Source organism: Streptomyces sp. NPDC006879 (assembly GCF_042869595.1).
Taxonomy (GTDB): domain Bacteria; phylum Actinomycetota; class Actinomycetes; order Streptomycetales; family Streptomycetaceae; genus Streptomyces.
Map to the genome: position 1 here is coordinate 1 of NZ_JBIAGC010000033.1, position 52,754 is coordinate 52,754.

The 52,754-nt window shown below is 70.0% G+C and carries 45 protein-coding genes and 1 pseudogene; 20 read left to right on the forward strand and 26 right to left on the reverse strand.

Annotated features, from left to right (window positions below):
* Nucleotides 1–132: 132 nt before the first annotated feature.
* The gene (locus tag ACFYMC_RS21870; RefSeq protein WP_388527892.1) at nucleotides 133–957 is read right to left on the reverse strand and encodes a TIGR02452 family protein; all 825 of its coding nucleotides are present in this window, start codon (nucleotides 955–957) and stop codon (nucleotides 133–135) included.
* Nucleotides 958–1,149: 192 nt separating this feature from the next.
* Between ACFYMC_RS21870 and egtA the strand changes: the two genes are divergently transcribed.
* The 4 genes from egtA to egtD are packed head-to-tail and all read left to right on the forward strand — an operon-like array spanning nucleotide 1,150 to nucleotide 5,460.
* Nucleotides 1,150–2,439 carry an ergothioneine biosynthesis glutamate--cysteine ligase EgtA gene (gene egtA, locus ACFYMC_RS21875; protein ID WP_388527895.1) on the forward strand — a complete coding sequence of 430 codons (1,290 nt, stop codon included), beginning with the start codon at nucleotides 1,150–1,152 and terminating at the stop codon, nucleotides 2,437–2,439.
* Nucleotides 2,436–3,743 (forward strand): ergothioneine biosynthesis protein EgtB, encoded by a 1,308-nt coding sequence (egtB, locus tag ACFYMC_RS21880; RefSeq protein WP_388527898.1) that lies wholly within the window; start codon nucleotides 2,436–2,438, stop codon nucleotides 3,741–3,743. The genes egtA and egtB overlap by 4 nt, the downstream gene beginning before the upstream one ends.
* Complete coding sequence (gene egtC, locus ACFYMC_RS21885; RefSeq protein WP_388527901.1) at nucleotides 3,743–4,501, forward strand: ergothioneine biosynthesis protein EgtC; 759 nt, start codon at nucleotides 3,743–3,745, stop codon at nucleotides 4,499–4,501. The genes egtB and egtC overlap by 1 nt, the downstream gene beginning before the upstream one ends.
* Complete coding sequence (gene egtD, locus ACFYMC_RS21890; protein WP_388527904.1) at nucleotides 4,498–5,460, forward strand: L-histidine N(alpha)-methyltransferase; 963 nt, start codon at nucleotides 4,498–4,500, stop codon at nucleotides 5,458–5,460. The genes egtC and egtD overlap by 4 nt, the downstream gene beginning before the upstream one ends.
* On the opposite strand, the gene ACFYMC_RS21895 is transcribed toward egtD, so the two are convergent.
* From ACFYMC_RS21895 to ACFYMC_RS21905, 3 genes are all read right to left on the reverse strand, one after another.
* Nucleotides 5,355–6,311: a lysophospholipid acyltransferase family protein gene (locus ACFYMC_RS21895; protein ID WP_388527907.1), complete on the reverse strand. Its 957-nt coding sequence runs from the start codon at nucleotides 6,309–6,311 to the stop codon at nucleotides 5,355–5,357. The two genes, egtD and ACFYMC_RS21895, sit on opposite strands and share 106 nt — an antisense overlap.
* A complete protein-coding gene (locus ACFYMC_RS21900; protein ID WP_388527909.1) occupies nucleotides 6,308–7,099 on the reverse strand; it encodes a GNAT family N-acetyltransferase in 792 nt (263 codons plus the stop codon). The genes ACFYMC_RS21895 and ACFYMC_RS21900 overlap by 4 nt, the downstream gene beginning before the upstream one ends.
* A gap of 166 nt (nucleotides 7,100–7,265) precedes the next feature.
* Entirely contained in the window at nucleotides 7,266–8,510 is a 1,245-nt protein-coding gene (locus ACFYMC_RS21905) for an extracellular solute-binding protein (RefSeq protein WP_388527912.1), read from the reverse strand.
* A gap of 245 nt (nucleotides 8,511–8,755) precedes the next feature.
* Between ACFYMC_RS21905 and ACFYMC_RS21910 the strand changes: the two genes are divergently transcribed.
* Both ACFYMC_RS21910 and ACFYMC_RS21915 read left to right on the forward strand, forming a co-directional pair.
* Nucleotides 8,756–8,971, forward strand: coding sequence for a dodecin (locus tag ACFYMC_RS21910; protein ID WP_388527915.1), 216 nt, complete (start codon nucleotides 8,756–8,758; stop codon nucleotides 8,969–8,971).
* A 61-nt stretch (nucleotides 8,972–9,032) separates the two neighbouring features.
* Nucleotides 9,033–9,770, forward strand: a complete 738-nt coding sequence (locus tag ACFYMC_RS21915; RefSeq protein WP_388527918.1) for an alpha/beta fold hydrolase — start codon at nucleotides 9,033–9,035, stop codon at nucleotides 9,768–9,770.
* A gap of 230 nt (nucleotides 9,771–10,000) precedes the next feature.
* On the opposite strand, the gene ACFYMC_RS21920 is transcribed toward ACFYMC_RS21915, so the two are convergent.
* From ACFYMC_RS21920 to ACFYMC_RS21930, 3 genes are read right to left on the reverse strand one after another with little or no spacing between them, the layout of a single operon-like run.
* Complete coding sequence (locus tag ACFYMC_RS21920) at nucleotides 10,001–10,768, reverse strand: succinate dehydrogenase/fumarate reductase iron-sulfur subunit (protein ID WP_388527919.1); 768 nt, start codon at nucleotides 10,766–10,768, stop codon at nucleotides 10,001–10,003.
* On the reverse strand, nucleotides 10,765–12,714 hold the full coding sequence (locus tag ACFYMC_RS21925; RefSeq protein ID WP_388528032.1) for a fumarate reductase/succinate dehydrogenase flavoprotein subunit: 1,950 nt from the start codon (nucleotides 12,712–12,714) through the stop codon (nucleotides 10,765–10,767). Before ACFYMC_RS21925 ends, ACFYMC_RS21920 begins: the two co-directional genes overlap by 4 nt.
* A 2-nt stretch (nucleotides 12,715–12,716) precedes the next feature.
* The gene (locus ACFYMC_RS21930) at nucleotides 12,717–13,421 is read right to left on the reverse strand and encodes a succinate dehydrogenase cytochrome b subunit (protein WP_388527922.1); all 705 of its coding nucleotides are present in this window, start codon (nucleotides 13,419–13,421) and stop codon (nucleotides 12,717–12,719) included.
* A gap of 96 nt (nucleotides 13,422–13,517) precedes the next feature.
* Here ACFYMC_RS21930 and ACFYMC_RS21935 point away from each other — a divergent pair, with 96 nt between their 5' ends.
* A complete protein-coding gene (locus ACFYMC_RS21935; RefSeq protein ID WP_388527924.1) occupies nucleotides 13,518–14,420 on the forward strand; it encodes a LysR family transcriptional regulator in 903 nt (300 codons plus the stop codon).
* Here ACFYMC_RS21935 and ACFYMC_RS21940 read toward each other — a convergent pair.
* Both ACFYMC_RS21940 and ACFYMC_RS21945 read right to left on the reverse strand, forming a co-directional pair.
* On the reverse strand, nucleotides 14,392–16,620 hold the full coding sequence (locus tag ACFYMC_RS21940) for a putative bifunctional diguanylate cyclase/phosphodiesterase (protein WP_388527927.1): 2,229 nt from the start codon (nucleotides 16,618–16,620) through the stop codon (nucleotides 14,392–14,394). The genes ACFYMC_RS21935 and ACFYMC_RS21940 overlap by 29 nt on opposite strands.
* Entirely contained in the window at nucleotides 16,617–17,438 is an 822-nt protein-coding gene (locus tag ACFYMC_RS21945; RefSeq protein WP_388527929.1) for an SAM-dependent methyltransferase, read from the reverse strand. The genes ACFYMC_RS21940 and ACFYMC_RS21945 overlap by 4 nt, the downstream gene beginning before the upstream one ends.
* A 1,143-nt stretch (nucleotides 17,439–18,581) precedes the next feature.
* Here ACFYMC_RS21945 and ACFYMC_RS21950 point away from each other — a divergent pair.
* Both ACFYMC_RS21950 and ACFYMC_RS21955 read left to right on the forward strand, forming a co-directional pair.
* The gene (locus ACFYMC_RS21950) at nucleotides 18,582–19,346 is read left to right on the forward strand and encodes a hypothetical protein (RefSeq protein WP_388527932.1); all 765 of its coding nucleotides are present in this window, start codon (nucleotides 18,582–18,584) and stop codon (nucleotides 19,344–19,346) included.
* A 274-nt stretch (nucleotides 19,347–19,620) separates the two neighbouring features.
* The gene (locus ACFYMC_RS21955) at nucleotides 19,621–20,319 is read left to right on the forward strand and encodes a hypothetical protein (protein WP_388527935.1); all 699 of its coding nucleotides are present in this window, start codon (nucleotides 19,621–19,623) and stop codon (nucleotides 20,317–20,319) included.
* A 115-nt stretch (nucleotides 20,320–20,434) separates the two neighbouring features.
* Here the strand turns inward: ACFYMC_RS21955 and ACFYMC_RS21960 are convergent, their stop codons facing one another.
* The gene (locus tag ACFYMC_RS21960) at nucleotides 20,435–21,049 is read right to left on the reverse strand and encodes a hypothetical protein (protein ID WP_388527938.1); all 615 of its coding nucleotides are present in this window, start codon (nucleotides 21,047–21,049) and stop codon (nucleotides 20,435–20,437) included.
* Nucleotides 21,050–21,390: 341 nt separating this feature from the next.
* On the opposite strand from ACFYMC_RS21960, the gene ACFYMC_RS21965 reads away from it, so the two are divergent.
* The gene (locus tag ACFYMC_RS21965; RefSeq protein ID WP_388527941.1) at nucleotides 21,391–22,059 is read left to right on the forward strand and encodes a class F sortase; all 669 of its coding nucleotides are present in this window, start codon (nucleotides 21,391–21,393) and stop codon (nucleotides 22,057–22,059) included.
* A gap of 94 nt (nucleotides 22,060–22,153) precedes the next feature.
* Here the strand turns inward: ACFYMC_RS21965 and ACFYMC_RS21970 are convergent, their stop codons facing one another.
* Nucleotides 22,154–23,035 carry a polysaccharide deacetylase family protein gene (locus tag ACFYMC_RS21970; RefSeq protein ID WP_388527944.1) on the reverse strand — a complete coding sequence of 294 codons (882 nt, stop codon included), beginning with the start codon at nucleotides 23,033–23,035 and terminating at the stop codon, nucleotides 22,154–22,156.
* 183 nt (nucleotides 23,036–23,218) lie between these two features.
* On the reverse strand, nucleotides 23,219–24,451 hold the full coding sequence (locus tag ACFYMC_RS21975) for a CapA family protein (RefSeq protein WP_388527947.1): 1,233 nt from the start codon (nucleotides 24,449–24,451) through the stop codon (nucleotides 23,219–23,221).
* Between the two features lie 291 nt (nucleotides 24,452–24,742).
* On the opposite strand from ACFYMC_RS21975, the gene ACFYMC_RS21980 reads away from it, so the two are divergent.
* A complete protein-coding gene (locus ACFYMC_RS21980; RefSeq protein ID WP_388527949.1) occupies nucleotides 24,743–25,288 on the forward strand; it encodes a sigma-70 family RNA polymerase sigma factor in 546 nt (181 codons plus the stop codon).
* Nucleotides 25,289–25,498: 210 nt separating this feature from the next.
* Nucleotides 25,499–25,954 carry a hypothetical protein gene (locus tag ACFYMC_RS21985; RefSeq protein ID WP_388528035.1) on the forward strand — a complete coding sequence of 152 codons (456 nt, stop codon included), beginning with the start codon at nucleotides 25,499–25,501 and terminating at the stop codon, nucleotides 25,952–25,954.
* A gap of 13 nt (nucleotides 25,955–25,967) precedes the next feature.
* On the opposite strand, the gene ACFYMC_RS21990 is transcribed toward ACFYMC_RS21985, so the two are convergent.
* The 4 genes from ACFYMC_RS21990 to ACFYMC_RS22005 form a co-directional block, all read right to left on the reverse strand.
* On the reverse strand, nucleotides 25,968–26,354 hold the full coding sequence (locus tag ACFYMC_RS21990) for a hypothetical protein (protein WP_388527951.1): 387 nt from the start codon (nucleotides 26,352–26,354) through the stop codon (nucleotides 25,968–25,970).
* A gap of 74 nt (nucleotides 26,355–26,428) precedes the next feature.
* Nucleotides 26,429–27,289 (reverse strand): Fpg/Nei family DNA glycosylase, encoded by an 861-nt coding sequence (locus ACFYMC_RS21995; RefSeq protein WP_388527954.1) that lies wholly within the window; start codon nucleotides 27,287–27,289, stop codon nucleotides 26,429–26,431.
* Between the two features lie 72 nt (nucleotides 27,290–27,361).
* The gene (locus tag ACFYMC_RS22000; RefSeq protein WP_388527957.1) at nucleotides 27,362–29,407 is read right to left on the reverse strand and encodes a SpoIIE family protein phosphatase; all 2,046 of its coding nucleotides are present in this window, start codon (nucleotides 29,405–29,407) and stop codon (nucleotides 27,362–27,364) included.
* Between the two features lie 43 nt (nucleotides 29,408–29,450).
* Entirely contained in the window at nucleotides 29,451–30,650 is a 1,200-nt protein-coding gene (locus ACFYMC_RS22005; protein ID WP_388527960.1) for a DUF6777 domain-containing protein, read from the reverse strand.
* A gap of 190 nt (nucleotides 30,651–30,840) precedes the next feature.
* Between ACFYMC_RS22005 and ACFYMC_RS22010 the strand changes: the two genes are divergently transcribed.
* The 3 genes from ACFYMC_RS22010 to ACFYMC_RS22020 are packed head-to-tail and all read left to right on the forward strand — an operon-like array spanning nucleotide 30,841 to nucleotide 33,739.
* Entirely contained in the window at nucleotides 30,841–31,767 is a 927-nt protein-coding gene (locus ACFYMC_RS22010) for a YndJ family protein (protein WP_388528038.1), read from the forward strand.
* On the forward strand, nucleotides 31,764–32,303 hold the full coding sequence (locus tag ACFYMC_RS22015; RefSeq protein ID WP_388527963.1) for a DUF1990 family protein: 540 nt from the start codon (nucleotides 31,764–31,766) through the stop codon (nucleotides 32,301–32,303). The genes ACFYMC_RS22010 and ACFYMC_RS22015 overlap by 4 nt, the downstream gene beginning before the upstream one ends.
* 11 nt (nucleotides 32,304–32,314) lie before the next feature.
* Entirely contained in the window at nucleotides 32,315–33,739 is a 1,425-nt protein-coding gene (locus ACFYMC_RS22020) for a lipase maturation factor family protein (RefSeq protein WP_388527966.1), read from the forward strand.
* A 50-nt stretch (nucleotides 33,740–33,789) separates the two neighbouring features.
* Here the strand turns inward: ACFYMC_RS22020 and ACFYMC_RS22025 are convergent, their stop codons facing one another.
* Together ACFYMC_RS22025 and ACFYMC_RS22030 are read right to left on the reverse strand one after the other, a co-directional pair.
* Nucleotides 33,790–34,779: an NAD-dependent epimerase/dehydratase family protein gene (locus tag ACFYMC_RS22025; protein WP_388527969.1), complete on the reverse strand. Its 990-nt coding sequence runs from the start codon at nucleotides 34,777–34,779 to the stop codon at nucleotides 33,790–33,792.
* Between the two features lie 146 nt (nucleotides 34,780–34,925).
* The gene (locus ACFYMC_RS22030; protein WP_388527972.1) at nucleotides 34,926–35,096 is read right to left on the reverse strand and encodes a hypothetical protein; all 171 of its coding nucleotides are present in this window, start codon (nucleotides 35,094–35,096) and stop codon (nucleotides 34,926–34,928) included.
* Nucleotides 35,097–35,466: 370 nt separating this feature from the next.
* On the opposite strand from ACFYMC_RS22030, the gene ACFYMC_RS22035 reads away from it, so the two are divergent.
* Entirely contained in the window at nucleotides 35,467–36,060 is a 594-nt protein-coding gene (locus tag ACFYMC_RS22035) for an inositol oxygenase family protein (protein ID WP_388528041.1), read from the forward strand.
* 10 nt (nucleotides 36,061–36,070) lie between these two features.
* On the opposite strand, the gene ACFYMC_RS22040 is transcribed toward ACFYMC_RS22035, so the two are convergent.
* Nucleotides 36,071–37,534 carry an SDR family NAD(P)-dependent oxidoreductase gene (locus ACFYMC_RS22040; RefSeq protein WP_388527974.1) on the reverse strand — a complete coding sequence of 488 codons (1,464 nt, stop codon included), beginning with the start codon at nucleotides 37,532–37,534 and terminating at the stop codon, nucleotides 36,071–36,073.
* 468 nt (nucleotides 37,535–38,002) lie between these two features.
* Here ACFYMC_RS22040 and ACFYMC_RS22045 point away from each other — a divergent pair.
* Nucleotides 38,003–38,837: pseudogene (locus tag ACFYMC_RS22045) on the forward strand (DMT family transporter); the annotation flags it as partial.
* A 53-nt stretch (nucleotides 38,838–38,890) separates the two neighbouring features.
* On the opposite strand, the gene ACFYMC_RS22050 reads toward ACFYMC_RS22045, so the two are convergent.
* A complete protein-coding gene (locus tag ACFYMC_RS22050) occupies nucleotides 38,891–40,114 on the reverse strand; it encodes a peptidoglycan DD-metalloendopeptidase family protein (protein ID WP_388527977.1) in 1,224 nt (407 codons plus the stop codon).
* A 193-nt stretch (nucleotides 40,115–40,307) separates the two neighbouring features.
* On the opposite strand from ACFYMC_RS22050, the gene gndA reads away from it, so the two are divergent.
* The gene (gene gndA / locus ACFYMC_RS22055) at nucleotides 40,308–41,753 is read left to right on the forward strand and encodes an NADP-dependent phosphogluconate dehydrogenase (protein WP_388527980.1); all 1,446 of its coding nucleotides are present in this window, start codon (nucleotides 40,308–40,310) and stop codon (nucleotides 41,751–41,753) included.
* Nucleotides 41,754–42,191: 438 nt separating this feature from the next.
* Here the strand turns inward: gndA and panD are convergent, their stop codons facing one another.
* The 4 genes from panD to ACFYMC_RS22075 all read right to left on the reverse strand — a co-directional run bounded on the left by panD (nucleotide 42,192) and on the right by ACFYMC_RS22075 (nucleotide 48,048).
* Nucleotides 42,192–42,614 (reverse strand): aspartate 1-decarboxylase, encoded by a 423-nt coding sequence (panD, locus tag ACFYMC_RS22060; protein WP_388527983.1) that lies wholly within the window; start codon nucleotides 42,612–42,614, stop codon nucleotides 42,192–42,194.
* Nucleotides 42,615–43,510: 896 nt separating this feature from the next.
* Nucleotides 43,511–45,583, reverse strand: a complete 2,073-nt coding sequence (locus ACFYMC_RS22065; RefSeq protein WP_388527986.1) for a hypothetical protein — start codon at nucleotides 45,581–45,583, stop codon at nucleotides 43,511–43,513.
* Complete coding sequence (locus ACFYMC_RS22070; protein WP_388527989.1) at nucleotides 45,580–46,596, reverse strand: phosphotransferase family protein; 1,017 nt, start codon at nucleotides 46,594–46,596, stop codon at nucleotides 45,580–45,582. Before ACFYMC_RS22070 ends, ACFYMC_RS22065 begins: the two co-directional genes overlap by 4 nt.
* A gap of 501 nt (nucleotides 46,597–47,097) precedes the next feature.
* On the reverse strand, nucleotides 47,098–48,048 hold the full coding sequence (locus tag ACFYMC_RS22075) for a GlxA family transcriptional regulator (protein WP_388527992.1): 951 nt from the start codon (nucleotides 48,046–48,048) through the stop codon (nucleotides 47,098–47,100).
* Between the two features lie 93 nt (nucleotides 48,049–48,141).
* Between ACFYMC_RS22075 and ACFYMC_RS22080 the strand changes: the two genes are divergently transcribed.
* Nucleotides 48,142–48,795, forward strand: coding sequence for an MBL fold metallo-hydrolase (locus tag ACFYMC_RS22080; protein ID WP_388527995.1), 654 nt, complete (start codon nucleotides 48,142–48,144; stop codon nucleotides 48,793–48,795).
* A gap of 708 nt (nucleotides 48,796–49,503) precedes the next feature.
* Here ACFYMC_RS22080 and ACFYMC_RS22085 read toward each other — a convergent pair.
* Complete coding sequence (locus ACFYMC_RS22085) at nucleotides 49,504–49,659, reverse strand: DUF6131 family protein (RefSeq protein ID WP_388527998.1); 156 nt, start codon at nucleotides 49,657–49,659, stop codon at nucleotides 49,504–49,506.
* Nucleotides 49,660–50,254: 595 nt separating this feature from the next.
* Nucleotides 50,255–50,752 (reverse strand): hypothetical protein, encoded by a 498-nt coding sequence (locus ACFYMC_RS22090; protein ID WP_388528001.1) that lies wholly within the window; start codon nucleotides 50,750–50,752, stop codon nucleotides 50,255–50,257.
* Nucleotides 50,753–51,133: 381 nt separating this feature from the next.
* Here ACFYMC_RS22090 and ACFYMC_RS22095 point away from each other — a divergent pair, with 381 nt between their 5' ends.
* A complete protein-coding gene (locus tag ACFYMC_RS22095; protein WP_388528003.1) occupies nucleotides 51,134–52,627 on the forward strand; it encodes a S8 family peptidase in 1,494 nt (497 codons plus the stop codon).
* Nucleotides 52,628–52,754: the final 127 nt, after the last annotated feature.

Here is a 52,754-nt window from a genome sequence, read left to right on the forward strand (position 1 = left end):
GGGCCATGGCCCGGGTTGTTTTTGTTCGCGTGGTCCCGCGCCGGGGGTAACGCTCCGGCTGCAGATGAACTGCCCCCCGTCATCGAACGTGCGGCGCGCGGGGGGGGGGGGGGGGCCCCCCCCCCCCCGGCGCTATCCGAGGAAGGCGGCGGCAAAAGCGGCCCGGGCCGGCGAACTGGGGTCACGGTCCAGGACGGCGAACACCACCCGCTCGAAGCGGTCCGCGAAGCGTCCCGGCCCGGTCAGGTGCCGGTGGAAGGCCGCGGCGACCTCCACCGGGTCGTTCTGGAAGACGCCGCACCCCCAGGCGCCGAGCACCAGCCGCTGGTACCCGTGCACGGCCGCCACCTCAAGGACCCGCTCGGAACGGGTGGCCAGCGCTCCGGGGATGTCGCCGGTGCGTTGCGGCTCCTGGCGCCGCAGGACGCCGGCGTTGGGCGCGGGCGAAGTGAGGAACCCGACGCTGAACGGGTCCTCCAGGAACCGTCCGCGATCATCCCTGAAAACCGGCACGCCCGGGGAGTCGATCACCCGGTCGGAGTAGAGAGCGCTGCGTTCGGCCCGGTGGTGCTCGTAGAACTCGCGGGCCGCCAGCAGCGTGGGGTAGAGCGCTGAGGCACGGCACAACGCCTCCTCCTGGGCGCTTGCGCCGCGTACGTACCCACCGCCGGGATTGCGTGCCGAGGCGAAGTTCAGCACCGCGACGCTAACACCGTCCTCGGCCAGTCTGCGGGCCGCCACCGTACTGCTCTCCGCCGTCACTTCGAAGATCATGGGAGCCGCGCTCCGGGGCGTCTCCCCCAGGGCGAGCGGAGCGGGCCCGAACATCTTGGTCCCTGCCACGGCTTCCGCCACGGCGGACGCGAGTGGCACCTCGCGCCCAGAAGGCGCACGGTAGCCACCTGCCGCCACCACTGCCGCGTTCTCCGCGGCTATTGCGCGCAGTCTCGAACTCATCGGACTATCGTCGAAGATCGAACGCTCCGGGTGCAAGCGGTATATCCCAGCCGCACATCCCGGATCCGCACCGGCCAGAGGCGCACTCTTGTGGGATTCGTAGAGCACTGTATTTGATGGCCCCGCCAGAGCCGTTCCGGCGATACCAGCCCGGGCGGAGACGGCGCGGGTCTTCGATTGGAGGGTGCGGCCATGGCGTACGACGCGAACCCCTTTCCCGAACCGCCGATCACCGCGGACGAGGCCGAGGACCTCCTGCGGGGCATTTGTTTCAAGACGGGCCCGCCCCGACTCTTCGGTGCGGAACTGGAGTGGCTGGTCGACGACCCCGAACGCCCCCGGGAGGCAGTCCCTCCCGAGCGACTGCAAGCCGCACACTCCTCGCTGCAGGCCCTGGGTCTGCGCACGCCACTGACCGTGGAACCCGGTGGGCAGCTGGAGCTCAGCTCGTTGCCCGCAGCCTCCCTGATGGAGTGCGTGAACGGCCTACGCACCGATCTCTCAGCCGTACGTGACCATCTACGCCCCCTCGGACTGGCGTTGAGGGGTCGGGGCTTCGAGCCCCGTGGCACGCGAAGGCTCCTTCACGATCCCCGTTACGAGGCCATGGAGGCCTACTTCGACCGTACGGGCCCCGCGGGCCGGGCCATGATGCGCGAGTCGGCCTCGGTGCAGGTCTGTCTGGACGCCGGTCACGAGGAGCCCGGTCCGCTCGGTTACGCCCGCCGTTGGCGGCTGGCCCACTTGCTGGGCGCCGTGTTCGTGGCCGCATTCGCCAACTCCCCCTGCCAGGAAGGCCGCTACCGCGGCTGGAGATCGGCGCGGCAGGCCGTCTGGAACGACATCGACCCCCGGCGGGCGCTGGCCCCACCCCTGGACGGCGATCCGCGCACCACGTGGACCCGGCACGTCATGGACACCGAAGTGATGTGCGTCCGCTCGGTGGCCGGGCAGCCCTGGGAAGTCCCCGAAGGGCTGACCTTCGGGGAGTGGGCCCGCACCGGCCGTCCCCGCCCGGCAACGGAGCAGGATCTGGCGTACCACCTGACCACACTGTTCCCGCCGGTGCGACCACGGGGACACCTGGAGCTACGGATGATCGACGCGCAGCCCGGTGAGGACGGCTGGGTCGTTCCGGTAGCGGTGGTGGCGGCCCTCTTCGACGTACCGGAGGCGACGGAGACGGCTTACCGGGCGGTCAAGGGCCTCGCGGACGCCGCGGGACGGACGCCGGCCCCCCGTAATCCGCTGTGGCGCGCCGCGGCCCGGGACGGGCTGGCCTGTCCGGAGTTGCGGGCCGTGACGAACGCCTGCTTCCGGGCGGCGCTGGAGGCGCTCCCGCGGACCGGGGCGAGCGCGGAGGTGCAATCGGCGGTAGCCGCCTTCTACGACCGCTACACCGCGCGCGGACGTTGTCCCGCTGACGAGGAGTACGGCGAGCGCGAGCGTCACGCTACGCACGGAAAGGAAGTCGGAACGTGAACGAGGCACCACTGGCCGGGCGGGAGCGGGCCCTGTCGGCGCTCACCAAGGCGCGGCGCCGCACGGCGCTGCTCACCGACTGCGTGGAGGGACCCGACCTCACCGCCCAGCACTCGCCGCTGATGTCGCCGCTGGTATGGGACCTGGCCCACATCGGCAATCAGGAAGAGCTTTGGCTGCTGCGCAACGTAGGCGGCTTCGAGCCACTGCGACCGGAGATAGACCCCCTGTACGACGCCTTCCGTCACCCTCGGGCCGAGCGGCCCTCGTTGCCGCTGCTGGGCCCCTCGGCAGCCCGCAGTTACGCGGCCGAGGTCCGCGAGCGGGTGCTGGACATACTGGACCGATCCGCCTGGGAGGGGGGACCGCTCCTGAGGGACGGGTTCGCCTTCGGGATGGTCGCACAGCACGAACAGCAGCACGACGAGACCATGTTGATTACACATCAGCTTCGTCGCGGCGGCCCGGTGCTCACCGCACCGGACCCCGGACCCACGTCCGGGCCTGCCGTACGGGCATCCGAAGCACTGGTGCCAGAAGGCCCCTTCACCATGGGAACGTCAACCGAACCCTGGGCTCTGGACAACGAGCGGCCCGCGCACCCGCGGGAGGTCGCCTCCTTCTGGATCGACACGGTTCCGGTGACGAACGGCGCCTACCGGGCCTTCATGGCCGACGGCGGCTACCGCGACCCACGGTGGTGGCAGCCGGCCGGTTGGGAACAGGTCCAGCGCAACTCGATCGAAGCCCCCCTGTTTTGGCATCAAGACGGTGCGGAGCAGTGGATGCGGCGCCGCTTCGGAGTCAACGAACCGGTTCCGGATCAGGAACCGGTCCTGCATGTCAGCTGGTACGAGGCCGATGCCTACGCGCGCTGGGCGGGCCGACGGCTGCCCACCGAAGCCGAGTGGGAGAAGGCCGCCCGCTACGATCCGGCCACGGGGCGTTCGACGCGCTACCCGTGGGGCGACACGGACCCGAGACCCGAGCACGCGAACCTTGGGCAACGGCACCTTCGCCCCGCTCCGGCCGGAAGCTATCCGGCAGGCGAGTCGCCGCTCGGGATACGCCAGTTGATCGGCGATGTCTGGGAGTGGACGGCGAGCGACTTCCTGCCGTACCCGGGATTTCGCGCCTTCCCCTACGAGGAGTACTCCCAGGTGTTCTTCGGGGCGGACCACAAGGTGCTGCGGGGCGGCTCCTTCGCAGTGGATCCGGTTGCCTGCCGGGGCACCTTCCGCAACTGGGACCTTCCGGTGCGCAGGCAGATCTTCGCTGGGTTCCGCACCGCGAGGGATGTCTGATGTGCCGTCATCTTGCTTACGTGGGTGAGGAAGTGCCGCTCGGGCACCTGCTGACGGTGCCCGCTCACGCGCTGTACCGACAGTCCTGGGAGCCTCGCCGGCAGAAGTACGGAACGGTGAACGCCGACGGCTTCGGAGTCGGCTGGTACGCGCCACAGGACACGGTGCCCGCCCGCTATCGTCGGTCCGGGCCCATCTGGGCCGACTCCTCCTTCCCCGACCTGGCCCGGGTGGTCCGTACGTCCGCGCTGCTCGCAGCAGTACGCGACGCGACCGTGGCGGGTGCGGACGGGGAGGCGGCAGCTGCCCCGTTCGCCGAGGGGCGGTGGCTGTTCAGCCACAACGGGGCAGTGCGCGGCTGGCCCGGCTCACTCGCCGGCTCGGTGCCGGAACTGCCCGCGGAGCTGCTGTTGTCCCTGGCAGCGCGCACCGACTCGGCACTGGTGTGGGCGATGGTGCTGGACCGGCTGCGTTCCGGGCAGGATCCGGGCGACGCCCTCGCGGGGGCCGTCTCGGCGGTCGCCGAAGCCGCACCCGGGTCACGGTTGAACCTGCTGCTGACCGATGGGAAGACGATCACGGCGACCACCTGGGGGGACTCCCTGTGGTACCTCGCCGTACCGGACGGCAGCCGCACGGTGGTGGCCTCCGAGCCGTATGACGACGATCCGCGCTGGTCGGAGGTGGCGGACCGGAGTCTGCTGACCGCGACCCGGACCGAGATCCGCCTGACCCCGCTGAAGGAGCCTTCGCCATGAGCCCTTTCCTGTTGACCCGCACCCTCGACGAACACGCTGCCGAGAGCGCGCTGCGCACGGACGTGCTGGAAGGGCTCCGGATGGCCCAGAAGGCCCTGCCGCCCAAATGGTTCTACGACAGCCGCGGCAGTGAGCTCTTCGAGGAGATCACCAGGCTGCCCGAGTACTACCCGACCCGCGCCGAGCGGGAGATCCTCCTCGCCCGGGCTACGGAGATCGCTGCGGCCAGCGGAGCACGGACCTTGATCGAACTGGGTTCTGGATCCTCGGAGAAGACCCGACACCTGATCGATGCCCTGCCCGCATTGCACGCCTACGTGCCGGTGGACGTCAGCGAGAGTGCGCTGGCGGGTGCGGCACGCGAACTGCTGCGGCGGCACCCGCGACTTCTGGTGCACGCCCTGATCGCCGATTTCACCAGCGCGCTGCGGTTGCCACAGACACCCGGACCCCGTCTGGTGGCCTTCCTCGGAGGCACCATCGGCAACCTGTTGCCGCCGGAGCGACAGACCTTCCTACGAGCGGTGCGGGCCATGCTCTCGCCGGGCGACGCCCTGCTGCTGGGTACCGACCTGGTCAAGGAAGAGGCGGTGCTCGTCGCCGCCTACGACGACGCCCAGGGGGTGACGGCCGAGTTCAACCGCAATGTACTGCACGTGATCAACAGGGAGTTGGACGCCGACTTCGATCCGGATGCCTTCGCCCATGTGGCGCGGTGGAACCCGGATGAGGAGTGGATCGAGATGAGGCTGCGGGCACGCGAAGCCCAGACGGTGAAGATCCGCGGGCTGGACCTGGTAGTGCCCTTCGCCACGGGCGAGGACGTCCGCACCGAGGTGTCGGCGAAGTTCCGTCAGGAAGGCGTCAAGAGTGAGCTGGCTTCGGCCGGAATGGAACTGACCGAGTGGTGGACGGATTCCGAGGGTCGGTTCGCGCTCTCGCTGGCCAAGGCGTCCTGAGCGCCGGGCCCGTTGCAGCCGCGGTGGCTCGCGCGGGCCACCGCTCCCACGCCGGGGCCGGCCACCGAACGCTGGGCGGCCCCGGCGAGGGAGCGCCGGTCGGTGTGGAGGCCGGGCGGGATCCGCGGCAGCACCCGGACCTCGGCTGTCACGGCACGGGCGTTGACCACACTCCAGAGCGAGGCTGCCAGCGTGTCCGCGCCGATGAAGGCGGGTGCGGTGGTGCCGGTGCCGTCCGCCGAGCGGTAGGTGATGCGTATCGGCTGGACGGCCACGCCCGCGTCGAGGGCCGCCTGGAACGCCGCGGGCCGGAACCGGCCGCTGGAGCGACCGCACCAGGTACTCCCCTCGGGGTACACGGTCACGCTTGACCCTGTGCGCAGTACACCCGCCAGCCGATCCACGGTCGCAGGCAGTGCCCGCAGGCGTTCTCGGTCGACGAAGAGCGTGCCACCGCAGCTGGCCAGCAGCCCCAGGACCGGCCAACGGCCGATCTCGCTCTTGGCCAGCATCCGACTCGGCGCGACGGACGCGACCAGCGGGATGTCCAGCCAGGAGATGTGGTTGGCGACCACGAGGCTCCCATGCGCGAGAGGGAGGCACGCACCGGTTCCACTGATCCGTATGCGTACCCCGAAACCGCGCACCAGGGCGCGGGCCCAGGCGCGCACCGCCCGGGAGCGCTGCCGGGGTCCCAGGTGCAGGACCGCCGGAGCCAGCAGGAGGCCGAGCAGCACAATGGCGAGGCCGGCCAGCAACCGTCCCACCGCACGCGGCTGGGCCACCTTCGGACCGCTGACCGGCACACAGCGCGCCGGGGTGCAGGGTGCAGCGGGCAGCCAGAGGTTCATCGGTCCTGCACCATGGATCGGAAGTGGCGCAGGTAGCGGGGGTTCGTCCGGCGCAGGGAAAGCAACACGTACAGGTCCGCCACTCCGAAGGCGGGGTCGTGGGCGGGCTCGCCACAGACCCAGGCCCCCAGTCGCAGGTAGCCGCGGAGCAGGGCCGGCAGTTCTGCGCCGGCGGGCCGTACCGCGTTCGTGGAGTGCCACCGCTGGTGCGGGGTGACGCGGTACTCCTCGGGGGCCAGGTGGCGTTCGAGGACGGATGCGCAGGTGGCGGCTGCCATGCCACCACCGTCTGAGAGCGGCAGGGAGCAGCAGCCGGCCAACCAGTTGTGTCCGGTGGTTTCCATGTAGCGCGCCAGGCCTGCCCAGATGAGGCCGATGACGGCCCCGTTGCGGTGATCGGGGTGCACGCAGGAGCGCCCTACTTCGACCAGGTCGGGGCGGATGGGGTCGAGCCGGGAGAGGTCGAACTCGCTTTCGGCGTAGAGTCGCCCGGCCACGGCGGCACGTTCCGGAGGGAGTAGCCGGTAGGTGCCGACGACCTCGTCGCTCACCTCCTCGCGAACGAGCAGGTGATCGCAGTAGGCATCGAAGGCGTCGGCGTCGATGCCGGGCTCGGGGCCGTCGAGGCTGGCTCCGAGCTCGCCCGCGAACACCTGGTGGCGCAGTTGTTGGGCGGCGCGCACATCCCCCTGGTGACGGGCGAGTCCGACGGTGTAGCGCGGGGTCGGAGTCGGGAGGGGGCCGGGCACGACGAGGGGGGTGGGGGCTGACACGGGCGCGACGGTCATGACTCACTCCGGAGGGCGGAAGGTGCCAGGACCGTTCTCGGTCCGGCACCTTCACTTCTTCCGTGGTCGCCTTTACTCGACGTGACCGTCATGGAGAGCGCGGATGTGGGGATGCTGAATGGCGGGATTCAGTTCCCGGCTCAGCCACCCGTGGATGGCCCGGGGCTCAGCCTCCGAGCATCTGCGTTATCGTCGCGGTCGCCGCCTCGGCGGCTTTCTCCGGGTCCTCGCCCTCCAGTACGGCCGTCATATAGGGCTTGATCGGGTTGTTCGCCTCGACCTGCGCCCAGCGGGCCAGGGTGGGCGTCGCCCGGCCCTGTGCGGCGCCGGCGGCCATCGCCGCGGTGCCTTCGCTCCCCATGCTGACGTAGGCGAGGGAGGTTTTGTTCGGTACGTAGCTCATCGACCGGGCGAGGTCGGTCTGCCACTTCTCGCCCGTCAGCGCGGTGATGACCTTGACTGCGGCCCGCCGGTTCTTGGTGGTACCTGGCACGATCAGGTCGGAGCCGCCGGTGAAGACGGCCCCCGGCTTGTCCTCGGTCTTGCCGGGAACGGGGAAGTAGCCCAGCTTCCCCTCAAGTTCCGGGTTGAGCTGTTCGACCAGACGGGCCGATCCGGGCGGTGCGATGATCTGCGCGACGTCCCCGCCCGCGAACACCTCAGTCTGCGGCGGCGTCTCCTCGTCGGCGTCCTTTGGCCCCTCGCCCAGCTGCTGGAGCTCCTTGTAGAAGTCCATGCCCTTGAGCGCGGCCGGTGAGTCCAGGGTGCCGCTCCAGATGCCACCGGACTCCTCGGCCAGGTTGCCGCCCTCGTCCCAGATGAACCCGGCGAGCACGTACCAGTTCTGGCCTGCGAGGTAGATGCCCTGCTGGGAGCCCTCGTCGAGCTTCTTGGTGTCCTTCAGCCATTGTTCGCGGTCCTTGGGCGGTTCGGAGATCCCCGCCTTGGCGAAGAGATCCTTGTTGTAGATCACCACGCGGTTGGCGGCATACCAGGGAATGCCGTACTGGGCACCGTTGACGGTCCCCGGGTCGGACAGGCCGGGCAGCCAGTCCTTGCTACCCCAGTCACGGACGGATTCCAGGGTGAGGTCAGTGAGCTTGTCGCTCTCCGCGTAGATGGCGACCTGGGTGTTGCCGACCTCGATCACATCAGCGGTCTCGTCCCCCCTGAGCACCGCATTGATCTTGTCCCCTATGCCTGTCCACTCCTGGATCCTGATGTCCAGATCTATGTCCTCGTGCTCCGCTTCGAAGGACTCCTCGAAGCGGTCCAGGAAGCTCTGTGAGGCGCTGTCCTTCATCAGCCAGACGGTGACCGTGGTGGTACCGCCGCCACCGGGGAGGTGGCTGCAAGCCGAGAGGGCCGCTGCGGCGAGGGCCGTGCACGCGGCGAGGAGGCGCTTGTTCACTTAGGTCACCTTCTGAACGGGACGGGCGGTTTGCAAGGGTGTGCCGCCCGGTGGCTTCCTGTGACGGAGGTGTCACAGGAGTTCACTGGGTTGGCTTGAAATTGGCATGTACCAATGAACGGGTCAAGGGTCTGGGCATCATGTTTTCTTCACCGCAACATCACGCGGCCCTCGCCTCGCGGGGATTGTGTCCCTGGGGCACCGTGGTAGGGCACGAGTTCAACCGACCCGGCAGGGAGTGTCACATGTCCAATCACACCTACCGCGTGACCGAAATCGTCGGTACCTCGCACGAGGGACTGGACCAGGCGATCCGCAACGGCATCCAGCGGGCATCCCAGACTCTGCACCATTTGGACTGGTTCGAGGTCACCCAGATCCGCGGTCACCTGGAAGCCGGCGAGATCGCCCACTTCCAAGTCGGCATGAAGGTCGGCTTCCGACTCGACGGCGACGCCTGAAATCCGGACCGCCCGCCGGGCACCGGGGCCGTGCTTCGGCGTTCGCCGCTACGCTCGTTTCGTGCACGAGATCGTGGTGGTGCGCCATGGCTCCGGGCCGGAGGTCCTCCTCGTACACGGAGGAGCCGGCCCGCGCACGACGTGGGGCGCCCTCGCTCCACTGGCCGAACGGTGGTCCCTGGCATACGTCCACCGGCGGGGCTACCCTCCGAGCCCTCCGCCACAGCGGCGTCAGGACTTCGACGTGGACGCGCAGGACCTCGCCCCCTTGCTCGTCGGCAGCCCCCATGTCGTCGCCCATTCCTACGGGGCCCTCGGGGCGTTGATCGCGGTCGCTGCCGCGCCCGGCAACATACGCTCACTCACCCTGATCGAGCCACCGCTCAACCAGCTCGCCCCCTACGACCCTGAAGTGGCACGGCTCCAACGCATCGGTGATGCGGTCCTCACCCACGGGATGGACACTGACCCGGGCGAACTGCGTGAGTTCCTCGCTCTCGCGGGCGCCCCCGTCGGCGAAGGCCCGCTGCCCAAGCAGGTGGTGGCCGGCGTCCGGCGGGCGCACGGCAGTCGACCCACGAGCGAGGCACGCCCACGGCTCGCCGCCGTCCGTGGAGCCGAAGTCCCGGTGCTCGTCGCCTCCGGAGGCCACTCAGCCGCGCTTGAGCGGGTCTGTGACGCGCTCGCGGCGGCGCTCGCCGGCGAGCGCGTCGTCCGTCCCGGCGCTGGTCACTTCGTCGCCGGGGCACCGGGCTTCAGCGCGCGGCTTGAGACCTTCCTGCGCGACAACGCCCGCTGAAGTGCGGCTGCGCCCAGCAGGTGGGTGCTGCGGCGGGTGAGTGAGGTATCCGGCGGGCCGTGGACTCCTGTTCCGTCAACTGGAGAGTGAACCGGACGACGCCGCACTCGACACTCCCTCGATCATGCGGGCGAGGGCGACGAACGCCTGGACGGCCTCGACCACCTCGGTCGGTGGGGCAGGACGCACGTGCGGGGCTCCGCCCGGGACCCGGTCACCGTCCGGGCCGCTCACCGTCCGGGCCGGTCAGCGGTCGAGCGGCCCGCTCGTAGGGCGCGCAACCATTCCTTGTTCATCGCCGCGATGGACGGCAGCGGGATGCCCTTGGGACAGGCCGTGGCGCAGGCGCCGGCCAGCGTGCACCCGCCGAATCCCTCCTGGTCCATTCGCTCCACCATGTCCAGGACCCGGCTCTCCCGCTCGGGTGCCCCCTGGGGCAGGACGTTGAGATGGTTGACCTTGGCCGCGGTGAAGAGCATCGCCGAGCCGTTGGGGCAGGCTGCGACGCAGGCTCCGCAGCCGATGCACTCGGCGTGCTCGAAGGCGTGGTCGGCGTCCGCCTTGGGGACCGCGACGGTCTGTGCCTCGGGAGCGGCGCCGGTGGGCACGCTGATGTAGCCGCCGGCGCCGATGATGCGGTCGAGCGCGGTGCGGTCCACGACGAGGTCCTTGAGCACGGGGAAGGATGCCGCCCGCCAGGGTTCCACGTCGATGGTGTCGCCGTCGCGGAAGGCCCTCATGTGCAACTGACAGGTGGTGGTGCGCTCCGGGCCGTGCGGTTCCCCGTTGATGACCAGGCTGCACGCTCCGCAGATCCCCTCGCGGCAGTCGTGGTCGAAGGCGACGGGGTCCTCGCCGCGCAGGATGAGATCCTCGTTGAGGGTGTCGAGCACCTCCAGGAAGGACATGTCCTGTTGAACGCCCTCGATCCGATAGGCCACCATGGCCCCGGGGCTGTCGGTGTCCGGCTGGCGCCAGATCCGCAAGTCGATCCTCATGCGTAGCTCCGCTGGGTGGGGTGGACGTACTCGAAGACCAGGTCTTCCTTGTGCAGGACGGGTGCGTTGCCGGCGCCGGTGAACTCCCATGCGGCCACATAGCCGAACTCCTCGTCCGAGCGGGCAGCTTCACCCTGTGGGGTCTGTGACTCCACTCGGAAGTGCCCGCCGCAGGATTCGGCGCGGTGCAGGGCATCGAGACACATGAGCTCGGCGAGTTCCAGGTAGTCGACGATCCGATTGGCCTTCTCCAACGACTGGTTGAACTCCGCTCCGCACCCTGGGACCCTGACGCGCCGCCAGAACTCCTCACGAACAGCGGGTATGCGCTCAAGGGCCGTACGAAGCCCCTCCCCGGATCGCGCCATCCCGCAGTACTCCCACATGAGTTCGCCGATCTCACGGTGGAAGGAGTCGGGGGTGCGGTCTCCTTGGACGGCGAGCAGACGCTCGATGCGCGATCTGGTCTCCCGCAGGACCTCGGCTGCCTGCGGATGGTCGGCGGTGACGGGGTCCGCCTTCGGTCGGCGGGCGAGGTAGTCGTTGATGGTGGACGGGAGGACGAAGTAGCCGTCGGCGAGGCCCTGCATCAGGGCGGAGGCACCGAGCCGGTTCGCACCGTGATCGGAGAAGTTGGCCTCGCCGATGGCGAACAGACCGGGCACGGTGGTCTGGAGGTCGTAGTCGACCCAGAGTCCACCCATCGTGTAGTGCACCGCGGGGTAGATCCGCATCGGGACCTCGTAGGGGTTCTCCGCGGTGATCCGCTCGTACATCTCGAAGAGGTTGCCGTACTGCTCCGCCACCTTGTCCTTGCCCAGGCGGCTGATCGCGTCGGCGAAGTCGAGGTACACGCCCGCTCCACCGGGCCCGACACCCCGCCCCTGGTCGCAGACGTTCTTGGCGGCGCGGGAGGCGATATCGCGCGGAACCAGGTTGCCGAAGGAGGGGTACAAACGCTCCAGGTAGTAGTCCCGGTCGCGCTCGGGGATCCGGTGCGGTGGTCGGCGGTCTCCCTGAGTCTTCGGAACCCAGATCCGGCCGTCGTTGCGCAGCGATTCGCTCATCAACGTGAGCTTGGACTGATGTGCTCCGGTTCGCGGAATGCAGGTGGGGTGAGTCTGGGTGAAGCAGGGATTGGCGAAATGGGCTCCTCGGCGGTGGGCCCGCCACACGGCGGTGGCGTTGGAGTTCATGGCGTTGGTCGACAGGTAGAAGACGTTCCCGTACCCACCGCTCGCCAGCACGACCGCATCGGCGATGTGAGTGGAGACCTCACCGGTGAGAAGGTCCCGGGCGACGATGCCCCGGGCCCGGTCCTCGATCACGATCAGGTCCAGCATTTCGGTGCGGGCGTGCATCTCCACCCGTCCGGCGGCGATCTGTCGGGAGAGCGCCTGGTAGGCACCGAGAAGCAGTTGCTGACCGGTCTGGCCCCGGGCGTAGAAGGTGCGTGACACCTGCACACCGCCGAAGGAGCGGGTGTCCAGACCACCGCCGTACTCTCGGGCGAACGGCACGCCCTGAGCCACACACTGGTCGATGATCTCGACCGAAATCTGCGCGAGGCGGTGGACGTTGGACTCGCGGGCGCGGAAGTCCCCGCCCTTGACGGTGTCATAGAACAAGCGGTGGACCGAGTCACCGTCGTTGCGGTAGTTCTTCGCCGCGTTGATACCGCCCTGGGCGGCGATGGAGTGAGCGCGGCGGGGGGAGTCCTGGTAGCAGAACTGGACCACCCGGTAGCCCTGTTCGGCGAGGGTCGCACCAGCCGCGGCACCGGCCAGCCCGGTGCCGACCACGATGACGGTCTGACCCCGGCGGTTGGCCGGGTTGACCAGCCTCGCCTCGAATCGTCGACGGTCCCAGCGCTCCGCCAGAGGACCTAGCGGCGCCTTCGTGTCGGTGAGGGGGGCTCCGGTGGTGTAGGAGGCGTAACTATTCAAGGTCATTTCACCACTTCGGTCATGACGGCGACGGGGGCTGCGGCAAAGCCCAGGGTCAACAGGACGGCCAGGGTGTTGGCGAGGGCCCTGAGGGCACGGTCGCGGGCGGCACTGCCGAGGCCGAGCGTCTGGGTGGCGCTCCACAGTCCGTGGCGCACGTGGAACCCGAGGGCGATGACGGCCGTCAGGTAGATGACGTTCCCGTACCAGGTGGAGAAGGTGGCGAGCACGTTCTCGTACGGATGGCCGGCCCAAGCCCGCTCGTTGACCGTGAGGGTGGTGAGGTCCAGCAGGTGCCAGACGAGAAAGAGGCCGATGATGACACCGCCCCAGCGCATCGTCCGGGCGGCGTAGCTGTCCCGGTGGCGTCGGCGGGCGTAGGCCACGGGCCGGGCGCCGAGATCGCGGCGGCTCAGCTGATAGGCGCATGCGCCGTGCAGGAGCACGGCGGCGAGAAGGACCACACGGAAGATCCACAGCGCCCACTCATGGTGCAGGACGGGCTCACCCAGGCTACGGAGCCACCGTGCGTATCCGTTGAACTCCGCGGGCCCAAAGAAGATCTTGAGATTGCCCAGCATGTGCACGACCAGGTAGCCGAGCATGATCAGCCCGGATACCGCCATCACCACCTTTTTACCGATGGTGGACTTCCAGAGGGTGCCCAGGACGGATGGCCGTGGGCCCCTCCTCGTTGCCAGATCCATGGATGCGACGCTAAGGCCGCCCGCATCCAGAGGTCCAAGACATAGAGTGGACCATCTCCATAGGGTTTGCCTATGGAGATGGCCTACCCTGGATCTGTGCAGTTGCAGCAGCTCCGCTATTTCACGGCCGTCGCAGAGACCCGCCACTTCACCCGCGCAGCCGAGCGGGTACACGTCTCCCAGCCCTCTCTGTCCCAACAGATCCGCTCCCTGGAGAGGGAGCTGGGCGCCGAGCTGTTCAGCCGGGCCCGCGGCCACGTCGCCCTCACCGAAGCGGGGGAAGCCCTGTTGCCGCTGGCCCGCCGCATCCTGGCCGATGCCGACACCGCCCGGCTGGAAGTGCAGGAGCTGGCCCAACTACGGCGCGGACGAGTACGGCTGGGCGCCACGCCCAGTCTGTGCACGGGGTTGCTCCCGGAGGTGCTGCGCTCCTATCACGCGGCGCACCCCAACATTCGGCTCCTGATCGAAGAAGGGGGCTCGCACGACCTGGTGCGCCTCCTCGCGCGTGGCGCCCTGGACCTGGCCCTCGTCGTCTTGCCGCTCCCGCCCTCGGCTCCGGCGTTGACCACGGTGGAGCTGCTACAGGAGGACCTGGTCGTGATCTCCTCCTCAAGTGCTCCACCACCGGGCCGCAACGGGCAAGTGCGCCTGGTGGACCTGCGCGATGAGCCACTGGTGATGTTCCGTCACGGCTACGACCTGCGTGAGCTGACCGTAGCGGCCTGCCGTGCGGAGGGCTTCGAGCCCTCGTTCACCGTGGAGGGGGGTGAGCTGGACGCCGTCCTGGGGTTCGTGAGGGCAGGACTCGGCGTGGCTGTCGTACCGACGATGGTGGCCGATCGGTCCGGACCGGGTCTGCGCGCCACTGCCCTGGCGCGCCCCGGGCTACGTCGCACGATCGCACTCGCCCACCGCACGGACGTGGCGCCTCCACGTGCCGCCCGCGAACTGCTGCGCATGCTCCTACTCAGGCCGCCGGACCTGCCGGAGCAATGACGTCCGCGAGCGAGAGCACATGGATGCGGTCCGGCGCTCCGGGCCGCGCGTAGTACCAGCCCTGAGCGGTGTCACAGCCGAGTTCACGCAGCTGCGCCGCCTGTGCGCCGGTCTCCACGCCCTCCACGGTGACGGCGAGTTCCAGACTGTGAGCCAAGGCGACGATCCCCTCGACGATCTTGACGTCAACCGGGTCGGCTGGCTGCTGCTGCATGCCCCGGGTGAAGGAGCGGTCCAGCTTCAGCACGCTCACCGGCAGGCGCCGCAGGTTGGCCAGGTTGGAATATCCGGTGCCGAAGTCGTCCAGGGCGATGTCGACGCCCATTTCAGCAAGCTGCCGCAGCGGCTTGAGCAAGTCGTCGTCGGCTCCGATCAGCGCAGATTCGGTCACCTCCAGGCAGAGCGCTCCCGGCTCCAGGCCCGAACTCTCCAGGACGTGCACCGTGTCGGCGACCAACCCGGGGTGGTGCAACTGGGTCGGTGAGAGGTTCACGTTGATGCGCAGCGGTCCTCCGGCGGCCCGACCGCCGTGCTCCCGCTGCCAGTTCCTGGCCTGGCGCACCGATTCCTGGAGCACCCAGCGCCCCAGCGGCACGATCAGCCCGGTCCGCTCCGCGAGCGGAATAAACCGGTCCGGCCCGAGCACGCCATGCTGCGGATGGGACCAACGGACCAGCGCCTCGGCACCGTGCACCGAGCCGTCGTGCAAGTGCACCAACGGCTGGTACTCGATGAAGAACTCGCCACGCTCCAGGGCCGCCGGCAGCGCGTTGGTGAGCCCGTGCCGGGTGATGGCCCGGGCATCGGCCTCCGCGTCGGCGTACTCGAAACGGTTGCCGCCCGCCGCCTTGGCCCGGTACATGGTGATGTCGGCGCTGCGCAGCACCTCGGCCGGGGAGCGCTCGCCGGCCGGACCTGAGACGATCCCGACGCTTCCGCGCACGGTGATCTCGCGGCCGTCCAGGCGGATCGGTGCGGACAATGCGGTCAGGATCCGGATCGCGAGGTTGGTGATCTCCTCCTCGCTGCCCCCTGGACCGGTGGTGAGTGCCACGAACTCGTCGCCGCCAAGGCGTGCCACCATCTCGCCGGGCCCAGTGGCACAGCTCTGCAGCCGATCCGCGACCTCCACCAGCAGCCGGTCCCCCGCCGAGTGCCCCAGGCTGTCATTGACCGTCTTGAAGCCGTCGAGGTCGAGGTAGCACAAGCCGAAGCGGCGCCCGTGCTCGCCGGAGAGCGCCTTCTCCAGACGTTCGAAGAACAGCGTCCGGTTGGGCAGCCCGGTCAACGCGTCGTGCGTGGCCTCGTACCGCAGACGAAGGTTCAACAGCCGACGTTCGGTGGTGTCCTCCATCAGGGCCAGCTGGTACTGCGGACGCCCTTCGGCGTCACGCAGGAGGGACACCGTCAGGTTCGTCCACAGCACGGTCCCGTCCGGCCGGTAGTACGGCTTCTCGACCCGGTAGTTCTCGCGTTCGCCGCGGACGAGTTCGCCGTACAGCCGCCAGACCTGCGGTGCATCCTCCGGATGGCCCCAGTCCATGACGTTGCGGCTGAGTACGCCGGCGTCGCCGCCGCCGAACATCTGGATCAACGCATCGTTGACCTCCAGGACGTTTCCGTCGAGGTCAGCTATCCCGATGCCGATGGCGGCGCCTTCGAAGACCGCGCGGAAACGCTGCTCGGTGGCGTGCAGCGCCTCCTGAGCGTCGCTGCGGGCGGTCATCGCCGACCGCGCGATGGCCTCCTGTTCGCTGAGCGTCCGCTCGCGCAGGGCGCGGGAGAAGCCCGCCGCCAGTGCCTGCTGGAGCCGCGCGCACCGGGAGCGGTACTCCTCACGGTCCGGGCCGGCCCCGGGCGCCTGCTCAGCGGCGGGGGTGCAGTAGAGCACCAGGTAGGCGTCGATGACACCGAGGGTGCCGGACAGTGCGTCCGGATCGGTGCAGTGGGCAGCCACCAGGGCGGCACCCACGCCCTGCGCGGGTGAGGGGTCGAAATGCCTGGCGTGCAAGGCCTCGGTCAAGGTGGTGGCCAGAGGCAACAGGTGCCCCTCGAACTCGCAGCGGGTCAGTGAGGTGGCGGTGACCGGGAAGATGGCCCGACTCCAGATCCGGGCGAACCGCCCGATCCGGTCCTGCGGACCATCGGGGTCCGCGAGACCGGCCACCACCGCGCTCTCCGCTTGCGCCGGCATTCTCACGCCCTGCGCCCCACGCCAGCGAAGCCCGAGAAGGCGTACGGGTCCTCGTCCTCCACTTCCCCGTTCTCCGTGTCCGGCCTCCAGGAAGGCATGGACACCACTCCGGGGTCGACGAGCTCGAAGCCCTCGAAGAACCGGGTGATCTCCTCGCGCGAGCGCATCACCAGCGGGTTGCGGATCTCACGGTAGACGCCCACGGTTCCGCTGGCGGTCTCCTCGGAGACCGGGATGCCTTCGTAGGAGGCGTGGGTGAGGATCAGCAGGCTGCCCGGGGCGAGCGCGTCGCGCAGCTGCGCGACCGCATGGTAGGGGTCGTCCGCTTCCTCCAGGAAGTGCAGGACGGCCACCAGCATCAGGGCCACCGGCTGCTTCAGGTCGAGGAGCTCCGCCACCTCGGGGCTCTCAAGGATCTCCTGCGGCTTGCGCAGGTCCGCAGCGGCGATGCCCGCGGCCTTGTTTCCTTCCAGAACGGCTCGACTGTGTGCGACCGCGACCGGATCGTGATCGACGTACACCACACGAGCTTCCGAACTGGCGGACTGGGCCACCTCATGGACGTTGCCGAAGGTGGGGATACCCGAACCGATGTCCAAGAACTGCGTGATGCCCTGGTTTACCGCATATCTCACAGCTCGGCGCATGAAGGCACGATTCGCCTGCATGACTTTGGGCAAACCGGGCAGGAATTCCATGGCCCGGCGGGCCGCTTCCCGGTCGACCTCAAAATTGTGCGAGCCCCCGAGGTAGTAATCGTAGATCCGGGACACGCTCGGCACCGATATGTCGATGCCGGGAGGAGCCCAGGCAGGACGCTCCATCAATATCTCCAAGGCGTAGGCCGGCAGGGTACTCGTGGTACCAGTGTTGATGAGCAGAATCTACTGATCATTCGCCAACGGAGCGAGCAAAAACGGAAATTGGCGATCCGTTCTTCGTCACACCCTCAATGACAGGGTGGGACGTTGATCCCGCTCACGACTGAAACCGACAAATCCGGGTTTGCGGACGATGACCCATGCAAACCCCCGACCGACATTCTCCCTCGATCAGGGGAACCACACGGGGAGCACCCCTCGCGCGGGCGCGCGAGGACACACGCTGTCGCGGTGAACGGACCATACGCCAGGCGCCTGTTGGGCGCGCTTGCACTGTTGTGCCTGCTGCTCACGCCTACCGCCGCAGTGACCGAGACGGCAGCTCGGGCCGCCAACGGGCCGGGCGGGGCCCACGGTGCGGGGGCTCCGGAACGAACCGACGATCCGCGGCGTTCGGCCCGTCCAACGCCACCAGGACCCGGCCGGAAACCAGAGCGAGTACCCCGCCCCACCCGTTCACACCCGACTAAGCGCCCATACCCGCCCAGGCCCCCGCACCCCTCGAAACCCCCACACCCGCCCAAGCCCCCGCACCCATCCAAACCACCCAGGCCCCCGCACCCCTCGAAACCCCCACACCCGCCGAAACCCCCGCAACGGCCCAAACCGCCATGGCCGAGTCACCCACCCAAGCCACCCCAAACCCCCTGTCCCCCCGTGCCGAGCGTGCCGCCCGCACCCCCCTCCCCCACCCCGCCCCCCACACCGCCTCCTTCACCGCGGCCCACACCACCACCCGCGCCCGCCCCGGTACCGACCAAGCCCGCGCCGCCAGTTCGCCCCCCGGTACGGGCCCTTCCTGCTCCGGTGCCCGCGCCCGCAGCACGCACCGCCCCGCGCCGGACAGCATCACCACGACGCCCGCGCGCGGTACGCACGGCACCCGCACTGCGCCCTACACCAGCACCGGCGGTGGTTGCGGTGGCCCGCCCTACGTACCGCCCACCCACACGGATGGATCCCCGTCGACGCATCTCGCCACTGACCGTCACCTTGATGATCATGGCCCCCGCGATCATCGCCGTCGCAGCCCTGCGACCCCGCTGACGCCCACCCGCCAGGCACCCCACCCTCGGAAGGATCCCCTTGTCAAAATGGCTTGTCCTCCTCATCGCCATGGCGTCGACCTGTGCGGTGGTGCTGGCCATCGCCTTCCTCAACCAACGCAGGGTGCGTGCGGACGATGACCCGTCCGAGACCCCCGACGTCATCGAGTACATGACGATGATGATCGGAGTGATCTACGCGATCGTGCTGGGGCTGGCCATCGCAGGCGCCTGGGAGACTCGGGGCTCGGCCCAGGCCTACGTGGCCCAGGAAGCTCAGGCACTGCACGAGGTCAGCGTGCGCTCCGAGGTCTACCCACCCGCGGTGCGCACCCGCGTCCAAGCCGACCTGGACGCCTACCTTCACCATGTGGTGACCGACGAATGGCACGCCATGGCGGACCGCGGCGAGGTGACCGAGCGCGGCGGTGAACTCCTGGAGCGCCTGCGCCGGACCGTCCGGGACTACGAACCGCGCACCGAACTGGAGGGACAGGCTTACCAGCCCCTCGTCGACCAGGTGGCCCTGGTCGACGAGGCACGGATGGGACGAGCCGACAGCGCCGGCTCGGGCATGCCCGGTGTGGTGTGGTTCGGCTTGCTGGTCGGGGCGGCGATCACCGTGGGGCTGATCTTCACGCTCCAGATCAGGCGCTCCTTCCGGGAGATGCTGCTGGCCGGGTTGTTCAGCGCCCTGATCGCCTTCCTGCTCTTCCTCATCTGGGACTTCGACTCTCCTTTCAGCGAGGAGATCGGCGACATGGCCGCACCCTTCTTCCAGCACTTCCCCCAACTTCGGGACTGAGGGAGCTCTCCAGGCTCTCGTCGCGTCCCCGTCCCGACCGTCGGCGGGACGGAGCCTCGACGACGGACACCCCCGCCGGACGGGGACCTGCCCACCGGTACTCCGCCCGTCCACCCCGCCGATCTCACTCGGGCGGATCAAGAAGATGCCCCATTCGCCCGACTCTGATCGCTCGTGTTCGATGCCGCACCTAGCGTGGCGGACATCGAGGTGCACGCCCCGTCGCCTGTGGAACGGTTCCGCAGCTGCCCCTCGGGGATCCGGAGGATTGACCATGGGTGCGATACGTACCGCGGCTCCCGCCGTCCTAGCCGTCGCCGCCGCCCTCTGTCTCGGCGCCACCGCGACCACCGGTCTGTTCACCGGATCCGCCGGACCCGCCACCAGCCCGGCCGGAGCCGCACCCGTAGTGCCGGTGCAGCAGACCGATACTCCCTTCGGCTTCGCCCTCACGCCTTCGGTGGTCGCCCCCGGAGGCTCGGTCACGCTCAGCGTCACCGACTGCGACGCGTCCTTCGCGACCGCCTCCTCCGGTGTCTTCGACACCGTGAGCGTTCCTCGCGGTCAGACCGTGGACGTCACTGTGGACCGCGATGCGCGACGCGGCGCCGTCTACTCCGTCACCTTCACCTGCGACCGCGACAACGGGAGCACCGAGCTCACCATCTCCGGCGGTACGTCCACCCCCACGACGAGTTCCACCAGCAGGCCTCGGCCGCTGGCCCCCACCGCCACGCCGACGCGCAGCGCCAGCCTGCTGCCCGTGGCCCCGCCTGCTCCCGCGGCTACGCGTTACCCCTCGGCGAGCCGCACCTCCGCCGGGGCCTCGCTCGGCGTCCGCGGGGGTCTCGGCGGGAGCTCCTCCACCCATGACGTTCTCCAACTGGCCGCCGGAGCGTGCCTGTTCCTCACAGCGACTGCCGGGACGGGCTACGTGCTGCGCCGACGCTCGGGCGCCGGTCGCCACCAGTGACGAGGTGGATCCGGCCGATTCCGCCGCCAGGTGTGTTCCCGCACGCCGAGCCCGTCACCTCGGGTCCCTGAGGGGCCGGGGTGACGGGCGGGGTGGACCAGAGAAGCTCAGCCGATCAGCCCCGGGCGCGGAACAGGCGGCGCCGACGCATCAGGTAGGCGCCCCCGCCGAGGGCGGAGCCTGCCACCAGCCCGCTGCCGATCACCGTCTCGGTGGTGCTGGGCCCGAGGGAACCTCCGAGTCCGCCCCGGGCACCTCGGCCGTTCAGCACCTGGAAGCGCCGGGTGGCCAGCAGTGAGCTGTCCCGGCACTTGACGGTCAGGGTGTGGGTACCGGGGACCGCATGGTTGTACACGCGGATGCTGGCAGCTCCCACCGGGCCACCGGAGAGGTCCGTGGGATTGAAGACCCCGGGTGCGGTGACCGTGCCACCGCGGTTGCAGCCGTAGGCGGTGACGTGCAGCGTGCCGCCTTGATGGACACGTTCGGGGTTGACCGACACGCTGTGCGGACCCCCGTTGCCGCCCATGCCGAAGTTGTCGCCACGGCCGTCGCCGCGACCGTCACCCCGGCCGTCGCCGCGACCGTCACCGCGCCCGTCACCGCCCCCGATTCCGAAGTTGTCGCCGCGACCGTCACCACCACCCGCGGGGTTGGCGGCGGCCACCGGGGCGGCAATGGCGATGACCGCGATGGCCGCGGCCGCTGTGAGAGCGCGTGAAGCACGCATGGTGGAACCTCCAGCGGGAAGCGCCCCGGAGCGGTGGCCCGGGATGATCGACGAGAACGCCTCCCATGACGAACACTCACCTGGCCCCGCAAGCGGTGCATGTCGACCGTGGAGACCCGGCCGTGACGACACGCCGCGACACGCGGAGTCGCTCCCGGTGGATGCGCAGGTCACACCGCGGCAGACACTTATATGACCATTACCTGGATGGCTGCACCCCTTCCGGGCCCGCCACCCGTTCGCCTTCCCCTCCTCGCCCGCAAGCGGGACCGCCCTTAACGTGCGTGAGGACCGGGGACGAGACCGCGGGTCCGGACGAACCGCGTCGGGAAGGGAGAACCATGACTGAGGACGAGTGGGATCAGGAACCGAGGAGAAGAAGGTCCCCCTGGGGCGTACTCGCACTGGTCATGCTCTCCGGCCTCGCCATGATGCGAAACGGCGCGGACCTCTCCGACGGTCCCCCGCAACCCGCCGCAGCCGCCGCGGTAAGTTCGAGCGTCGACTCTCCCACGGTCACTGCGCCGGTGCCTCCCTCTGCTCTCTCCGCACTCGACTACTCCTCGGCGCGCCGGGTCGCCATTGCGGCCATCGGGGTCAACGCACCAGTGATGACGGTGGGGTTGGACGCGGACGGCTGGATCGAGGCGCCCCCGCCGGGAGACCGCAACCTGGCCGGCTGGTACCTCAACGGCATCGCCCCGGGCCAGCGGGGCACCGCCGTGGTGGTCGGACATGTGGACAACGCACAGGGGCCGGCGGTGTTCTACGGTCTCGGCTCGCTCAACAAGGGCAACCACGTGGAGGTCGAGCGCTACGACGGCCGGATCGCCGTCTTCGAGGTCTATGGAGTGGAGGTGTTCTCGAAGAACTCCTTTCCCGGTGCGCGGGTTTACGGGGACACCGGGCACGCCGAGCTTCGCGTGATCACCTGCGGTGGCGGCTACTCCAAGGCCAACGGCTACGACGGCAACGTGGTGGTCTTCGCCCGCATGGTGGAGGTGCGCTGACGCCGCACGGTCACCGGAGCGCGCCGGTGCCGATCGCGCGGCAGGGACCGCGGGTGACGGGCACCGGCACGGCGGTCGTGCCGATGCCCGAAGTTCAGACGACCGCCTGCCGCGGCAGGGTCATCACGTAACCGCGGTCGAGGAGTTCGGGCAGATACCCGGCGAGTGCGCGAACGGTCTGCGAGCGGTCACCGCCCGCGTCGTGCGCAAGGACGATCGCGCCCGGCTCCGCCTGGTCCAGCACCCGACGGCTGATCGTGGTGGTCCCGGGCTCCGTCCAGTCGAGGCTGTCCACCGTCCATGCGAGGGGTTCCATGCCGAGCCCCGCACCGATCTCGAACGCCGCCCGGTTCCAGGCCCCGTACGGGGCACGGAACCACTGCGGGGCCTCACCCACGGTCCGGGCGACCAGTTCGCTGGTACGCCCGACCTCGGAGAGGATCGCGGAGCGGGAGAGTTTGGTGAGGAGCGGGTGGCTCCAGGTGTGGTTGCCGATGACGTGGCCGTCGGCCGCCATCTGCCGCAGCAACTCACGGTTGTCGACTGCCATCTCGCCGCAGACGAAGAACATCGCCCGCACGTCGTGACGGCGCAGGGTGCGCAGGATGGCGGGCGTGTAGCGGGGGTCCGGCCCGTCGTCGAAGGTGAGTACCAGGCCGTGGGCGGTGGGCTCGGGCAGGCTCAGGATCGGCCGGGTCCGCACGGCGGGCAGGGCTCGCCGACGGGGTGGCGCCCCCTGCCCGGTCATGGGACGTAGCCGGTACGCCGCAGCGTTCGGTGGGGTGAGCGGGGGTGCCTGCGCGGGTGGCGCGCCGGCGGCGGGGCGGGTTCCGGTGCCGAGCACCGGTCGGGCCACGGTGTGCCCGGGCGCGCCGGCCTCTTTTCCGATGAGCAATCCGGAGGCAACGGCGGTGCCCAGGAATACCGCGGCGCGCAAGACCTTCCGGCGCCCCGGAATCTGTTCATCCGATTTCATTATCAATAGCTCGCACGACAGGCAGCGTGCAGCGGGAATCAACACTGGTCAAGGCTTCTAAAGCACCCGATGGGAGCAGCCGTCCCGACCAGTGGGCACAACCGCCCACCCCGCGGAACCGGTGGCCCCGCGGCCCTGACAGGCGGGTCACCGCCGAGGCGGCGCCCCGTCCACGGGCGGACCTCAGTCGATCGAGGTCAGTCCGTCCCTGTCGGCACCCCGGCTAAGGACGGCCTCCTCGATGACTTCTCGCGCCCGCCGATGGTCCTCGCGCCCCGGATGGTCCTCCGTGGCCCGGACGAGGTCGACCACCCGCCCCGACCCACCGTCCATCCACTGCGGGAGGAACTGCGCCTGGGTGACCCGCCAGCGCTCCCCCGCGCTCTTCGGCGACTCGAAGCGGAAGCGGCCGATCGAGCTGTAGTTGCCACGGGGGTCGAAATCGCCGTCGTGGTTGAACATCCGCCCGGCGATCTGATCACCCATGCCGTAGATGATCCAGGTCCCGTTGACCTTCTCGTACGGTTGGGGGACGTGGGCGTGGGTGCCAAGGATCAGGTCGATGTCCGCACGCCCGCGGGTGCGGGCAGCGGTGAGGGCGCGCCCCAGGGACAGTTGGGTCCGATCGGGGGTGGTCTGCCATTCGGTGCCCCAGTGCAAACTCACCACCACCACGTCCGCGCCCGCCTTCCTGGCGGCCCGAGCGTGTTCGAGGATCTTCCGCTGCTCCGCCACCTGAACCGCCCACGGCTGACCCTGGGGCATCGGGTGGTCATTGGTGCCGTAGGTGTAGGCGAGGTGCGCCACCGTGGCCCCACCGGCCTTGAGCAGGGTCGGGGTCGCCGCTTCCGTTGCCGTGCGTGCGGTGCCGGCGTGCGCGATTCCGGCCCGGTCCAGCCGGTCGAGGGTCCGGGCGAGGCCCGCCGCCCCGTCGTCCAGGCTGTGGTTGGAGGCCGTGGAGCAGGAGTCGTACCCGGTGGCGGCGAGGGCCTCGGCGATCTGCGGGGGCGAGACGAACGCCGGGTATCCCGAGAAGGGCCCGTCCGGCGTTCCGTAGACCGTCTCCATATGACAGATCGCCAGGTCGGCGGAGGAAACCACCGGTGCGACCCCGGCGAGCATGGGGCCGAAGTCATAGCCCTCGCCGCCGGCGTCCGCCTGGGCCCGGTCGATGACGGACTCATGAGGCAGGACGTCACCGCTGGCCACCAGGGTGAAGCCGCGCGGCTGCTCGGGGCGCCGGGGGCCGGCGGGAGGTTGGGAACGGGCGGCGTCGGGGCCGGCCAGGTGCGCCCCGGAGGAGCCGGCCACGGAAGAGCAGCCGGCGGGCGCGGCCAGCAGGCCGGCCAGGAGCATGAGGGTCAGGGCCGGCCTGCTCCGCCGTCGGGGACGGGTCTGCGGTCTGCGCGTGGTCATGGCGCGGGCTCCCCAATCTCTATTTATCCGACAATCAGATCTTCCTCTCGGGACTTCAGGGTGATGCCGCACCGAAGTCAAGTAGCCGGACCGGTCCCGACCCTCGAACGGGCCAACGGACCCATGAGTCGCCGCTCGTCCCGCGGGGTCGACCGCTCACCCCGGATCCGCCCATCCGCCGACCGGCGGCGACACTCCGGCGCTCAAGAGCCGGATGGCGGTTCCCGGGCGGCTGTCGGCAGGTCAGGGTGTGGCGTATCAGACCCAGCCCGGCCCTTGGGGAAGGAGCCCATGGTGAGCCCCACCGCGACCGCACAGCGCACCAGCCCACCCGCACTGGCCCAGCTCCAACGCGAGCACGGCAAGGCACTGCACGGGTTCCTGGTCGGTCTGACCCACGGCGATGCACAACGCGCCGAGGACCTCGTCCAAGAGACCCTGCTGAGGGCCTGGCAGCACCCCGAGGCACTGGAGAGCGAGCACGAATCGGTTCGGCCCTGGCTGTTCACCGTGGCCCGGCGCCTGGCCATCGACGCGCTGCGGGCCAGGATGTCCCGGCCCCAGGAAGTCGCGACGGACGTCATGGAGGCGCCCGTCACCCGGCTCTCCCCCGCGGACCCGCTCGCCGGCTCCGTCACCGCTCTCGACGTGCGCCGCGCGGTGCGCTCCCTCGGGCGAGAACACCGGGACGTCCTGGTCCAGGTCTACTTCTGCGATCGTTCGGTGGCCGAGACAGCGCAGGTGCTCGGCATCCCGGCCGGGACCGTCAAGTCCCGTACGTACTACGCCCTTCGGGAGCTACGACGGGGGTTGTCCGGGTACGGGCACGGCTGCTGACCGGATCGGGTCACACAACGGGCCGTAGTGTGCGCCGGGCGCATCGAATCGGCCACCGATGTGTCCAAGTTGGGTAAACCGCACCCGGTCCACGGTCCTGTGCGTGAAGTCTCGTCGCGTACGGCAGGAAAGACTCAGCTGCGGGAGAAGGTGGACCGGGTGCGACCCGAAGGGACGAACGGTATCGGCGGCGGTGGACTCGCCGTGCCCATGGCCTGGCTCTACGCGGAGTACATAGCCGATGAACTGCTGCGGACCGGTCACCTGATCCCCGTGAACAGCCTGGAGTTCCGGGCCGGGCGGGACACCCTCGCGCTGACCGTCTACCTCTCCGACGCGGCCGGTGAGCTGTCCGGCATCCGGGTGGTCTCACAGTTGGACGAGTGGATGTCCCTCACGGCGTACGGCCACCCGTGGCGGGACTTCGTACGAACCCGGCTGCTGGAGCTCACCGAGAACGCGATGGAACGCGGCAGCAGCGACCCCGACCTGGAACTGGCCAGGGCGGCTTGGCGCTGGCTGGACGGTACCGAACTCCTCGCCGCCAATCTGGACGCGTCCCGCTTCGGGCCGGGGGTCGCTGTACCGGACGAGGACTGCCGCGCCTGGGTCCCCGCCTGGCAGTTAGGGCTGCCACTCAGCCATTTGACCATGCACCTGTTCTGAAGTGGCCGGTGAATCAGTGCCGTTCGGTGCGGCCCTCCACCAGCCCGGTGAAATCACGTTCGTTCCGCTCGGCACGGCGCACGTACCATCGGGCCGTCACCACCATCACCGGATACACGGCGAAGCCGAGAGCGCACCAGAGCAGCGGAGCGGGCGGACCGGCAGCGCCGGGCAGGGCGAACAGCAGGGGGACCACCCCGCCAAGCAGTGCGAGCACCGCGAGCACCACAAGGGCGATCCGCAGCTGACTGCGCATCAACGCCCTTACGTAGGTGGCCCCCAAAGTGGTCTGCTCGGTGATCTCGGAGCGTGCCGGGGTGTGCGCCGGCGCCCTGCGGGCAGCCCTCGGCACACCGGTGACGACCTCGCGGCGGGGCGGCTGTGGGGGGACGCCTGACATCGCCGAGGAGTGTACTCGTAGGGTCGCAGAGCTTGCGAGACGCGGTGCACGGCCCCACCGCGTCGTCACAGTGACTACCTGAGGAGTCGGGACAGCCGTCGGTCGGCCAACGGGCGGCCACCGGTCTGGCAGGTGGGACAGTACTGGAGGGAGGAGTCGGCGAAGGAGACGGATCGGATCGTGTCCTCACACACCGGGCAGCGCTCGCCGGCGCGCCCGTGCACCCGCAGGCCAGTCTTCTTCTCCGCCTTGAGCTGGCCGACGGCCAAGCCCCGCGAGCGCTCCACGGCCTCGTGCAGCACACCCTCCATGGCCTCGTACAGTCGGGTGAGTTCCGCTTCATCGAGCCGGTCAGCCAGCTTGAAGGGAGACATCCTGGCCGCGTGCAGGATCTCGTCGCTGTAGGCGTTGCCGATCCCGGCCAGTACCCTCTGGTCCCGCAGGATCCCCTTGATCTGTCTGCGCTCCCCCTTCAGCAGGGCCGCGAACTGGGCCGGCCCGAACCCCGCCGCCAAGGGGTCCGGCCCGAGACCGGCGAGTGCCGGCACGTCCTTGGGGTCACGCACCACGTGGACGGCCAACCGCTTGTGCGTCCCGGCCTCCGTCAGGTCGAATCCGCTCCCGTCCGTGAGGACGACCCGAAGGGCCAAGGGCCCCCGGCCCGGGTGGGGCGGCTGTGCGGGGACCCGCTCCCGCCACCGAAGCCAGCCGGCCCGGGCCAGATGGGTGACCAGCCACAGTTCACCGGCGGGTACCGCCAGGAACTTGCCGTACCGGGCCGTCTCGCCCAGTTGCTGTCCTTCCAAGGCGGTCAGGGGCGGAGCGAAGGTCTTGAGCACGCTGATGGCCACCGGCAGCACACGTTCGACGGTGTGCCCGGTGAGCTGTTGTGCGAGGAAGGCCCGCAGGGCTTCCACCTCCGGCAGTTCCGGCACATCTCCACCCTGCCCGACGCGCGGCCGGCCCGCTCGCCCACGCGGGCCGGATCCCGGACCGACGCCGCCGGCTCAGTCCACGATGAACTCGCACCAGACGCACTTGCCACTGCCCCTCGACTCCACGCCCCAGAGGTCCGCGAGCCGGTCCACCAGCAGCAGGCCACGGCCTGAGACCCCCTGCTCCCCCGCTTCCCGACGCCGCGGGAGGGCACTGGAGCCGTCCTCCACGTCGACGCGCAGTCGCCGTTCGGAGTCGGTGAGCACCCGGATGGTGACGATCGCGGGACCGTCCGTGTGCATCAGTGCGTTGGTGATGAGCTCGTCGGCGACCAGTTCGATCTCGTCGGCGCGTTCCCGCGCGCCCCAGGCCCGCACCGCGGCACGGATCATGTGGCGGGCGTGGGAGAGCGCCTCGGGATCGGACTGGGCCACGTGCTGCTGGAGTCGACCACCGCTGCGGGGCGCGTCACCGATCCGGCGGCGCAACAGCAGCAGCGCCATGTCGTCGTCACCCCCGCGGTCGTCAACGATCTCGCATAGTTGGTCGGCGAGGCTCTGCAGGTCGAAGGGGCCGCTGCGGACGAGCGAGGTGAGGAGTTGGATGCCGTCGTCGAGGTCGGCCCCCGGCTGCTCCACCAGCCCGTCGGTGCACAGCAGCAGCGTCTCACCGGGGTCCAGTTCCACGGTGGTCACGGGATAGGCGAGAGTGCCGAACTCGGCCGACAGGCCCAGCGGCATACCGCCTTCCACCGGAATCCGCTGACAGTCCCCGCTGCGGGAGCGCACCAGGGGGTCGATATGCCCTGCCCGCACCAGTTGCAGGACGCCCGTGGAGAGGTCGATCTCGGCATAGGTGCAGGTGGCGAAGCGGTCGGTGTCCAGCTCGTGCAGGAAAACGGAGGCTCTTGCCATGACGGTGGCCGGGGAGTGCCCTTCGGCCGCGTAGGCGCGCAGCACGATGCGGAGCTGCCCCATGACGGCTGCGGCATGGGTGTCGTGCCCCTGTACGTCACCGATGACGGCGCCGACTCGACCACCGGGCAGTGGAACCACGTCGTACCAGTCGCCGCCGATGTCCCGTCCCATCCGGGCGGAGCGGTACCGCACGGCTACCTGGGCGCCGGGCACGGCGGGGATCCGTCGCGGCAGCATGGCCTGTTGCAGGCCCTCGGCGAGGTCGTGTTCCTGTTCCAGGAGCATCGCCCGCTGAAGGCTTTGAGCAATGCTGCTCCCCAGGGCGACGAGAAGGTTGCGCTCGTCCTGGGTGAACCCGTCCTTGTCCCGGTACAGCAGGCCGATGGCCCCTATAGGCCTGGCCTGGGCGATGAGCGGGAGATAGGCGGCGGCCGAGACCTTCATGTACGAGATCTTCGACCACAGGCCCGGGTAGCCCTCGGCGAACTCCTTCGCGGAGTCGATGAACCGAGGCTGGAGCGACCTCACGACCTCGCTCATCGGATACTGCTCGTTGATGCGGGTGTACCGGGTGCCCGGTACGAAACTGCCCTCCGGCCCTTCGGCGACCAGGTGTATGCGCCCGGCCTCGACCAGGCCCATCACCATGCCCATGGATCCAAGGCGCTCCAGGCCCTGGTCGTCGCTGAGCGCGTCGATGACGTCCCGCACGGTGCGCGCGTGCGCAAGCGCTGCGGTGGTTCCCTCCACCACCGTGGTCTGGCGCCTGCGCTCCTCCTCCAGGCCGAGCCGCTCGGCGGAGTGGCTGAGTTCCTCGGTCGCGTCCCGCACGATGCCGATGATGCGGTACGGGCGGCCCTCGGAGTCGCGCAGCACCCGACCCTGGGTGTGGGTCCAGCGCGGTTGCCCGTCTCGGCACCGGATGCGGAAGTAGGCGCCGTATCTGTCGGTGGCGCTCTTGAGCGCACCGGAGACGAGCCCGTCGAGCCGGACGGCTTCGGCCGGCGGGACGCGCAGGGTCAGGCTCTCCGGACGGTTGTCGAACTCCTCGGGGCTGAGGTCGAAGACATCGAGGGCGGGCGGGTCCATGTGGAGGAGGCCCGTGACCAGGTCCCAGTCGAAGCTACCCATCCGGTTGAGCGCGAGACTTCGGTCCGGATGCGCGGGCCAGTCGTCCGGCAGCGATAGGGCGGTCGACACCGATCCACCATGACACCGTTTGCCGGATTCCTCGACAGGAACCTCACGCCCGCTCCCGGTCCGAGCCGAAGTCGGTGAAGCCGGCGGGTTCCGGCACGGCGTAGGGATCCTGCGTCCCGCCGGGGCCGTAGGGGTCCTCGGGCGCGTAGAACTGGTCGGGGCCGTAGGGGGCGCCGTCACCGTAGGGGTCGACTGCGGAGTTGGGCGCCCATCCGGGCGGCTCCGCCAAGAACTCGCCCGGCGGCGCCACGGGCGCACCGTAGGTGTCCGGGGCGGCGGGGTCGAGCGGGGCAAGCTCGGGGACCTGACCGGCGCCCGCCGGGCACCGAGTGGCCCTGGGGGCGCGGGCCGCGCTCCCGTCGGGTGCCGGAGCTACCGGCACGTCGTTCAGACACGGATCGGGAGCGGCTGCGGCGGCTTCCGGCAGGTCCGTGGGGATCGCGTCGTTGGGGCCGTAGGGAGGCGGGTTGAGCGGCCGTTTGTCCTGGGCGCCGGTATCGCCGACCTTCCGTTCGATCCAGCTGCGGTCGGCGAGGTTGACGATCACCAGCTTGTCGATCAGTCGCGCGGTGGCTTGGACGGCGATGACCTGTTGGGGCTCGTACCCGCTCCACGGCCGGCCGCGGGTTTCGGTGGCGCCCTGCGCCGCTGTGGGCGGGAGCAAGGGGTTGCCAGAGGCGCACCGCAGTCGGGGCAGGCCCCGCTCGTCCACCAGGACGGCGGTGCCCGCTTGGAGGACTGACTGGTAGGCATGGGGTTCGCCGGCCCGGTATCCGTGGTTGGTCACCCGGGTGTCCGCACGCAGTACAACGGGGGTGAGTTTGCGGAGGAAGTCGGCGATGGTGGCTTCGCTGACACCGGAGACCCGCGCGAAGGCACGGGCCCTGCCGGGATCCTCGGTCAGGAGGCGCACCTGTCGTTCGACGTCGCAGGAGCCGGCCGACTGGGTGCCCCCGTAGAGGCCGGGGGTGGAGCCGTTGATGTTCTTGAACCCCTGGGCGGCGGCGCCGGGCGGGCCGGCGGCGGCGGTGGCCGCCTTGGCCGGGGGGCCGGCCAGGGTCGCCGAGGAGGCGGTGAAGGGCTCGGGCCCCTGCTCGGCGACGGGCTGCAGGTAGATCTCTTGACCACCACGGGAGCCGCCGGTACGCACAGCCTCCTGTCGACCGCAGCCGGCGGCGAGTGTCGCCAGGATGCCGAGGGCGGCCACGCCTACCACGGCATGACGACGCGTCGATGCGTACACGTAGATCTCCTGTTCCCTCAGCCCGATGTGCCTCCATCTGTGCCGTAGCTCACGGGGACTCGCAACCGGGAGGCCTGCACGCCGTCACCCGGCAGGCGGCATGTCCAGGGCCGGACTTGAACGCGTTCAAGAGACCCTCTAGGCTCCAGACTGGAGTTGAACACGTTCAACAGAGGGGGCGAATCTTGTGCTGACCATGCTGGTCCAACCGGTGGTGGCCTTGGGCATGCTGTGGGTGGTGCCCTTCGGCCTACGGCTTGCAGGAGCCTCTGGACGCTCCGCACTCGTCCCCGCCGCCAGGGCCTGGCCACTGTGCGCAGCACCGGCGGCGATTGCCCTCTGGCTACCGCGCGGCGCGCTCGCCGCCACGCTCGTGCTCCCGTACGCCGCCGCGGCCTCGGCGCTCGCCGGCTACGCCGCGGTGCACGCGGCCCGGGCTCTGCGCCGTAGCGGCGCCGCGGAGGGACCCGCTCGCGGGACGCTCGGATCGACGACGGCCGCTCTCGTGGCCCTGACGACCGCGCTGTGCTCGCCGGCAGTGGCCGCAGTGGCCCTGGTCGCCGAACGCACCGGACGGGAGTTGTTCGGCTTCGACCTCGACGTCCTCACCCTGACCGTGGCGCACTTCCACTACGCCGGGTTCGCCGCGGCCCTGATCGCCGGGCTGGTCTGTCGGACCGCTCCCGGCCCGCTGGCACGCTTCGCCGCATACAGCGTCCCCACCGGAACCCTCCTGGTCCTCATCGGGTACTTCGTCGGCGACTGGGCGGAGCTCGTCGGCGCCGCGGTGCTGACCGCGGGGATGTGGTCGGTGGCGCTGGTGACCTGGCGCGAACTGCGCGGACGCGGGGAGGAGCGCGCCACCCGGATGCTCCTCACCGTCTCGACCACGGTGCTTGCGGCCACGATGGTGCTGGCGCTCAGCTGGGCGGTCGGCGAAGCCACCGCGATACCTCACCCCAGTGCGGCGTGGATGGCCGCCACCCATGGCCTGGGCAACGCCCTGGGGTTCGCCCTGTGCTCCCTGCTGGCCTGGCGCCGGCTGCACACCTCGGACATACCTGACCGGACCGAGAGCCCCGTCCGGCCGCTCACACCCAAGGAGACCACCACATGATCAAGACTCGGCGCACGCTCAAGGAGCAGCCCACTCCCAACTATCCCGAACGTGGCGCCACCTTGGCCCAGCCACTACCGGCCGGATACAACCACCTGCGCTACCGCACCCGGATCGGTCACGGGCGGGCCGTGTTCGAGGCCGCCGGCGAGGCCGTGACCACGTACCGGATGCACAAGGCGGCCGGCGTACACATGCGTTCCGACCTCGAACGTGCCCAGCCCGGCGTGCGAGTGGACTGCCGGATCGGCTTCGGCCCGATGCGGTTCGCCGGCAGCTGCGAGGTGATCTGGACGGCGTACGAACACGACCTGCTCGGCTTCGCGTACGGCACCCTGGGCCGGCATCCGGAGGCCGGCGAGGAGTCCTTCCTGGTGGAACTGGGCACCGACGGCACGGTCTGGTTCACGGTGACGGCCTTCAGCCGGCCCAACCGCTGGTACACCCGGGCAGCCGGCCCCCTCATCCCCCAGCTCCAGCGCAGCTACGCCTGGAACTGCGGGCGAACACTGCGCAGGCTGACGGCCGGCGTCTGATACTGGAGTCGATGCAGTGGTTCACCGCACCCGAATACTGGCTGGGCCGGCTGGTCTTCCAGCGGGCGCTGGCGGCGGTCTACTTCGTGGCTTTCACCGGCACCGCCCTCCAGTTCCGAGCCCTGATCGGGGAGCGGGGCATGCTCCCGGTACCCCAGTACGTGCGCAGGGTGCCCTTCCGCCTAGCGCCGAGCCTGTTCCAGCTGCGCTACTCCGATGCGCTGTTCGCAGGCTGCGCCTGGAGCGGGGCGGCCCTGTCCGCGGCCGTACTGGCCGGGGCCGCCGACGCCGTGCCACTGCCCGCCGCCATGGCGATGTGGGTGGTGTTGTGGGGCCTCTACCTGTCGATCGTCAACGTGGGGCAGACGTGGTACGCCTTCGGCTGGGAGTCCCTCCTGCTGGAGGCGGGTTTTCTCGCCGTCTTCCTGGGCAACTCGCAGGTGGGACCGCCGCTCCTGGTGATGTGGCTGCTGCGCTGGGTGCTCTTCCGCGTCGAGTTCGGCGCCGGTCTGATCAAGATGCGCGGCGACCCCTGCTGGCGGAAGCTCACCTGCCTGGACTACCACCACGAGACCCAGCCGATGCCCGGACCGCTGAGCTGGTTCTTCCACCACCTGCCGACCCCGCTGCACCGGGTGGAGTGCGCCGCCAACCACCTGGCACAGCTCCTGGTACCCGTACTGCTCTTCACCCCGCAGCCGGTGGCCTCGGTGGCCGCCGGGATCATCGCCGCCACCCAACTGTGGCTGGTGCTCTCCGGCAACTTCTCCTGGCTGAACTGGCTGACCATCGCACTGGCACTGTCCGCGGTCGACTTCAGCGCGGTCGCGGGCACCCGTTCCAGCCCCCCGAGCCCACTCTGGTTCGAGATCACGGTATGCGCCCTGACCGCGGGAGTGCTGTGGCTGAGCTACCGGCCCGCCCGGAACCTGCTCTCGCGTCGGCAGGTGATGAACACCTCCTTCGACGTGCTGCACCTGGTCAACGCGTACGGCGCCTTCGGCTCGGTGAGCCGAGTACGGCTGGAGGTGGCGGTGGAGGGAACCTCGTCGAGGGGACTGGGCCCGGACACGGTGTGGCGCGAGTACGCCTTCAAGGGCAAGCCGGGCGAGCTGGGCCGGCTACCGCGCCAGTTCGCCCCTTACCACCTGCGGTTGGACTGGCTGATGTGGTTCGCCGGCCTCTCCCCCGGCTACGCCCGCCCCTGGTTCGGACCTTTCGTGGAGCGGCTCCTGGAGAACGACCCGGCCACCCTGCGGTTGCTGCGCCACAACCCCTTCCCCGACAGACCGCCGCACCACGTCCGAGCCCGCATCTACCGATACCGCTACACCACCTGGCGCGAGCTACGCCAGTCCGGCCAGTGGTGGCACCGCACCCTGGTGCGGGAGTTCCTGCCGCCCACCCGACTGGAGCGCGGCGACGACGGGGCCTGAGAACGTCCGCCTCCGGGGCGAGGGATGTCCGGTGGCCGACCCGAAGTAGTTCACAGCGCCCTCAGGAACTCCCGCTCCCTCGCCCGGTCGAGGCCGGGCGGACGCTGGTCGGGGCGCTGCGGTGCGGCGCCGCCGATCCCCGTGAGCCACCGCCAGGTGTCGGCGACGGTGTCCTGGACCGGACGGCAACGCAGCCCGTCGGACCGCGCCTTGGTCACGTCACCGCAGTGGAAGTAGTCGTACGACGCGCCCTCGGGCAACCAGATGGGCAGTTCCGTCCACGGTTCGATGCCGGCCTCCGCGAGGGCTTCGGCATCGACCCAGCGCAGCTGCGCACCCGCGCCGGTGACCTCGCGGCAGGCGTCGAGGAGGTCACCCATCGTGGCATGACCCGGCGGGGAGGCGAGATTGTAGGCGCCTGCCCGCCCGTGGAGCAGCGCGTCCAGGGTCCAGATGGCCAGATCTCGCCCATCAATGTACTGAATCGGGAGTTCCGCCGGACCAGGGGCCAGCACCGGGCCGCCTTCGGCCATCCAGGTGAGCCACCACGGGAGGCGCCCGATGTTCTCGTACGGACCGATGATGAGCCCCGCGCGCACCAGCAAGCTGCGCTCGGGGCCGAGGGCCTCCAGGAGTGCGAGCTCACCGCCCCGCTTGGCCTGGGGGTAGTCCACCTCGCCGGCGCCGGAGGAGGCCTCGACCAGTGGGCCGTCTTCGGCCAGTCCCGCGGGCGCGGGGTAGCGGTAGACCGATCGACTGGAGACGTAGGCGTAGTGGCGCACCCGGTCACGAAGCAGACGGGCACTGTCACGCACGGCGCAGGGGGCGCCGGACCATGTGTCCAGGACGAAGTCCCAGGTCCCCGCATCCAGGGCGCAGAGGCCGCCGGGGGCTGTGCGATCGCCGTGCAGGGAACGGGCGCCGGCCGGAGCGGGATGGGTGCCGCGGTGGAACACCGTCACTTCCCACCCGCGGGCCAGGGCTTCCTCGGCGAGGGCCCGACCCACGAACTCCGTCCCGCCCAGAATCAGTATCCTCATGCGGCAACCGTGCACCGGCGGCCTTGCCAGGGGGAACTACTGATCGCCGAAAGCGGAAAGCCCATCCGCCGGCGCAGCCCGGAGGGAACGGCGAGGCCCCCTGCGAACCAAGGGATCACAGGGGGTGCGTACGTGCGCGTCTCGCATCAGTCGATCGAAGGCAAGATGTGCGGCTCCGCCAGATCATCCTCATAGCCGGCCAAGCGGATCGGCGCCGAGCGGGCCCAGACTTCCAGGCTGCCCAGCTCGTCCGAGCGCCGACTGCGCTCGGTCCGCTCCCGCGGGCCCTCATCAATGGCTGTCAACTCAGGTGTCACCACGCACTCCTTTGCGTCGCGTCACCGGCGGTCAATCGGCTCACGGGCCTCGGCTGGCTCCGGGACCGACCGTCGGTACAGAGGATAGGAATTTCCGGTCGGGGTGGCGCCGTCGCACATCGGTACGGAGTAACCCTTGTGGGGCCGTCCGTGTCGATCAGAGTACACATATGAGCACCATCCCGCTCGATGGGTGTTGGATTCCGGCCTGTTCACTCATCGTCGCTCTTCGTTAATAGCGTGGCCCAGGCAACTGTTCATCCACTCGTGGTCTGCTCAGCCCGAAGTCCAGAGCGGGAGGAGTCAGGACGTGACCAGGCAGGGAACAGAAGCCGATTACACCGACCACGGGGCACACGCACCCCGAGACATGGCCGCGACGGAGCATCTCAACCACGCCGAGCGGGCCATCCCCACCATCACCGACGTCGACGAACTCATGGACCTGCTGCTTGCCTGCCGGGGCGCCTGGGGCACCCCGGACCACGGCGGCGACCCGGTTGACCTCCACGACCACGCGTTGCAGACCGCGGCGCTGTTGCGTCGATCGCACCCCGCCGACAAGGAACTGCAGATCGCCGGGCTCCTCCACGACCTCGGGCACCTGCTGCGCCCCGGTGACGACGCGGGCCACGGGGACCTCGCGGCCAGGGTGCTCGCCCCCCTGCTCGGCGCCCGAGTGGCCCGCCTGGTGCAGTTGCACGTACCGGCGAAACGCTATCTGGCCGCGGTGGAGCCCGCCCACACGCTGTCGCCTCAGAGCGCGCGGACCCTGCTGGACCAAGGCGGCGCGATGAGCCGCTCGGAAGCGGCCCGGTTCGCCGCCGACCCGGAGGCGGGAGCCGCCTTGATCCTGCGCCAGGCCGACGACGCCGGCAAGGTCATCGGGCTGAACGCCGGGGAGATGGAGGACTGGCGGCCCGTGCTGGAGCTGGTGGCGGGCCGCCGATCCCGAAGTCGATGAAGCCTGCGGCTCACCAGTTGGCGGGTGCGTAGTCCTTCAGGAAGCAGCCGTACAGATCCTCGCCCGCTTCCCCACGCACGATCGGGTCGTAGACCCGTGCGGCGCCGTCCACCAGGTCGAGCGGGGCGTGGAAGCCCTCCTCGGCGAGCCGGATCTTGTCCGGGTGTGGGCGCTCGTCGGTGATCCACCCGGTGTCGACCGCGGTCATCAGGATCTGGTCCTTCTGGAACATCTCCTGTGCGCTGGTGCGGGTGAGCATGTTCAGTGCGGCCTTGGCCATGTTGGTGTGCGGGTGGCCAGCGCCCTTGTACCCGCGGCTGAAGACGCCCTCCATCGCCGAGACGTTGACCACGTACTTGCGGTCCGCCTCGGCAGCCGCCATGGCCGACCGCAACTTGCTGATCAGGATGAACGGCGCGGTGGAGTTGCACAGCTGCACCTCAAGCAGCTCCACCGGGTCCACCTCGGAAACGGTCTGGATCCAGGTGTTGGTCTCGTGCAGGTCGGGCACCAAGCCGCCGGCGTCGATCGCCACGCCCGCCGCGATGCGCTCCAGCGAGGCCGAACCGGAGACCAGAGCCAGCTCCGCGACCTCCTGGGCGCTCAGGCCGCCGCTGCGCGCGGCGGGCAGAGCCGCCACCCGGTCGACGGTGCCACTGCCGAAGGTACCGATGACCTCCGATGCGGGAAGCTCCCCGGTGGGCAGCGGGGCCCCCTCGGCGGCCACGAGCTCGCTGTACGCCTGCGGGGAGCGGCGCACCGTCTGCGCCGCGTTGTTGATCAGGATGTCCAGCGGGCCCTCCGCGGCGACCGAGTCGGCCAGCGCAACGACCTGAGCCGGGTCCCGCAGATCGATGCCGACGATCTTGAGGCGGTGCAGCCACTCGTGGCTGTCCGGCATCGCCTTGAACCGACGGACCGCATCACGGGGAAAGCGCGTGGTGATGGTCGTGTGCGCGCCGTCGCGCAGCAGCCGCAGGCCGATGTACATGCCGATCTTCGCCCGACCGCCGGTGAGCAGGGCACGCCGACCGCTCAGATCCGTACGGGCGTCGCGACGCGCCCGGTTGAAGGCCGCGCAGTCCTGACACAGCTGGTGGTAGAAGGCATCCACCTCGACATAGCGGGTCTTGCACACATAGCAGGAACGAGGGCGCTGCAGTATGCCCGCGATCGGACCCTTGACTGCGGACGTCAGGGCGTTGCCCTGGGTCTCGTCGTCGATCCGCTCCGCGGAGCCGGTGGCGGTGGCCTCGGTGACGGCCTTGTCGTTGGCGGTCTTGGCGGCCCGCCGCTCCTGGCGACGGCGCTGTTTCACGGTCCGGTAGATGCCGGCCGTGGCGCGCCGCACGGTGATCGCGTCGGGGTGGTCGACATCGAGCGAGTCGAGCTCCGCGAGCACGCCGAGGCAGACGGCCAGACGCTGCGGGTCGATCCCCGGCCCAAACACCTGGTTGTCCTCTGTCACCGTCATCGCCGCTGCCGTTCCTCCGCTACCGCGTGCGCGTGGCCGCACGCTCCCAAAAGGGAAACTTTACGGAGCGGGTGGCTCAGGCTCCAAACCCGCGTACGCTGCGTCACCGGGCGGACGTGCCGCGTAGGCCGTCGCGTCCTGCGCGACCACGCCAGCCGGCATGATCGAAGTTGCACCGCAAGGTGGCGGGCCACCCTCGTACAGCGCTTACTCGGGCGATCCGGCGACGCGGCGAGGTGTCGTAGCCCTCGTCGTGCGCCCGCCGGGAACTTCCGGGCAGCCCCTAGGGCCTCTCCCGGCGGGGAGCGCAGGCACGCAGGGCCCGGTCGTACGACCAGCGGGGGACGCCCCGGGGGAATACGTCACCCTTAGCCCGTTTCCGCAGTTGAACGTACTGCGGAGGCAGTACCGGGGATTCCCCTCTCAAGAATGACGCGCACCGCCTTCGGCGGAGGGATTCTTGAAGGTATGAGTGCCCTCGCCCTGGCGGTGCTGCTCTCCTTGGTGTCCGCGGTGGCCTATGCCGCCGCGGCGATCCTCCAGGAGCACGTGGCCGCCACCACCCCGAACCGGCCGTACGCCCCGATGCGCAAGGCCTTGTGGTGGGTGGCCGTCACCCTCAACGGGGTGGGCGCGCTGCTCCACGTCGCCGCGCTCGCCTGGGGACCGCTGAGCGTGGTGCAGCCGCTCGGGGCACTGACCATCGTCTTCGCGCTGCCGATGGCCGCCCTTTTCGTGGGGCGCCGTGCCGGACGAGCAGCTTGGCGCGGGGCGGTCATGACGGCCGTGGGCCTCGCGGGGCTGCTGGCGCTGACGGGCAGCGGCGAGGCGCACAACCTGATCGGTACGCAACGCGCGGTCACCGCCGCGGTGAGCATGGGCCTGGTCGGACTGCTCTTCCTGGTGGCCCAGCGGGTGCACCGGGCGATGATCCGCAGCCTGCTGCTCGCCACCGGCGCCGGTGTCGCCTTCGGCATGGCCTCCGTGTTCACCAAGTCCGTCGCCGATGCCTGGACCGCCCGCTCACCGTTGGCGGAAGCTCCCACCATGGCCGTGATCGGGATTCTGGCGGTCACGGGCCTGCTGCTGTCCCAGGCCTCGTACCGGGGTGCCGGCCTGGCCGCCCCGCTGGCCACCTTGACCGTGGTCAACCCGGTCGTCGCCGCAGCCGTCGGCCTCACCCTCTTCGGGGAGACCTTCCGATACGGCCCGGCCGGCATGGCAACCGCGCTGGCCTGCGGCGCGCTTGCCGCGAGTGGGCTGGTGCTGCTCACCGTGGAACGGGTCGCCGCCACCGGCCGCACCGCTACGGCGGGCGCCCCGAGGGTCGGCCGAGCGGCGCCGGCGCCAGCCCGATCAGATCGAGACGCCACGTTCCCTGAGGTAGGCCAGGGGATCGATGTCCGATCCGTAGCCCGGTCCCGTGCGCATCTCGAAATGCAGGTGCGGGCCCGTGCTGTTGCCGGTGGAGCCGGACCGGCCGATACGCTGACCGGGGTTGACGCGCTGTCCTTCACGGACACCGAGCGCGGAGAGGTGGGCGTACTGGGAGTACCGCCCGTCGGCGTGTCGGATGACGATCTGGTATCCGTAGCTTCCCGCCCACCCCGCCGAGACGACCTGCCCGGTCGCGACGGCCTTGACCGTGGTGCCCGTCGGAACCAGGAAGTCGACGCCCGTGTGGTAGCCGCTGGCCCACGACGTCCCCGACGCCCGGTACGGCGTTCCGATTCCGCCGGCGACCGGGGTGGAGAATCCGTGCTGCCGAGCACCCGCACCCGTTGAGGGCTTGGTGGTCGCCGGCTTGGATCGGGCCGCAGGCTTGGTCGCGGGGCGCGCTTTGGACACCGGCTTGGTGGCGCCGGGATCGGCGGGAGCGGGCCGAACGCCCTGCGGCGCCTCCGCCCTGCCCTGAGCCCGCAAGGTGAGGCGCTGGCCCGGATGGATCATGTTCGGGTTGCTACCGACCACCTGCCGGTTGGCGCGGTACAGGGCCTGCCAGCCGCCACGCACATCCCGTTGGTCGGCGATGGCCGACAGCGAGTCACCGGGAACCACCGTGTAGCGGTCCGAGGTCTTGGAGGTCAGTGGCCTGGTGCCGGCGGCAGATGCCTGGGCCGGGGCGCTGCGGGGGGCCACCGCCTGGCGGGCCGCTGGCGCCGGGGTCCTCGTGGCGCCCGGGTCGACGTCGCCCCCCGCGCCACCGCGGCCGAGTCCGGCCCGCACGGAGCAGACCGGCCAGGCTCCCGGACCCTGGACTTCCAACACCTTCTCGGCGATGGCGATCTGCTGGTCCTTGGAGGCGAGGTCGGCGCGACTGGCGTGGACCGTACCGCCGAACTCGCGCCAGGTGGCGCGGCTGAACTGCAGTCCACCGTAGTAGCCGTTGCCGGTGTTGATGTGCCAGTTGTTGCTCGACTCGCAGGCCGCGACCTTGTTCCAGACGTCCACGGAGGCCGCGTGAGCCGAGCCGGCGCCTATCAGCGGGAGGACCATCCCGGCGCCGCCTGCGGTGACCGTGAGGGAAGCACGGTTGATCGTGCTGGGCTGATAGCGGCGATGCCGACCCCGAACGGCCATGAACGTCCTCCAAGACATCAGGGAACGCAAAACTAGAGGCTTCGTTCCACCCGTGACAAGGACTTGCGCACAATCCAATTACCTGTCGGATGACGGATGTTGCCTCGGCGGTGGACGTGCATCACTGGTTCCGGCCACCGCTGCCTGTAGCGTCGGCTCACCTCCGCAAACCGAGAACCTCAGGAGCACAGGGATGACGAGCACGGCTCAGATCGGCGTCACCGGACTCGCGGTGATGGGGAGTAACCTCGCCCGCAACTTCGCCCGCAACGGCTTCACCGTGGCCGTCCACAACCGCACGGCGGCGAAGACCCGCGCCCTGGTGGAGGAGTTCGGCGAGGAGGGGAGCTTCATTGCGGCGGAGTCCGCCAAGGACTTCGTGGCTGCCCTGGAGCGCCCCCGACGACTGGTGATCATGGTCAAGGCAGGTGAGGCCACCGACGCCGTCATCGAGGAGTTCGCACCCCTGCTGGAAGAGGGTGACGTCATCATCGACGGCGGCAACGCACACTTCGAGGACACTCGACGACGGGAGCAGGACCTGCGCCAGCAGGGAATCCACTTCGTCGGAGTGGGCATCTCCGGCGGCGAGGAAGGCGCCCTCAACGGTCCCAGCATCATGCCGGGCGGCTCGACGGAGTCCTACCAGTCACTCGGCCCGCTCCTGGAACGGATCGCGGCCAAGGCGGCGGACGGCACGCCCTGTACCACCCACATCGGGCCCGACGGAGCGGGCCACTTCGTGAAGATGGTGCACAACGGCATCGAATACGCCGACATGCAACTGATCGCCGAGGCATACCACCTGCTGCGCACGGTCGCCGGCTACTCCCCCGCGAAGATCGCCGAGACCTTCCGTACCTGGAACACCGGGCGCCTGGACTCGTACCTGATCGAAATCACCGCCGAGGTCCTCGCCCACGTCGACGCGGAAACCGGCAAGCCGTTCGTGGACGTCGTGGCCGACCGCGCGGAACAGAAGGGAACCGGCCGCTGGACCGTCCAGATCGCCCTCGACCTCGGGGTGCCGGTATCCGGCATCGCCGAAGCGGTCTTCGCACGCTCCGTCTCCGGCCACACCGAACTGCGCGAAGCCTCCCGTTCGCTGGCCGGCCCACAGGCGAGGGCCCTGGAAGGCGAGGCCGCCGAACGCTTCGCCACACAGGTGGAGCAGGCCCTGTACGCATCGAAGATCGTGTCGTACACCCAGGGGTTCCACCAGATTCAGGCGGGCAGCGAAGCCTACGGCTGGGACGTCGACCCGGGTGCGGTCGCCGCCATCTGGCGCGGTGGCTGCATCATCCGTGCCGCATTCCTGGACCGCATCCGCGCCGCCTACGACGCTCGACCGGACCTGCCCAGCCTGCTCTCGGACCCGGCCTTCGCCGAAGAGATCACCGCGGCGCAGGACGACTGGCGCGCCGTGGTCATCACCGCAGCGGGTCAGGGCATCCCGGTGCCGGGTTTCGGCGCCTCCCTGGCGTACTACGACGCGCTGCGCGCCCAACGACTGCCGGCCGCGCTGACCCAGGGCCAGCGCGACTTCTTCGGTGCGCACACCTACCTGCGCACCGACCGGCCGGGCTCGTACCACACCCTGTGGGGCCAGGACCGTTCCGAGGTGCGCACCGACTCCTGAGCCGGCTGCCCGAGGCCGGGCGGCGCCGGACACCGTGAGCCCTCGCACCGCATCGGCCTCCGGGCCCTCCCCCCTCTGACAGTCAGCCGATGGGACCCGGCTGCGGGACGGGGTCAGGACCCGGAGGCCGCGGGACCGGGTCTGGTTCCGGCACCGGCGAGGGAACCGGAGGCACCGGGTCGGGGAAGGGCCCGGGCGAGGGGACGGGCTGGGGTTCGGGTGGGGGCGGTTGGGTCTGCTCCGCTCGGCGTTCCATGAGGCGATCCATGAGACGTTCCATCCCTCCACTGTCCCACCCGTACCGTCCGGGGCGCCCACCGAGCGGCGCGCCCGGAGCTCTGTCGGGCCGCACGCCGCGGCGCCCGGAGCGCCGATCGAAGATCACCCGACCCATGTCGGCCTCACTCTGGCGACGCGCGCGAGGGGGCGGGCCCCGACCTACCCGGCCGGTACGGCCTGCGGGCTGCGCTCGGCGTCCGTCCCCGGAACGGGCGCGGAGGGGTCCGCACCGAGCTCGACGATCCGGTTGGAAGCGTCAACGTGGACCACGCGCGGGCGCAGCGCCCGGGCCTCGGAGTCCTCGACCTGCGCGTAACTGATGAGGATCACCAGGTCACCGGGGTGCACCAGATGCGCTGCGGCCCCGTTGATCCCGATCACACCGGAGCCGCGTTCGCCCTCGATGACATAGGTCTCCAGCCGGGCGCCGTTGTCGATGTCGACGATGTGTACGAGCTCACCCGGCAGCAGGTCCGCCGCCTCCATCAGGTCGGCGTCGACGGTGACGGATCCCACGTAGTGCAGGTCCGCCTGGGTGACCGTGGCCCGGTGGATCTTGGACTTGAACATGGTGCGAAGCATGAAGAAACTCCCGAAATGTCTGCTCCCTGCCTGCGTCACACAGGTCAAGGGCGGTCTCTGGAGCGTACAACGATTCGCATATTCAGTCAGCACTCCGCAGCTCTTCCAGGACTCGCGCTGATCGATCGCCGACCTTTCCACCATGCCGTCAGATTGGTGCGGAAGCCGTCGGCCTCCGCGGTTCGGGGGACTGGGTGCGAGGCAGAGCTGGCCACACCTTCAGGGCTGCCGCCAGCGGTCAGGGCTGGTTCAAGGTCTTGGTGATCACGTGGAAGCGCTGATCACGGCGGGGTGACAATCCGGCGAGGTATCGCCACGGACACAAGGAAGCTCCGGTTGACGGGGCGACCTCTCAAGTCGCCCTGTACACGCGGAGCTTCGATGTGCCGTCAGTCCACCACGCGTCAACACCGTGAAGCCCCCCGCAGCTGGACGGCCGGCTGCGGACGCCGCCCGACCCGCGCAAACGCCGTGGACGCCGTCATCCGCCGGTGTAGGTGCTGCTGACCTCTGCCCGCGCGGTGCCTACAGGAGCCCGTTCCCACCTCGTGATCGGCCGGTGGGCCCGCAACGCGCCTCGGGACACCCTCGCCCGGCTAGAAGCCGCCCCGGGGCAGGTAAGGATGCACGCCGGCGTCGACTCGGCCCTGCCGCACCCACCTCCGGATGGTCTCAGTGGTGCCGATGCCGAGTTCCTGCGCGACCGCTGTCATCGCGGCCGGTGTCGTGGTCGGCTGGCCTGCCCACCGCAGCCTGACCCAAGACCCAAGACCCGAACCCGCCCTCCCCTGCCCCACCATCAGCCGCTCACGTGCCCAACAACGTGACAGAGCCTCCACCAGGGCGGGCGCCTTCCTGCCCGAGTAGCCAGCCACGGCACGCTGAAGGGGCGGAACCTACGGCGGGGTCGGGGACCTGTCCGTGAACTGAAGGGGCGGGACCAGCGCTGTGGTGGTGCTGGAGGTGTGCAGGGTGGAGCGGGCAGTGCTCAACCAGGCGGTGACGTCGGCGTCATGGGCGGGGCCGGCGCCAATCAGCAGGTCGAGGTGGCCGCCTTCGGCGGTGAGGGCGAGCGGGTGGCCGTGCCCGGCCGCTGTCCACATCGGTGCGGTGGGGTGGGACTGAGCCGGGTCGTACCCGATCCAGCACTGGCGGCCAGACCACCTCCACCCGGTCCAGCAGCCTCCCTCGACCTGCTCGATTCCCGCACTGCCGTCCCACAACGCACCCAGGTAGTCGGGGATGACGAGATTCTCTACGGTGACCGGCCGGGCGGGGACGCCGTGCAGGCAGGCGGCGAGGGCCGGTACGCCGGCGATGAGTGCGTAGCGGCGCTTGCGCACGAAGGGGCTGGGGGTGGCGGGGAGCAGGTCGACGGTGACCGCGCGTCCGGTGTGTACGGGCGGCTGGGGGTGCCAGGCCAGGTGCGGGTGGTGGTCGGCGAGGGCGCCGGGGTGGGCGGGCGGGGCGTCCATGAACCGGTGGAGTTCTTGTTGCAGGTTCCAGTGGTCGACCGGGTTGCCCACGATCACTGCCGCCCCTGGTGGGTCAAGGTCCGGCGCTGCCCTGCCCGTGCTTTCGGGATGCCGGTGAGCCAGCAGACAGACTCGGGCGCCTTCGGCCGGGGCGACCAGGCACCACACATCGTCTCCGGCCAGGATGAGCTCATCCGTCCCATCTCCGTCGATGTCGCGGACGGTGGCTTCCGGCGTGCGGGATCCGGCTGAGGCCCAGCGTGCGGCGGTCAGCAGCGGTCCGGCAAGTCGGGCGTGTGAGGCCGTCGCCTGCACCCACGGGGCCAGTTGGCGTTGGCCTTCTTCTTGGTCGTGCCAGGCTGTCTCGTGTGCGCCGGCCATGACGAGCTTCTCGGCGAGTGCGGTCAGCCGTGCATCAGCCTTGTCCGGCCCGCGTGCGGCGCGGATCCGAGATTCCAGTTCGGCGAGCAGCGTCGCGTAGGGCTGCCATTGCGGATTGTCGGCCCAGCCTCGATAGTCCTCCCCGGCCCGCCAGTCGATGGCCAGTTCGAAGTAGGTGCCGGCTGCTGGTACAGGACCTGCTTGCGGAGGGTGGGTGTCCAGCCAAGCCTCGAGGGCGACTGGCTGGACCAGCGGGTGCTGGCCGAGCCAGTGGATCACGCGTCGGTAGTCGACGAGAGCGGGCTCCCATCCGGCGACGCCAGCGGTGCGTTCCAGGTCGTCGGCGTAGACCAGCAGCAGGCGTTCGGGGTGGTCGGCACGCGAGCGCACATCGGCGACGAATTCCTCCAGTGCCCCAAGGTGTTCGAGAGAACGGGCGGGGATCAGATAGCGCAGGTGTGAACAGATGGGCACCATCTGAAGCTCCCGCCCTTCGATGGCGATCTGCCGAGGCTGCAGAAGCACGGGATCGACCAGGCCGGTCACGTTGGACTGGAGGCCGCCACCTGCCCCGTACGGGCCGTGCCGGTCGGCCAGGGCACGGGCTGAGCCGGGCGGGGCCAGGACACGGTCGTCGACCAGGACGCGTCGGAAGCCACCGTGGGGCAGGGAGGGGGCGGTGAGCTGCGGGGCGAGTGCGGGGTCCCAGACGCGTTCGGGCAGCCACACGGTCGACGTGGCGCCGTCAGGGACGGCGAGGTGGTGCCGTAGCAGGTCGGCCATGGCCCGTAGCTGACGTTCATTGGCAGCCGGGTCGTGCAGCGGCATGATCGGCTCGGCGTAGGTGCCGCCGATGAGCGTGAGCCACCCCTCGGCGCACCCAGTGCGGACCTCGGTGAGAAATTCCGGATGGTGCCAGGCCAGCGCCTCGATCAGGGTGCCGGACAGGTGCAGGGCGCACGGAACCCTGAACCGGCGGTGGAGCCGCAGTACGGCCGTATAGCCGCGGCAGACGGCGGTGATCCCGTCCCGGTCGTTGTAGCCGTCACCGATGACCAGTTGGTTGGCGTGGTGCACGAAGGCCACCGCCACCGGCGAGCGAGCGAAGGTCATCGCGTGCCCCGGGCGAGGCAGTGCAGCGCCCCGGGCCCCTCGTCGAGTACCTCGGTGGCCAGCCATGCCCAACGAGCCAGGGTATGGCGGCCTCCACCTCCGTAGCCGACCAGCTCGAAGTAGAGCACCTGCACGAATGCGCATGCCACCTGCACCGCGATCCGCTCGTCGTCCGCCGGCCCGCCGTGTGAGCGATAGGAGCCCCACAGCGCGCCGGCGATGCGTGCCAGCTCGTCCTGGGGAAGACCAAGGTGCGTGCCCGTCACCAGGATCTGACAGATCGCGTATCCGACATCGAGGGCAGGCTCGTACATCCCCGCGTGGTCCAGATCGATCACCGTCACGAGCGGGGGTGTGGCGGCGTGCCTGTCGAGGTAGACGTTCTTGGGGTGCAGGTCCCCGTGTCCCGCCACCAACCGCACCGTCCTGGCAGGCTCCAGGAGCGGATTGAGCAGCTCGGTCAGATGCTGCACCGCACCGAGCCCGTCCCGCGCGCGGATGGCGGCGAACTCGGCCAGATCCGCGAGCCGACACAGAGTCTGCTCGTGCAGCGCGGGTCGGCGCGGCAGCTCCACCGGAACGCCCTGCAAGACGATCAGGAAACCGGCGACCGCCTCCACGGCACAATCCGCCTCGGGACCGGTCAGCGACAGCGCCCAGGGCCTTCCCGGAGCACGCTCGGCCACCAATGTGCCCGCCGGGTGGACGCCGAGTGTGCGCAGCACCTGGTACGGGGGACGGTCGAGCCCGACAGCACGTAGCTGATGAGCCGCCTGATCCGCTGCCCGTCCGCTGCGGTGCGAGTCATGTTTGAGCACCAACGGAACTTTCCGCCATCCACCGCCGGATGGGTCGTCCATCTCGGCCTGCACCTCGGTCAGCAACGTGGAATGCCGCCGTCGGTGCCGGGTCACCACCACCTCGCCCACACCTCGATCCCCGACGACACCATCGGGGATCGCCTCTCGCAGTATCCGGGCGCACTCGGCCGCAGTCGGCGGCGCTTCACTCATGGGCACCCCGGTGCCGGCAGTCCCAGCCGGTGCTGTGGCGCGCGCCGCGGCCTCTTCGCCGACCGAAGGATGCAGGGTCCCCGCGAGTCTGCCCTCACTGTCACCATGCGGCGGCTTGTGAGCGTGCTCTTCCATCGGGTCAGCATGACCCAGCGATCCCCCTCACACGATCCGGAGACATGCCTTTCGCCCCGTATCCACCCTTACAGCGCTCTCCGGCTTCGGCTGGTCAAGGTGACGCCGGGTCGTCGAGGGTCAGGCCGCTGCCAGGCTGCGCTTGACGGGTCAGGGTGCGTGGGGAGGGCCTCTCCGGTGTCATGATCATCTGTCTGGTCGGATCGCTGGGGCACCTTGTGGACACGGTGCCGCGCCGGGGCTTCCGATTCCCGCCGGAGGCCATCTCCCACTGCGTGTGGCTGTACCACCGGTTCAGCGGTTCCCTGGACGGCCCTCAGCAACGCCCTCACCGCCGCCGCGCGCATCGCCCGAGCGGGGCGCGGGTCACGTCCTGGTGAACGTACGACGGTAGGTGCGGGGCGGCACACCCCGGCGGCGCACGAACTGCTCGCGCAGGACGGCCGCGGAGCCGTATCCGACCATCCGGGCGATCTCCTCGACCGGCAGGTCGGTGGTCTCCAGGAGTTCCTCGGCCCGGCCGAGGCGCAGGCCGAGCACCCAGGCATGTGGCGTCGTGCCGGTCGCGGCGGTGAACCGGCGGGCGAAGGAGCGGCGGCTCATCAGGGCACGCCGTGCCAACTCGGCCACGGGCAAAGGTTCGTGGAGATGTGCTCGGGCCCAGGCGAGAACACCGGCGAGCCTCTCGTCCTCACCGTCCTCGGGGACGGGGGCGGCCAGGTACTGGGCCTGTCCGCCGTCACGGTGCGGCGGCAGAACGAGGTCGCGGGCAACGGCGTTGGCGGCGGCGGCCCCGTACTCCCGCCGCAGCAGATGCAGACAGAGGTCGAACCCGGAGGCGGCGCCCGCGCCTGTGATGATCCGGCCCTCGTCGACGTACAGGGCGTCGGGCTCGACGGTGACGGACGGGTACCGGGCGGCGAGGAGCTCGGCGAAGCGCCAATGGGTGGTGGCCCGCAGGCCGTCGAGCAGCCCGGTGGCGGCGAGCGCGAAGGCCCCGACACAGTGCGCGCCGACGAGCGCGCCGCGTGCGTGCGCCGCGCGCAGCGCGTCGAGGACGGGGGCAGGCGGCGGGGTGCGGAAGTCGGCCCAGGGGAGGGCGAGTACGAGATCGGCGGCAGCGATCCGTTCAAGGCCATGCGTGACGGTGAGCGGTATGCCGACGTCGGTGGGGACCTCGCCAGGTCGGTCGCTGCAGAGCGCGAAGTCGAAGCGCGGGGGCCCGCCGACGTGGGCGTCGAAAACCTCGGCGACGAGAGCGGCGGCGAGCATGCCGACCCTGGGCGGGGCGTAGGCGGCGACAGAGACGAAGGGCATGGCGCGGAGTATGGCAGGTGGTGGCAGAAAACCTGCGACCAGTGGCAGAGCAGCCACTCGTATGAGGCGAACGGCGGGGTGAGAGTGGGGGCCATGACAGACCGAGTGATCGACCGCGTGACCGACCGAGCGATTGACGGAGTGAGTGGTCGAAGGATCGACCAGCCCCGCGGCAACAGCGCCTCCTACACCATCCTGACCACCGGTTACACCCTTTCCACAGGACCGGGCGTCGCCGCCACCGTCTCGTACGTCCGGGACGGCGACCGGCACGTGATCGTCGACCCCGGGATGGTGGCCCACCGCAACCGGATCCTCGGCCCGCTCGCCGAACTGGGCCTGAGCCCGGACGACATCACCGACGTCGTCCTCAGTCACCACCACCCCGACAACACCTTGAACGTGGGCCTGTTCGGCCAGGCGCGCGTCCATGACCACAAGGCGGAGTACCGGAACGACCAGTGGATCGACCGGGACGCCGAGGGACATGAACTCACGCCGTCCCTGCGCCTGATCCGCACCCCGGGCCACAGCCCCGAGGACATCACGCTCCTCGCCGGCACCGCCGACGGCGTGGTCGCCTTCGCCGGCGACCTCTGGTGGCGCCCGGACGGCCCGGCCGACGACCCGGTCGCCCCGGACCGCGACACCCTCCGCTGCTCGCGCACACGCGTGCTGGCGGCGGCCGACGTCATCGTTCCGGGCCACGGCGGCCCCTTCCCGGCGGGAGTGGAGGCGCCGCTGTAGGTGGGGACCACCGCAGGGAAGTCCGTGACGCCGAGGCCCGTGCGCTCAACCGATCGCGCTGCCTGGCGCACTCGGCATCGCCCAGCTGGCTCCCTACTACGATCCAGCCGGCCGCGCGATGATGACGCCCAACACAAACGAAGCGCGGGCACGACCGGCCCTGTGGCCGGCTTGGCGTGGCAGTGGGTAGCGCCGGCCAGCCGGCTCGCCGTCGGGTGTGCCCGTGCCCGTCAGCCCGAACGGGATCAGGACGGTGGCTGGCTGGCTCTCACCGACAGCGCCGTCTGGCCCGTCGCGCGTCGGAGAAAGATCCGGAGCCGCAGTCACCGTGCCCGCGCGGGTGCCGCCGTCCCGGCGAGAACGGCTGTCCCGGGCGGGCGACTGGGACCGGTCGGCACGGGCGGACGATCTGGAACTCATGGCTTCGGAAGTGGTGACCCACACACTGATCCGCGGCGAGCACCATGTCGACCTACCCTTGCGGGAAGGCGCCGACCACATCCGGCTTGGGCTGCGAGACCGTGACGTGACGCCCCCGTCCCCTCCCCGATCGCCGCGTCCGACGAGGAGAACGCCCGGGCAGAGCACGGCCGTGGCCTTGTCATCGTCGAGAGCCCGGCCAGTTAGTGGGGCACTTCGCCCAATGGTCGCGGCAAGACCATCTTGCTGGGGACGCCCGTCCGAACGCCCGGCCCGCGCCGCGGGCGTCTACCAGTAGTGCCGCCGGCCTCCGACCGAGCGCCCCGCAGTACCCAGGGCCCACAGCGCCAGTCCGATAACGGCCAAGATGATGCCGATGGCCCACAGGACCGAGATCCCAGCGGCCCATCCGATGACCATCAAGATGATTCCAAGGGTGATCATTTCGTCCTCCACTCAGCTGCCGCCGCGAGCCCTCTCCCACTGGACTTCGCACCCGCGGGAGCGCTCTGCCATCCGGTCCCCGCGGGCTTCGGCGTGGCGTCGTACGCCCCGTTCGGCAGTCCGCCGCCGGATGCTCTGCATGCGGCGTCCACCACCGGGCGCACCTGGGCGGAGAAGGGGGCCTGCGGTCTCCGGAGCCCCGCTACCCGCCGGTTTGGGTGGCACTCCACACCCCGCGCTCTTTGGTCCTCGACCATCCCATACCCCGATTCGGCCCGGTCATCTGCGCCAAGGGCGCTCCCGTGGTCCGCGGCGCATCAGCGCGCGGCGTCAGATGCGGTGCCTCTCAAGGCGGAGCGGTGACCTCGTGCCGGGGCGGATCCAGGTGGTCCGCCGGCGCGGTGAGGTGCCGCATCCGACGCCGCGGACCCGCCGGGGACTGTGGGAGAGCCCTTGGGAGCGGCCCCGTTTCTGCCGGCGCCCCCGCGGCCACGCACAGCGCTGGGCGCGCACCTGGTATCCGGTGCGCGCCCAGCATTGCTTCACCTCCGGCGTGTCGTGTTCGCCGGCGCCCCCCCTCGCGGGAGGTCCCGGGTCAGCCAGCCATGTCGTGGCGGGGGCCGGCGGCCTTCCCCGGGAACACCCCCGCCTTCACGGCGGCCAGGATGGCGTCGGCCTGGTCCTGCGTGAGCTTGCCGTCCTTGACGGCCCCGTCGAGGCGTTCGGCCAGCTTCTCCTGGCGTTCGGCGCTGTTCAGCCGCTTGCCTTCGGAACGCTGCTGCTTGCGCTCCTCGATCTTCTTGGTGCGCTCTTCACGCTGCGCGGAGTGGAACTTCTCCAGCGACCCGGTGACCTTCTCCACCGGCACACCCAGGTCCTTCGCGAGCGCCTCGGCCAGCTCCTTCTGCCGCTGGTCGCGCTGCTCCGCCGTCCTTCCGTGGCGCGGCCCGGGCTTGCCCGAGTCCTGCTGCTCCGTGCTGGGAGCGTCGGTCTTGCCGGAGTCCTCGGCGAGGGCTACTGCGGGGAAGACCAGACCGATGCCGACCAGGGTCGCCCCGGCGGCGAGGCCCGCGCGCTTACGGACGTTCTTCATGGATGTCCTCCGTTGATCAGGTTCTACCGGGATCCAGGCTGACGTCCCCGGGTGAGCGGGCCATGGGGAGCGGATGAGAAGTTCCTTAGTACGGCGCCCGGCGAGCCGGCGGCCTTGGGGGCCCTTGGGTGTCGCCTCGACCAGCGCTCGATCTGGCTGCGCGCCGCCCCACCCCGACCGCTGGCCGCGGCACCGACGGAACGTCAGCGGCTCCTTCAACTCCGTTGATTCAAAGCCAAGTCGACACTCTGGCGCTTCTTCTACGCACCGCTCTATCCTGCCAACGCCCATCGCACTTCGAACGCGCTTGCCATACGGGTGAGCGAGCTGCTCCGGGTCGGCCGACCACCGTCCCGTCCCCACCATGTTCGGAGGTCCCCCTTGGACAAGTCCTCGCGTAGCCGTCTGCGTTGGCCATCCCTCGTGGTCAGCGCTCTGGCGACGGTGGCGGTGATCGCCGGCCCGGTGAACGCCGCCGCGCCCGGCCCCCAGTCGGGCGAGATACGCACGGTGGCCGGCGCTCAACCGGTTCCCCACAGCTATCTGGTGGTGCTCAAAGACAGCGCCGTGCCCAACCGGGCGATCCCGCAGACCGCCGACAGTCTCGCCGAGCGCTATGGCGGACAGGTCCGGATGGTCTGGCAGAAGGCGCTCCATGGCTTCGCCGCGCGGATGAGCGCGCCGCAGGCGGCGCGATTGGCGGCCGACCCGCGCGTCGAGTACGTCCAGCAGGACGCGCAGGTGCACACGCAGGGAACACAGCCGAACCCGCCGTCGTGGGGTCTGGACCGAATTGACCAGCGCAACCTGCCACTCGACAAGAGCTACTCGTATGCCGGCACCGCCGCCAACGTGACCGCGTACATCGTGGACACCGGCATCCGCACCACCCACTCGACCTTTGGCGGCCGGGCGGTCTGGGGCCACAACTCCGTGGACGCCAACAACACCGACTGCAACGGGCATGGAACCCATGTGGCGGGCACCGTGGGCGGCAGCCAGTACGGAGTTGCCAAGGGGGTCAAGCTCGTTGCCGTCAAGGTGCTCAACTGCGCCGGCTCCGGAACGACGGCAGCCCTGGTGGACGGCGTGAACTGGGTGGCGTCCCATGCCGTCAAACCCGCGGTCGCGAACCTGAGTCTCGGCTTCTCCGGCACCAACAGCGCCGCCGACACCGCCGTGCGCAACGCGATCACCTCCGGCGTGACCTTCGTCATCGCCTCGGGCAACTCCGGTGCCAACGCGTGCAACTACTCGCCGGGGCGGGTCGCCGAAGCCATCACCGTCAACGCGACGAGCAGTTCCGACGCGCGCGCCAGCTTCTCGAACTACGGCTCCTGTACCGACCTGTTCGCACCGGGCGTGAGCATCACCTCGGCCTGGAACACCAGCGACACGGCCACCAATTCCCTCCAGGGCACCTCGATGGCCACCCCACACGTGGCGGGGGCTGCCGCGCTGCACCTGTCCACCCACCCGGCGGACACACCGTCCCAGGTTTCCGCCGCCCTGATCGGCGCGGCCACCCCGAACAAGGTGACCAACGCCGGCACGGGATCGCCCAACCGACTGCTCTACACCTCCGGTGGCAGTTCCTCAGCGGTCAGCGTCGCCAACCCCGGCAACCAGACGAACATCCAGTACGACAGCGTCAACTTGCCGATGGCGGCTTCCGGGGGCACCAAGCCCTACCGGTGGTCGGCGGCCAACCTGCCGTCCGGTCTGACGATCAACACCACCACCGGCCTGATCTCCGGCCTGGCGCGGGGCGCGGGCACCCGGACCGTGACGGTCACCGCGACCGACTCGGGGAACTCGGTCGGAAGCACAAGCTTCAGCTGGCACGTCATCTGGGACGGCTGCCCCACCTGCTAACTGCGCCTGATCACACCTGTGGCGGGGGGGGGGGGGGGGGGGGGGGGGGGGGGGGCCGGCCGGGGGGGGGGGGGGGGGGGCGGCGGGGGGGGGGGGTATAAAGATGAAAATAATATTAAGAAAAAAA

Bases quoted from the DNA above. Each gene is read 5' to 3' on its own strand.
- ACFYMC_RS21870 (WP_388527892.1), bottom strand. From the start codon at position 957: ATGAGTTCGAGACTGCGCGCAATAGCCGCGGAGAACGCGGCAGTGGTG.
- egtA (WP_388527895.1), top strand. From the start codon at position 1,150: ATGGCGTACGACGCGAACCCCTTTCCCGAACCGCCGATCACCGCGGAC.
- egtC (WP_388527901.1), top strand. From the start codon at position 3,743: ATGTGCCGTCATCTTGCTTACGTGGGTGAGGAAGTGCCGCTCGGGCAC.
- egtD (WP_388527904.1), top strand. From the start codon at position 4,498: ATGAGCCCTTTCCTGTTGACCCGCACCCTCGACGAACACGCTGCCGAG.
- ACFYMC_RS21895 (WP_388527907.1), bottom strand. From the start codon at position 6,311: ATGAACCTCTGGCTGCCCGCTGCACCCTGCACCCCGGCGCGCTGTGTG.
- ACFYMC_RS21900 (WP_388527909.1), bottom strand. From the start codon at position 7,099: ATGACCGTCGCGCCCGTGTCAGCCCCCACCCCCCTCGTCGTGCCCGGC.
- ACFYMC_RS21910 (WP_388527915.1), top strand. From the start codon at position 8,756: ATGTCCAATCACACCTACCGCGTGACCGAAATCGTCGGTACCTCGCAC.
- ACFYMC_RS21920 (WP_388527919.1), bottom strand. From the start codon at position 10,768: ATGAGGATCGACTTGCGGATCTGGCGCCAGCCGGACACCGACAGCCCC.
- ACFYMC_RS21930 (WP_388527922.1), bottom strand. From the start codon at position 13,421: ATGGATCTGGCAACGAGGAGGGGCCCACGGCCATCCGTCCTGGGCACC.
- ACFYMC_RS21945 (WP_388527929.1), bottom strand. From the start codon at position 17,438: ATGGAGCGTCCTGCCTGGGCTCCTCCCGGCATCGACATATCGGTGCCG.
- ACFYMC_RS21955 (WP_388527935.1), top strand. From the start codon at position 19,621: ATGGGTGCGATACGTACCGCGGCTCCCGCCGTCCTAGCCGTCGCCGCC.
- ACFYMC_RS21960 (WP_388527938.1), bottom strand. From the start codon at position 21,049: ATGCGTGCTTCACGCGCTCTCACAGCGGCCGCGGCCATCGCGGTCATC.
- ACFYMC_RS21965 (WP_388527941.1), top strand. From the start codon at position 21,391: ATGACTGAGGACGAGTGGGATCAGGAACCGAGGAGAAGAAGGTCCCCC.
- ACFYMC_RS21970 (WP_388527944.1), bottom strand. From the start codon at position 23,035: ATGAAATCGGATGAACAGATTCCGGGGCGCCGGAAGGTCTTGCGCGCC.
- ACFYMC_RS21975 (WP_388527947.1), bottom strand. From the start codon at position 24,451: ATGACCACGCGCAGACCGCAGACCCGTCCCCGACGGCGGAGCAGGCCG.
- ACFYMC_RS21980 (WP_388527949.1), top strand. From the start codon at position 24,743: ATGGTGAGCCCCACCGCGACCGCACAGCGCACCAGCCCACCCGCACTG.
- ACFYMC_RS21985 (WP_388528035.1), top strand. From the start codon at position 25,499: ATGGCCTGGCTCTACGCGGAGTACATAGCCGATGAACTGCTGCGGACC.
- ACFYMC_RS21990 (WP_388527951.1), bottom strand. From the start codon at position 26,354: ATGTCAGGCGTCCCCCCACAGCCGCCCCGCCGCGAGGTCGTCACCGGT.
- ACFYMC_RS22015 (WP_388527963.1), top strand. From the start codon at position 31,764: ATGATCAAGACTCGGCGCACGCTCAAGGAGCAGCCCACTCCCAACTAT.
- ACFYMC_RS22020 (WP_388527966.1), top strand. From the start codon at position 32,315: ATGCAGTGGTTCACCGCACCCGAATACTGGCTGGGCCGGCTGGTCTTC.
- ACFYMC_RS22025 (WP_388527969.1), bottom strand. From the start codon at position 34,779: ATGAGGATACTGATTCTGGGCGGGACGGAGTTCGTGGGTCGGGCCCTC.
- ACFYMC_RS22035 (WP_388528041.1), top strand. From the start codon at position 35,467: ATGGCCGCGACGGAGCATCTCAACCACGCCGAGCGGGCCATCCCCACC.
- ACFYMC_RS22040 (WP_388527974.1), bottom strand. From the start codon at position 37,534: ATGACGGTGACAGAGGACAACCAGGTGTTTGGGCCGGGGATCGACCCG.
- ACFYMC_RS22050 (WP_388527977.1), bottom strand. From the start codon at position 40,114: ATGGCCGTTCGGGGTCGGCATCGCCGCTATCAGCCCAGCACGATCAAC.
- gndA (WP_388527980.1), top strand. From the start codon at position 40,308: ATGACGAGCACGGCTCAGATCGGCGTCACCGGACTCGCGGTGATGGGG.
- panD (WP_388527983.1), bottom strand. From the start codon at position 42,614: ATGCTTCGCACCATGTTCAAGTCCAAGATCCACCGGGCCACGGTCACC.
- ACFYMC_RS22065 (WP_388527986.1), bottom strand. From the start codon at position 45,583: ATGACCTTCGCTCGCTCGCCGGTGGCGGTGGCCTTCGTGCACCACGCC.
- ACFYMC_RS22070 (WP_388527989.1), bottom strand. From the start codon at position 46,596: ATGAGTGAAGCGCCGCCGACTGCGGCCGAGTGCGCCCGGATACTGCGA.
- ACFYMC_RS22075 (WP_388527992.1), bottom strand. From the start codon at position 48,048: ATGCCCTTCGTCTCTGTCGCCGCCTACGCCCCGCCCAGGGTCGGCATG.
- ACFYMC_RS22080 (WP_388527995.1), top strand. From the start codon at position 48,142: ATGACAGACCGAGTGATCGACCGCGTGACCGACCGAGCGATTGACGGA.
- ACFYMC_RS22085 (WP_388527998.1), bottom strand. From the start codon at position 49,659: ATGATCACCCTTGGAATCATCTTGATGGTCATCGGATGGGCCGCTGGG.
- ACFYMC_RS22090 (WP_388528001.1), bottom strand. From the start codon at position 50,752: ATGAAGAACGTCCGTAAGCGCGCGGGCCTCGCCGCCGGGGCGACCCTG.